60 protein-coding genes (2 of these 60 cut by a window edge) are annotated in these 54,940 nt (G+C 71.0%); 43 read left to right on the top strand and 17 right to left on the bottom strand.

Going from position 1 to position 54,940, the window contains the following annotated elements; translation table 11 throughout:
- Positions 1–474, bottom strand: partial view of a DUF2911 domain-containing protein gene (locus tag IPJ78_15650; GenBank protein ID MBK7907978.1) — the beginning only. It extends 2,112 nt beyond the left edge of the window; 474 of the gene's 2,586 nt are visible here — the first part of the coding sequence; it begins with the start codon at positions 472–474; its stop codon lies beyond the left edge, outside the window.
- Between the two features lie 105 nt (positions 475–579).
- The gene (locus tag IPJ78_15655; GenBank protein MBK7907979.1) at positions 580–2,085 is read right to left on the bottom strand and encodes a hypothetical protein; all 1,506 of its coding nucleotides are present in this window, start codon (positions 2,083–2,085) and stop codon (positions 580–582) included.
- Positions 2,086–2,171: 86 nt separating this feature from the next.
- Between IPJ78_15655 and IPJ78_15660 the strand changes: the two genes are divergently transcribed.
- Both IPJ78_15660 and IPJ78_15665 read left to right on the top strand, forming a co-directional pair.
- Positions 2,172–2,702 (top strand): sigma-70 family RNA polymerase sigma factor, encoded by a 531-nt coding sequence (locus IPJ78_15660; protein MBK7907980.1) that lies wholly within the window; start codon positions 2,172–2,174, stop codon positions 2,700–2,702.
- Positions 2,699–3,010, top strand: a complete 312-nt coding sequence (locus tag IPJ78_15665) for a hypothetical protein (protein MBK7907981.1) — start codon at positions 2,699–2,701, stop codon at positions 3,008–3,010. Before IPJ78_15660 ends, IPJ78_15665 begins: the two co-directional genes overlap by 4 nt.
- Here IPJ78_15665 and IPJ78_15670 read toward each other — a convergent pair.
- From IPJ78_15670 to IPJ78_15680, 3 genes are all read right to left on the bottom strand, one after another.
- Positions 2,928–3,329, bottom strand: coding sequence for a hypothetical protein (locus IPJ78_15670; GenBank protein ID MBK7907982.1), 402 nt, complete (start codon positions 3,327–3,329; stop codon positions 2,928–2,930). The two genes, IPJ78_15665 and IPJ78_15670, sit on opposite strands and share 83 nt — an antisense overlap.
- Before the next feature lie 186 nt (positions 3,330–3,515).
- Entirely contained in the window at positions 3,516–4,982 is a 1,467-nt protein-coding gene (locus IPJ78_15675; GenBank protein ID MBK7907983.1) for an MBL fold metallo-hydrolase, read from the bottom strand.
- Between the two features lie 113 nt (positions 4,983–5,095).
- The gene (locus IPJ78_15680; protein ID MBK7907984.1) at positions 5,096–7,534 is read right to left on the bottom strand and encodes an ABC transporter permease; all 2,439 of its coding nucleotides are present in this window, start codon (positions 7,532–7,534) and stop codon (positions 5,096–5,098) included.
- Positions 7,535–7,701: 167 nt separating this feature from the next.
- Between IPJ78_15680 and IPJ78_15685 the strand changes: the two genes are divergently transcribed.
- Complete coding sequence (locus IPJ78_15685; GenBank protein ID MBK7907985.1) at positions 7,702–8,748, top strand: hypothetical protein; 1,047 nt, start codon at positions 7,702–7,704, stop codon at positions 8,746–8,748.
- Positions 8,749–8,768: 20 nt separating this feature from the next.
- Positions 8,769–9,083, top strand: a complete 315-nt coding sequence (locus IPJ78_15690; protein ID MBK7907986.1) for a hypothetical protein — start codon at positions 8,769–8,771, stop codon at positions 9,081–9,083.
- 37 nt (positions 9,084–9,120) lie between these two features.
- On the opposite strand, the gene IPJ78_15695 is transcribed toward IPJ78_15690, so the two are convergent.
- Complete coding sequence (locus IPJ78_15695) at positions 9,121–9,906, bottom strand: response regulator transcription factor (GenBank protein MBK7907987.1); 786 nt, start codon at positions 9,904–9,906, stop codon at positions 9,121–9,123.
- On the bottom strand, positions 9,899–11,041 hold the full coding sequence (locus IPJ78_15700; protein ID MBK7907988.1) for a histidine kinase: 1,143 nt from the start codon (positions 11,039–11,041) through the stop codon (positions 9,899–9,901). The genes IPJ78_15695 and IPJ78_15700 overlap by 8 nt, the downstream gene beginning before the upstream one ends.
- 258 nt (positions 11,042–11,299) lie before the next feature.
- Between IPJ78_15700 and IPJ78_15705 the strand changes: the two genes are divergently transcribed.
- From IPJ78_15705 to IPJ78_15715, 3 genes are all read left to right on the top strand, one after another.
- Positions 11,300–14,347, top strand: a complete 3,048-nt coding sequence (locus IPJ78_15705; GenBank protein MBK7907989.1) for a SusC/RagA family TonB-linked outer membrane protein — start codon at positions 11,300–11,302, stop codon at positions 14,345–14,347.
- A gap of 13 nt (positions 14,348–14,360) precedes the next feature.
- Positions 14,361–15,776 carry a RagB/SusD family nutrient uptake outer membrane protein gene (locus tag IPJ78_15710; GenBank protein MBK7907990.1) on the top strand — a complete coding sequence of 472 codons (1,416 nt, stop codon included), beginning with the start codon at positions 14,361–14,363 and terminating at the stop codon, positions 15,774–15,776.
- Positions 15,777–15,979: 203 nt separating this feature from the next.
- Positions 15,980–16,516, top strand: a complete 537-nt coding sequence (locus IPJ78_15715) for a hypothetical protein (GenBank protein ID MBK7907991.1) — start codon at positions 15,980–15,982, stop codon at positions 16,514–16,516.
- 19 nt (positions 16,517–16,535) lie between these two features.
- Here IPJ78_15715 and IPJ78_15720 read toward each other — a convergent pair whose 3' ends face one another.
- From IPJ78_15720 to IPJ78_15730, 3 genes are all read right to left on the bottom strand, one after another.
- Positions 16,536–17,717, bottom strand: coding sequence for a hypothetical protein (locus IPJ78_15720; protein MBK7907992.1), 1,182 nt, complete (start codon positions 17,715–17,717; stop codon positions 16,536–16,538).
- Positions 17,718–17,749: 32 nt separating this feature from the next.
- Positions 17,750–21,100, bottom strand: a complete 3,351-nt coding sequence (locus IPJ78_15725; GenBank protein ID MBK7907993.1) for an ABC transporter permease — start codon at positions 21,098–21,100, stop codon at positions 17,750–17,752.
- Between the two features lie 257 nt (positions 21,101–21,357).
- Positions 21,358–21,624 (bottom strand): hypothetical protein, encoded by a 267-nt coding sequence (locus tag IPJ78_15730; GenBank protein ID MBK7907994.1) that lies wholly within the window; start codon positions 21,622–21,624, stop codon positions 21,358–21,360.
- On the opposite strand from IPJ78_15730, the gene IPJ78_15735 reads away from it, so the two are divergent.
- Positions 21,614–21,865: a hypothetical protein gene (locus IPJ78_15735; protein MBK7907995.1), complete on the top strand. Its 252-nt coding sequence runs from the start codon at positions 21,614–21,616 to the stop codon at positions 21,863–21,865. The genes IPJ78_15730 and IPJ78_15735 overlap by 11 nt on opposite strands.
- Before the next feature lie 13 nt (positions 21,866–21,878).
- Here the strand turns inward: IPJ78_15735 and IPJ78_15740 are convergent, their stop codons facing one another.
- On the bottom strand, positions 21,879–22,676 hold the full coding sequence (locus IPJ78_15740; GenBank protein MBK7907996.1) for a hypothetical protein: 798 nt from the start codon (positions 22,674–22,676) through the stop codon (positions 21,879–21,881).
- A gap of 300 nt (positions 22,677–22,976) precedes the next feature.
- On the opposite strand from IPJ78_15740, the gene IPJ78_15745 reads away from it, so the two are divergent.
- The 8 genes from IPJ78_15745 (at position 22,977) to IPJ78_15780 (ending at position 28,862) form a co-directional block, all read left to right on the top strand.
- Complete coding sequence (locus IPJ78_15745; protein MBK7907997.1) at positions 22,977–23,498, top strand: hypothetical protein; 522 nt, start codon at positions 22,977–22,979, stop codon at positions 23,496–23,498.
- Positions 23,499–23,549: 51 nt separating this feature from the next.
- The gene (locus tag IPJ78_15750) at positions 23,550–24,557 is read left to right on the top strand and encodes a hypothetical protein (protein ID MBK7907998.1); all 1,008 of its coding nucleotides are present in this window, start codon (positions 23,550–23,552) and stop codon (positions 24,555–24,557) included.
- 32 nt (positions 24,558–24,589) lie between these two features.
- Entirely contained in the window at positions 24,590–25,138 is a 549-nt protein-coding gene (locus tag IPJ78_15755) for a hypothetical protein (GenBank protein ID MBK7907999.1), read from the top strand.
- A 19-nt stretch (positions 25,139–25,157) separates the two neighbouring features.
- Complete coding sequence (locus IPJ78_15760) at positions 25,158–25,421, top strand: hypothetical protein (protein ID MBK7908000.1); 264 nt, start codon at positions 25,158–25,160, stop codon at positions 25,419–25,421.
- 14 nt (positions 25,422–25,435) lie between these two features.
- A complete protein-coding gene (locus tag IPJ78_15765; GenBank protein MBK7908001.1) occupies positions 25,436–25,957 on the top strand; it encodes a YcxB family protein in 522 nt (173 codons plus the stop codon).
- The gene (locus IPJ78_15770; protein MBK7908002.1) at positions 25,957–26,670 is read left to right on the top strand and encodes a hypothetical protein; all 714 of its coding nucleotides are present in this window, start codon (positions 25,957–25,959) and stop codon (positions 26,668–26,670) included. Before IPJ78_15765 ends, IPJ78_15770 begins: the two co-directional genes overlap by 1 nt.
- Positions 26,667–26,909 carry a hypothetical protein gene (locus IPJ78_15775; GenBank protein MBK7908003.1) on the top strand — a complete coding sequence of 81 codons (243 nt, stop codon included), beginning with the start codon at positions 26,667–26,669 and terminating at the stop codon, positions 26,907–26,909. The genes IPJ78_15770 and IPJ78_15775 overlap by 4 nt, the downstream gene beginning before the upstream one ends.
- A gap of 186 nt (positions 26,910–27,095) precedes the next feature.
- Entirely contained in the window at positions 27,096–28,862 is a 1,767-nt protein-coding gene (locus tag IPJ78_15780) for a response regulator (protein MBK7908004.1), read from the top strand.
- Between the two features lie 27 nt (positions 28,863–28,889).
- Here IPJ78_15780 and IPJ78_15785 read toward each other — a convergent pair whose 3' ends face one another.
- Positions 28,890–30,590: a serine/threonine protein kinase gene (locus IPJ78_15785; GenBank protein MBK7908005.1), complete on the bottom strand. Its 1,701-nt coding sequence runs from the start codon at positions 30,588–30,590 to the stop codon at positions 28,890–28,892.
- Positions 30,591–30,680: 90 nt separating this feature from the next.
- On the opposite strand from IPJ78_15785, the gene arr reads away from it, so the two are divergent.
- On the top strand, positions 30,681–31,343 hold the full coding sequence (gene arr, locus IPJ78_15790; protein ID MBK7908006.1) for an NAD(+)--rifampin ADP-ribosyltransferase: 663 nt from the start codon (positions 30,681–30,683) through the stop codon (positions 31,341–31,343).
- On the opposite strand, the gene IPJ78_15795 is transcribed toward arr, so the two are convergent.
- Positions 31,340–31,807 (bottom strand): hypothetical protein, encoded by a 468-nt coding sequence (locus IPJ78_15795; protein MBK7908007.1) that lies wholly within the window; start codon positions 31,805–31,807, stop codon positions 31,340–31,342. The two genes, arr and IPJ78_15795, sit on opposite strands and share 4 nt — an antisense overlap.
- 59 nt (positions 31,808–31,866) lie before the next feature.
- The gene (locus IPJ78_15800) at positions 31,867–32,325 is read right to left on the bottom strand and encodes a nuclear transport factor 2 family protein (protein MBK7908008.1); all 459 of its coding nucleotides are present in this window, start codon (positions 32,323–32,325) and stop codon (positions 31,867–31,869) included.
- 224 nt (positions 32,326–32,549) lie between these two features.
- Here IPJ78_15800 and IPJ78_15805 point away from each other — a divergent pair, with 224 nt between their 5' ends.
- From IPJ78_15805 to IPJ78_15815, 3 genes are all read left to right on the top strand, one after another.
- Positions 32,550–33,299: a hypothetical protein gene (locus tag IPJ78_15805; GenBank protein ID MBK7908009.1), complete on the top strand. Its 750-nt coding sequence runs from the start codon at positions 32,550–32,552 to the stop codon at positions 33,297–33,299.
- A gap of 88 nt (positions 33,300–33,387) precedes the next feature.
- On the top strand, positions 33,388–33,837 hold the full coding sequence (locus tag IPJ78_15810) for a hypothetical protein (GenBank protein MBK7908010.1): 450 nt from the start codon (positions 33,388–33,390) through the stop codon (positions 33,835–33,837).
- A gap of 25 nt (positions 33,838–33,862) precedes the next feature.
- Positions 33,863–34,234 carry a hypothetical protein gene (locus IPJ78_15815; GenBank protein ID MBK7908011.1) on the top strand — a complete coding sequence of 124 codons (372 nt, stop codon included), beginning with the start codon at positions 33,863–33,865 and terminating at the stop codon, positions 34,232–34,234.
- A gap of 39 nt (positions 34,235–34,273) precedes the next feature.
- Here IPJ78_15815 and IPJ78_15820 read toward each other — a convergent pair whose 3' ends face one another.
- From IPJ78_15820 to IPJ78_15830, 3 genes are read right to left on the bottom strand one after another with little or no spacing between them, the layout of a single operon-like run.
- Positions 34,274–34,702: a hypothetical protein gene (locus IPJ78_15820; GenBank protein MBK7908012.1), complete on the bottom strand. Its 429-nt coding sequence runs from the start codon at positions 34,700–34,702 to the stop codon at positions 34,274–34,276.
- Positions 34,695–35,891 (bottom strand): ABC transporter permease, encoded by a 1,197-nt coding sequence (locus IPJ78_15825; protein MBK7908013.1) that lies wholly within the window; start codon positions 35,889–35,891, stop codon positions 34,695–34,697. Before IPJ78_15825 ends, IPJ78_15820 begins: the two co-directional genes overlap by 8 nt.
- Complete coding sequence (locus IPJ78_15830; GenBank protein MBK7908014.1) at positions 35,888–36,637, bottom strand: ATP-binding cassette domain-containing protein; 750 nt, start codon at positions 36,635–36,637, stop codon at positions 35,888–35,890. The genes IPJ78_15825 and IPJ78_15830 overlap by 4 nt, the downstream gene beginning before the upstream one ends.
- 174 nt (positions 36,638–36,811) lie before the next feature.
- On the opposite strand from IPJ78_15830, the gene IPJ78_15835 reads away from it, so the two are divergent.
- The 23 genes from IPJ78_15835 to IPJ78_15945 form a co-directional block, all read left to right on the top strand.
- The gene (locus IPJ78_15835) at positions 36,812–37,276 is read left to right on the top strand and encodes a VOC family protein (protein MBK7908015.1); all 465 of its coding nucleotides are present in this window, start codon (positions 36,812–36,814) and stop codon (positions 37,274–37,276) included.
- A gap of 13 nt (positions 37,277–37,289) precedes the next feature.
- Positions 37,290–37,811: an SRPBCC family protein gene (locus IPJ78_15840; protein ID MBK7908016.1), complete on the top strand. Its 522-nt coding sequence runs from the start codon at positions 37,290–37,292 to the stop codon at positions 37,809–37,811.
- Entirely contained in the window at positions 37,808–38,158 is a 351-nt protein-coding gene (locus IPJ78_15845; GenBank protein MBK7908017.1) for a hypothetical protein, read from the top strand. The genes IPJ78_15840 and IPJ78_15845 overlap by 4 nt, the downstream gene beginning before the upstream one ends.
- Positions 38,159–38,235: 77 nt before the next feature.
- Positions 38,236–38,694, top strand: a complete 459-nt coding sequence (locus tag IPJ78_15850) for a hypothetical protein (protein MBK7908018.1) — start codon at positions 38,236–38,238, stop codon at positions 38,692–38,694.
- Positions 38,691–39,152, top strand: a complete 462-nt coding sequence (locus IPJ78_15855; GenBank protein ID MBK7908019.1) for a GNAT family N-acetyltransferase — start codon at positions 38,691–38,693, stop codon at positions 39,150–39,152. The genes IPJ78_15850 and IPJ78_15855 overlap by 4 nt, the downstream gene beginning before the upstream one ends.
- A gap of 30 nt (positions 39,153–39,182) precedes the next feature.
- A complete protein-coding gene (locus tag IPJ78_15860) occupies positions 39,183–42,695 on the top strand; it encodes a response regulator (protein MBK7908020.1) in 3,513 nt (1,170 codons plus the stop codon).
- 144 nt (positions 42,696–42,839) lie between these two features.
- On the top strand, positions 42,840–43,181 hold the full coding sequence (locus IPJ78_15865; protein ID MBK7908021.1) for a PadR family transcriptional regulator: 342 nt from the start codon (positions 42,840–42,842) through the stop codon (positions 43,179–43,181).
- Between the two features lie 5 nt (positions 43,182–43,186).
- On the top strand, positions 43,187–45,769 hold the full coding sequence (locus IPJ78_15870; protein MBK7908022.1) for an ABC transporter permease: 2,583 nt from the start codon (positions 43,187–43,189) through the stop codon (positions 45,767–45,769).
- A gap of 20 nt (positions 45,770–45,789) precedes the next feature.
- Positions 45,790–45,984 carry a hypothetical protein gene (locus IPJ78_15875; GenBank protein ID MBK7908023.1) on the top strand — a complete coding sequence of 65 codons (195 nt, stop codon included), beginning with the start codon at positions 45,790–45,792 and terminating at the stop codon, positions 45,982–45,984.
- Positions 45,968–46,543: a hypothetical protein gene (locus IPJ78_15880; GenBank protein MBK7908024.1), complete on the top strand. Its 576-nt coding sequence runs from the start codon at positions 45,968–45,970 to the stop codon at positions 46,541–46,543. Before IPJ78_15875 ends, IPJ78_15880 begins: the two co-directional genes overlap by 17 nt.
- A gap of 33 nt (positions 46,544–46,576) precedes the next feature.
- A complete protein-coding gene (locus IPJ78_15885; protein ID MBK7908025.1) occupies positions 46,577–47,107 on the top strand; it encodes a hypothetical protein in 531 nt (176 codons plus the stop codon).
- A 296-nt stretch (positions 47,108–47,403) separates the two neighbouring features.
- On the top strand, positions 47,404–49,017 hold the full coding sequence (locus tag IPJ78_15890) for an EAL domain-containing protein (GenBank protein MBK7908026.1): 1,614 nt from the start codon (positions 47,404–47,406) through the stop codon (positions 49,015–49,017).
- A 103-nt stretch (positions 49,018–49,120) separates the two neighbouring features.
- A complete protein-coding gene (locus IPJ78_15895) occupies positions 49,121–49,858 on the top strand; it encodes a hypothetical protein (GenBank protein MBK7908027.1) in 738 nt (245 codons plus the stop codon).
- Positions 49,859–50,047: 189 nt separating this feature from the next.
- Positions 50,048–50,458 carry a lactoylglutathione lyase gene (locus IPJ78_15900; GenBank protein ID MBK7908028.1) on the top strand — a complete coding sequence of 137 codons (411 nt, stop codon included), beginning with the start codon at positions 50,048–50,050 and terminating at the stop codon, positions 50,456–50,458.
- Positions 50,455–50,994: a hypothetical protein gene (locus tag IPJ78_15905; GenBank protein ID MBK7908029.1), complete on the top strand. Its 540-nt coding sequence runs from the start codon at positions 50,455–50,457 to the stop codon at positions 50,992–50,994. Before IPJ78_15900 ends, IPJ78_15905 begins: the two co-directional genes overlap by 4 nt.
- Before the next feature lie 10 nt (positions 50,995–51,004).
- Positions 51,005–51,439 carry a hypothetical protein gene (locus IPJ78_15910; protein ID MBK7908030.1) on the top strand — a complete coding sequence of 145 codons (435 nt, stop codon included), beginning with the start codon at positions 51,005–51,007 and terminating at the stop codon, positions 51,437–51,439.
- Positions 51,440–51,528: 89 nt separating this feature from the next.
- A complete protein-coding gene (locus IPJ78_15915) occupies positions 51,529–52,422 on the top strand; it encodes a hypothetical protein (GenBank protein ID MBK7908031.1) in 894 nt (297 codons plus the stop codon).
- Positions 52,419–52,835: a hypothetical protein gene (locus IPJ78_15920; GenBank protein ID MBK7908032.1), complete on the top strand. Its 417-nt coding sequence runs from the start codon at positions 52,419–52,421 to the stop codon at positions 52,833–52,835. Before IPJ78_15915 ends, IPJ78_15920 begins: the two co-directional genes overlap by 4 nt.
- A gap of 79 nt (positions 52,836–52,914) precedes the next feature.
- A complete protein-coding gene (locus IPJ78_15925; GenBank protein ID MBK7908033.1) occupies positions 52,915–53,196 on the top strand; it encodes a DUF4287 domain-containing protein in 282 nt (93 codons plus the stop codon).
- The gene (locus IPJ78_15930; GenBank protein MBK7908034.1) at positions 53,193–53,582 is read left to right on the top strand and encodes a DUF2200 domain-containing protein; all 390 of its coding nucleotides are present in this window, start codon (positions 53,193–53,195) and stop codon (positions 53,580–53,582) included. Before IPJ78_15925 ends, IPJ78_15930 begins: the two co-directional genes overlap by 4 nt.
- A gap of 18 nt (positions 53,583–53,600) precedes the next feature.
- Positions 53,601–54,158, top strand: coding sequence for a dihydrofolate reductase family protein (locus IPJ78_15935; protein ID MBK7908035.1), 558 nt, complete (start codon positions 53,601–53,603; stop codon positions 54,156–54,158).
- A gap of 44 nt (positions 54,159–54,202) precedes the next feature.
- The gene (locus IPJ78_15940; GenBank protein ID MBK7908036.1) at positions 54,203–54,610 is read left to right on the top strand and encodes a DUF1801 domain-containing protein; all 408 of its coding nucleotides are present in this window, start codon (positions 54,203–54,205) and stop codon (positions 54,608–54,610) included.
- Between the two features lie 171 nt (positions 54,611–54,781).
- On the top strand, positions 54,782–54,940 hold the beginning of the coding sequence (locus IPJ78_15945) for a hypothetical protein (protein MBK7908037.1). The gene runs 207 nt beyond the window's last position; only the first 159 of its 366 coding nucleotides appear in the window; it begins with the start codon at positions 54,782–54,784; its stop codon lies beyond the right edge, outside the window.

Here is a 54,940-nt window from a genome sequence, read left to right on the forward strand (position 1 = left end):
GCCCGCCGTGAAGGGGAGTCGAGGCAGCGAGATCGCGCGCCAGTCATTCAGCCGTGCGAACGCGGTGCGCGACCGTTCCGCGCGATATCCGAACGCACGGCAAAGGGAGAGCGCCGGCGCATCGCGCGGCGGCCACTCGACGCCGGAACCGTCAGCCGGACCCCTCCGAATGGCGCGCGCCGAGAAGTGCCCGTCTTGGAACGCAGTCACGAACGCCACGAGCGCGGCGCGCGCTTCGCGCGTGCTCGTCGCCTTCCGGAGGAGCGTGTCGGTGCGCGCGTGCAGCGCGACGGGGTCCACGCCGTGCCGCACCTTCCAGTCGAAGTTGGCGTACTTCGTGGCTGTGTACTCCTCGAGTCGCGCCAGATCGCGGAGCCACTCGTCCCGTTCCCCCGGTAGCCCATGCGTGGACCGCTGGGCGGAGGCGACGCAGGCGAGCAGCGCGAACATCGTCGCGAGGGCGCGAATCGTCATCTCGGCATCCTAGGAGAGCGCCGCCGCGCGGTGCCACTCCCGCGGGATGAATCGTTCCGCCGCGAGGATGGACCGTCGGGGTGAGCCAACCGCACTGTCGGACGATCATGGGCGACGCAGCTCCGTGAGCCACGCACCGGACGTCGAGATGCTCCGATCCGGCACGACGCCCGTCGTATTGTGCCCACCCGCTGGCAGTCGCCCAGACGTCGCGATGAGTGGCATCGACAGCGTCTGTCCCATCGCCGGGCACGCGACCCGTGCAAGGATCGTCGACTGGTAGTCGATGCTCCCGCCGGTCGGCGCACCGACGATCGGCGCGCGTCCCATGCGCCGGGCCCAGAGCACGACCTGCTCGGCCGCCGAGACCGTCGCGCCGTCCGTGAGGACGAACACGTGCTGGTCCTCACGCGGGCGCCTCCGCGGCCGCGGCGGAAGTCGCTCGCGCGCGGTCGGGTCGAACGGGATGAGCTCCCCCGGATGGGCGCGCAGTCGATCGACGAGCCCTTTCGGCGTCCAGCCCATGCGCTCCCACGCGGCGATCATCGTGGGCGAACTGCGCACGAGCGCTTCTGCCGGCCTCGTCGCGTCGGCCTGGTCGGTCGGGAGACGGTCGCTCCAGAGGAAAGGGAGCAACGGCGCCACCTGTCCCGAGCTCCCACCCTCGTTGCCGCGCAGGTCGACCACGAGGCGCTGTCGGGTGCGAAGACGATCCCATGCGGCATCGATGGCCGCGGCGAGTACGCCGCCGTAGGCCGGATCGAACGTCACGACGGAGATCACCGCCGTGGAGTCGTCCGGGAAATCGATCACTGGCCGCCGTGGGTCGAGCGTGTCGATGAACGCGAGCGCCTCGGAGGGATCGACGCGGCCCCAGAGCATCGGTGCCATCCGGAGGAGCGCGCCGCGCGAGAGCTCCACCGGCGACGTCCGCGGCAGGAACGTGTCGTCCCACACCGTGGCGACCCACTTGCCGTCGTCGTCGCGGACGAACTCGGCGCGTACCTGTCCTGGCACCCAGGGCCCGCTGTCGACCGCGACCACCACGCCCGTCGCACGATCGCGCGCATCGCCCTTTGCGATCACGGCGATGCGGTACCCCGGCCCGCGCCAGATGCCTTCGACGGGCGCGAGGACGATGCCGCGCGCGCGTCGGGCGATCAGTGAATCGCGCACGGCGCGCTCGTTCCACGGGTCGCTCGCCGAGATCGGGTGCCGCGGTCGGGCATCGCGCCGAGCCGTCAGTCCCGCGGAGTCGGCCGCGGGCCGATCGAGGATCAGGAGGTGTCCGTCATGGAAGAAGCGGACGAGTCGTCGCAGGAGCGCCGAACAGGTGCCGGCGTGAGCACCGGCGGCCAACGGTCGCAGTGAATCGACGTGCGCGCGCCACGCGATGGCGCGGTCGCCGCGGACCTCGAGCGGGAAGGCGACATAGTCCGCTTCGATCCGTTCGACGGTCCCCAAGAGGATGGCGGCACAGTCACAGGGTGGGGCAGGGCGGGAGGTCTGCGCGAGGAGGGGCACCGCGACGACGGCGGCGAGGAGTCCGGAGGCGATCGCGGCGGCGACTGCGCGTCGGCGAATGGTCGAACGAGAGCATGAGATGGGCATGCTGACTTCACACCCGTCGCCCCTCGTCCGCTTACCGGCGTGTCCGCGTAAGCGTCTCCGGCCCCGCCGGTGTGATAGGATTCATGATGCCCTCCGTCGCCCCCTCGAACGACGCCGAGTCGTTCGAACGCCTCTACCGCGCCCACCGGGAGCAGGTCTTCGCGACCTGTTTCCGGCTCTGCGGCGACCGCGTGAAGGCAGGCGAATGGATGCAGGACGTGTTCGTGCGGATCTGGGAACAATGGGGGGCGCTTGACGACCCGCAGGATGCGGGCGGCTGGGTGCACCGGGTGACGCTCCACACGGTCTTCAACGTGAAGCGCTCGGACCGGCGCCGGTTGGCGCGCGTCGCGCTCGCGGACGATCTCGCCTCGGCGCTCCCTGAACCGTCGTCGGGGGGCGTCTCACCGTTCGCGACGCCGGCACCGATGCGTCGCATCGCGCTCGACCGGGCGATGGAGACGCTGACGGGGCGCGCGCGCGAGGTCTTCGTGCTGCACGACGTCGAGGGGCACTCGACGGACGATGTCGCCCATCTGCTCGGCATGGCACAGAGCACGGTCCGCGTGCAGCTGGCGCGCGCTCGCGCGCGGCTGCGGGAGGCGCTCTCGGCATGAGTCACGATCACGACGCCCTCGAGGACCGCGAGTTGCGGGAGGCCGCGGCGCTCGAGCGGCGACGGACCTACGGGGCGCCCGAGCTCTGGCCGCAGATCGCGGCGCGCACCGTCCATCGGGAGGCGGTGCGTCGGGAGGTGCTGCGGTCATTGCGCCGGCCGCTCATGCTCTGGCTGCTCGTCGCATTCGGGCTCGGCGTCGTCGCCACGGAGGCGGTGCGGGCGCTCACTGCGCGCACAGCGTCGGCGTCGGCGGTGATCCCGCGCGGGGATCTCCGTTCGCTGGAGGAGCTCCGGCGGGTTCGGTGACCCGGATCATCTCTGACGTCGGATTCTGCCGCCAGGTCGCGCCGCCGTCCGTGGAGTGCGCGAAGAGCCACAGCATCCCGCTGTCGGTCGGCGTGAGCGTCACGCGCCAGAACTGCGGGTTCCGCAGGACGAGTGCCCCGCTCGCGTCGAAGTCGCCGTCGTAGATGTCCACGGCACCGGAGCCGGCGTCGAGGAGGCTCATCCGGTAGCGCTGCGCCGTCGAGTCGAATCCGACGGTCACGCGGAACGGGACTCGGAAGGTCTCCTCGAGCTCGAGGTACTTGCCGCCGAGGATCGGCCGCCAGCGCCAGATGGACATGGCGGTATCCCCGGGGGTGCCGGAGGAGACGCGATAGCTCCCTTCGAAGACGCGGAGTCGTTCTCGTGCTGCTGCCGGGCTACGCGGAACACCGGCCCCTTGGGCGGCAACCACCGGCACGAGTGCGAATGACAAGACGACCAGGGAGAACCCGAGAGTGCGCATCGACGTGGCTCCGAGAGAGGATCAGGGCAGGAGACGGCGCGTCGCGACGTATCGCGTTGACTCGACCCACGTCCGGCCTCCATCGATCGAATCCTTCACCTCGAGATGGAAGAGTCCTCCCGCCGCCGGCGCGAATCGGAGTCGCGTATGGACGCGAGCGCCGTTCGCGTTCTTGTAGAACGTGTTCGTGCGGACGTTGTCGACCGTCAACGCCCCGTCCTCGCCGAACCCACCTTCGAAGATGTCGAGCAGCCCGGAGACATCATCAAGTGCCGAGACCCGGTAGCGCTGTTGCGCCACATCGTAGGCGAGCGTGAGCACGAATCGATACCCCGGTGCGGTCATTCGCCCCTCGAGCGCCGCGCCCCCGAGGACCGGTCCGAACTCCGATTCGATGTCGATCGCGCGCGCCGTCGACGGCGCGCCCGAGTCCGCCGGGAACTGGGTGCCGCTCCACCGCCCGAGGAGGAAGCGCAGAGGGCGCACCCCGGCGCGGACACGCTCGTGGATGGGCGGCACTCGGATGGGGACCGAGTCCGCGCGGAGCTCGGCGACGATCCCCATGGCGTTCATCTGGGCGATGGCGGCCGGACCCATCCCATACGCATACCGCATCCTGATGTGCCCCGCGTACGTCCGAGTGAGCCGACGCATCGCTTCGTCCGACAAGCCGCCGCTCGGCGTGCGTGACGCCGAGTCCGCGAGCTCCGCGGCAGCCGACAGTCGCAAGAACCGCAGCTGTTCGAGATTCTCCTCGACGACGGTCCGGAGCGGCATCGGCGCGAAGTGTCCGGAGTAGGCGAGCTGCACGTTCGGGAAGTCGGTGCGTAGCGCACCGAGCGCGAGCATGGCGAGGCGCGAGTGCTGCTCGCCGATGTAGTATGCCCCGCCGGCCACGGTGAGGTCGCCCGTGAAGAGGGCATTGAGCTCGTGCAGGTGGATCACGCTGTTGTTCTCCGCCTCCGCGGGCCCGTAGTCGCGGATCGTGAACGTGAGCCCCGCGAGCGAGAGCGTGGTGCCGGACGGCACGATCCGGTCGGGGTGGTGCAGCGTCCGTTCGTACTCGGCGCCGAGTGCGGTGAGCCATCCACCCGGACCGAGCGCCCCGTCGTGTACCCCCCGCATCGCGTCGCGGGTCTGCTGGGTCGCGATGATGACTGCGTCAGGGTAGGCCGCCTTGAGCTGGGCGATCCCGCCGAAATGGTCCGCATGCGGATGCGTGATGAAGACCGCCGTGAGCGGCTTGCCCGTCGAGCGCATCGCCGCGATCAGCTTCTCGACGTCGCTCCGCAGGCACATCGCGTCGATGAGGACCAGTCCATCCTTCGACTCCACCCACCAGGCGTTCGTGTAGTACGAACGCGCATCGCCTGTGGCGACGTGGATCCATGCCGGCGGTGCCGCCGCCGGCTGCGCGGCGAGCGGCCGCGTGGCGAGCAGCAGGAGGGACGACGTGAGCAGTATGCGGCGGGCGATGGGGGGGCGCATCAGGTGGACTCCGGTCGGAGGACGGCGGACCTTACGACATCCAGAGGCAGCGGAGGGCGGCGAGGTGCTGACTCGCCGCTCCGGTGGGACGGCATCCCCGGGCGTGAGGCCCACTACTCGCGGCGAAGCGCGATCGCCGGGTCGATCGCCGAGGCCCGCCGTGCCGGGAGGACCGTCGCGACGAGGGCGACGGTGAGCAGGAGCACGGCGACGGACGCGCACGTCATCGCCAGATTCCCCCCGGCGCCGAGGAGCAGGTGCCGGAGGAGCGACGCCCCAACGGTCGCCGCGAGGATGCCCGCGATCGTGCCGATTGCGACGAGCGTGACGCCCTCGCGCACCAGGGAGCCCACGACCTGCCTCGGTGAGGCGCCGATGGCCATCCGGATCCCGATCTCGCGCGTCCGCTGCGACACGGCGTGGGCCATCACGCCGTACAGCCCGATGGCCGCGAGCAGGAGGCCGATGCCACCGAACGCACCGAAGGCCATCGCCGACATCCGGGCGGGCAGCAGCACGTAGCCGAGATGCTCATCCATGCTGTGAGGCCCCGCGAGCGGCAGGTTCGGGTCGAGCGCGGCGACCTCGCGGCGGATCAGTCCCCTCACCTCGTCCGGCAGGCCACGCGTGCGGACGACGAGGTTCATCGCGGCGCGCCACTGCTGCGCCTGGGGTAGCCAAAGGTAGGCGGTCGGATCCTCACCGAGGCTGCGGTACTTCCCCGTGGGGACGATCCCGATGATGGTGCGCTCGCGGTCGTCGAATCGGACCACCTTGCCCAGCCCGTCCTCTCCGGGCCAGAACCGATCCACGAAGCGTTGGTTCACGATGATCACCGCGGCCGCCGACGAATCGTCGCGGGCACCGAAGTCTCGCCCTCGCACGGGCGTGCCCATCGTCTCGAAGTAGCCGGGAGTGGTCCCGGAGAAGAAGATCGACATCGATTCCTCCGGTCTCCGCGCGCGACCCGGGATCTCCACGTCGTCCTCGCTGCTTCCGATGCCGAGCGGCGGATCGGCGACGAAGGCAGCCGACACGACCATCGGGGAGGCCTGCAGGCGCCCCAGCAGAGCGCCCTGGAACTGCTCGGTCGCCGCACGCGAGTAGCCCTGGAGCGAGGGGTCGACACCCGCGAGCAGCAGACCGTCACTGACGAAGCCCTTCTCGACCGCGGTCGCGCGCTCGAGGTTCGCGAGGAAGAGTCCGGCGCCGGTGAGGAGGATCATCGAGAGGGCTGCTTGCAGGACGACGAGGGCGCGTCGCGCCCGCGAGCGGACGCCTCCCGCTGCCGCCTCCCCCTTGAGCGCCGAGACGACGGAAGGACGCGTGGACTGAAGGGCGGGCCAGAGGCCGAAGATCAGCGCGGTGACCACGGTGATCAGCGCGGTGATGGCGAGGACCGGCGCGCTCAACCGGAGGTCGGGCCGGACGGCCACGCTGATGGGCAGCGAGATCCGGTTGACGAGTCCGATCGCCATCGAAGCCAGGAACAGGCCCGCGCCCGCCGCCGCGGCCGCATAGACGAGGCTCTCGACGAGCAGCTGTCGAACGAGCGCCCCTCTGCCCGCGCCGAGCGCGAGGCGTGTGGCCATCTCGCATGCCCGGTCGTTCGCGCGCGCAAGGAAGAGACTCGCGACATTGCTGCACGCGAGGAGCAGGAGCAGGCCGACGACGACGGCGATGACGCCGAAGATGCCGATCTGCGCGGTACGGATGCCCGGCGTGATGCCCGCCGCCTCCGCCGCGATCGCCTGGATCCCGCGATCGCGATACTCGTCGGGACGCTCCGCGAGTTGCTCGGCCGCGAGTGCGTCGAGGCGGGCGACGGCCTGCGCGAGGGAGGCGCCGGGCCGTCGACGCGCCACCACGTCGAGGAAGTTCACCTCCCACTCCGTGGGCGATCCGGCGAGGGTCGGCCAGACGTACGGCAGCTGCGTGAGCGGGATCCAGAAGGCAGGTTCGAGGATCGGCAGGAGCCCCCGGAACCCCGGAGGCGCGATGCCGACGATCGTCACGCGCTGGCCATTGACCGGCACCGCCCGGCCGATGACCGAGGGATCGGCGCCGAACGCCTCGCGCCAGAACCCGTCGCTCAGGACGATCACCGGGTGCGCCCGCCACCCCTCGTCCTCGTCCGGAAGGAAGTAGCGCCCCTGCGCGGGCGGTACGCCGAGCAGCGAGAAATAGTTCGCCGAGACGACCTGCCCCAGCACCGTGCGCGGAGCATCCCTGGTCGTGATGCTCATCGTGCGCCAGGCCGTGGCGGCGACGTCGACGAAGACGTCCCCTGTGCGCTCCCGCACGGCGAGGTAGTGCCGCACGGAGTTGGAGCCCCAATCCTGTCCGGGGGCCGACCGATAGATCCGCACGAGGTCGTTCGCGTCGCCGATCCCCGGAGGCGGGCGCAAGAGCGTCGCCTCGAGCGCGGAGTAGACGGTGGTGTTCAGTCCGATCGCCAGCCCGAGCGTGAGCACGACGATGACGGTGAACGCGGGCTGCTTCACGAAGAGGCGACCGGCGACCCTCAGGTCGCGGGCGAGGAGGAAGGCCATGGAACTGTGACGGGTGTAAGGGACGAGCGACTGCGGCGTCGGGCGATGCTCCCATCGATACGCCGTGTGGTGACCGCGGTGACGGTCCTCGTCCCATCGAGCCGGGGATTCATCCCCTCGCGTCCCGCGGGGTGAAGCCGCGCGCCGCGCGCGGCGTACGAAGCGGCATGACCAGACTCCCTCATCCCGCCCTAGCGAGTGCCGTCCTCCTCGCGCTCTTCCTTCCGTTCACGCTCGAGGCGCAGCAGGACTCCCTGGCCGAGTTGCGCGGCGCGGCGACCATGATCGACGCGACCATGCGGACGCACCTGTTCGATCCGCGCGTGCTCGCCACGCCCGAGGCCGTGCGGCTGTCGGCGCGGGTGGACTCCCTGGCGCGTGCCGCGACGTCGCGCCGCGAGTTCGTGTCGGGATTCAACCGGCTCTGGAGCGGCGGACCCTTCTCGCACGTCCGCCTGCAGCGCGCCCCGATGCCGGCGCGGATGATGCTGGACATCATCGACACCATGCGGGTGGGTGATGGCGCGACCTCCCTTCGTTGGGACGGGACGATCGCGATCATGACCGTGAACACGATGATGGGCGCCGACACCCGGGAGCGGATCAGCGTGCTCTATCGTGAGATCGTGGAGCGCAACGCGACCGGGCTCGTCATCGACCTCCGGCAGAATGAAGGCGGGGCCTTCGCCGTGGTGCCGCTGGTCGGCCACCTCATCGACCGGCCCGTCGAGGGGGGGACCTTCCTCGGCCGGCGGTGGTTCGCGGCCAATGATCGTGTGCCGACAGCCGCGGAGATCGCGGCGCTCACGCCGTGGACCGGATGGTCGGTGAAGCGATTCTGGGGGGATGTGGAGGCGTCCGGGATCCTCCGGATCCGGTTCGAACCGATGGCGCCGCACTACGCCGGGCCGGTCGTCGTCCTCACGAGCGGCAAGACGGCGAGTGCTGCGGAGATGGCGACGGATGCGATGCTGCAGGGCGGACGCGCCGTCACGATGGGTGAGCGCACCGCCGGCCAGATGCTCTCGCAGCGGATGTTCGATCTCGTGCCGGGGATCCACCTGCTCGTGCCGATCGCGGACTACCACTCGGCGCGGATGGGGCGGATCGAGGGTGCCGGGATCGCACCGAATGTCGTCATGCCCGCGGCGGGTGCGCTCGACTCGGCCGTGCAGCGACTCCGTGGCGGGAGCGCGCGGACCGGCGCGCCGTGATCGATCTTGACGGCAGGCGCATGCACGTCGCCAGGACGGCCGAGCACGGGGTCGTCGACGCCGAGACGCTCCTCATGTTCCGGCAACGCGGTGTCCGCGTGTGGGCCACGTACGCGGGCGGGCGGATCACCCGCGGTCGGCTCGTCGGGAGGTGGATCGGGGACGTGCTCGTCTTCCGGTACGTGCAGGTCGAGTGCGACGCCGGCGTGCACGCGGGGCAGTCGATCGCGACGGCAGCCCTCGGGCCGACCGGGAGGATCCGCGTCTTCGAGCGCTTCGAGTGGGCGACGCGCGCTGGGTCCGGCACGAACGTGTTCGAGGAACTGCCGGGCTGAACGCGACGCGCCAACGCGCCGTCGCGGACGGCCGCGCTCAGCCTCCCATCGCCGCGCGCACGTCCGCCACGTACTTCTCGCTCACCGCGACCTTCGCCCCGGAGTGCAATCGCAACGCATACGTGCCGTCGCCCGTGACGGTGAGCGACTTGCACTCCGCGCGACGCACGATGGCGCTGCGGTGGACGCGGAGGAAGACGGCGGGGTCGAGGCGCTGTTCGAGCGCGGAGAGCGTCACGCGGTGCAGGACCATGCGATCGGCGAGGTGGAGCTCGACGTAGTTCCCGGCGGCCGCGATCCACCGGACGTCCGCCACCGCGACCGAATCGACGCGCCCCACCGAGCGGACGCTGAGCCGCGTGAGGTAGGTCGGACGCACCTGCGACGGGTCGGTGTCGACGTCGGCGAGGTACCCGCGGAGCGCGTTCCCGTAGGCCGCGCGCTCACGCAGCTGCAACAGCTGCTCGGCGCGCTCGATGGCCTGGCCGAACCGCGCGTCGTCGAAGGGCTTCAGCAGGTAGTCGAGCGCGTGCAGTTCGAACGCCGCGATGGCGAACGACTCGTACGCGGTGACGAAGATGACGACCGGCGGCACCGGACGCGACGCCACCGCACGCGCGAGGACGAGGCCGTTCTCCCGCGGCATCTGGATGTCGAGGAACAGCACGTCGACCGCCGCGGAGGCGAGCACCGCGGTGGCGGCGGCGACGCTCTCGCACTCGCCGACGACATGCCAGTGCGCGAAGCCCCGCAGCGCGTGCCGGAGATTCTCGCGGGAAAGCGGTTCGTCATCGACGATGAGCGCCCGCACGCGGTCAGTCATTCGCCGCCCTCGGGATGGTGATGGTGACCTCGAAGCGTCCGTCGACCGACTTGGCCTCGAACCGTGCCCGCCCGCGATACGCGAGCGCGAGCCGGTCGCGGGTCGCGCGAAGCCCCAGTCCGAGTCCGGGATTGGGCGGCGCGTCCGGATGGGTCGAGTTGCTCACGTGAACGACGATCATCGGACCGTCCGACGCGAAGGTCAGGCGGATGTCGCTCGGCCCCTCGTGCCGCTCGAGGTCGTGTCGGATGGCGTTCTCGACGAGCGGCTGCAGGAGCAGGGGCGGGCAGTCGGCGCCGGTGACGGCGTCGTCGTCGCCGGTGATGGCGAGCCGCAGCCGATCGCCGTATCGCAGCTGCTGCAGCGCGAGGTACTCCCGCACGAAGCGCAGTTCGTCGGCGACGGTGACCCACTCGGCGTTGCTCGCCGTGAGTGCATAGCGCAGGAGGCCGCTCAGCTGTCCCAGCGCCGTCACCGCGAGCGTGCGGCTCTCGCCGCGCACGAGGCTGCTGATGGCATTGAGGGCGTTGAAGACGAAGTGCGGCTCGAGCTGCGCGCGCAGGGCGCGCAGGCGCTGCTGTTCGAGGTCGAGCTTGAGTGCGAGCAGCTCCGCGTCCGTGCGCTGCTGACGGAAGCGTGCCGCGAGGCTCTCCCGGACCGCCACCAGGGCGTAGACCGCGGTGAAGGTCGCCACGAGCAGCGAGAAGTCGATGAACCAGAGGAGCGCGGGCCAACGCATCGCGGCGTCGATGAGGCGCGTCCCGTCATCCGGGAGACTGATGAGGATCTGGTACGCCGTCTCGGGGATGAGGAAGAGCCCGACCGACTGCAGGAAGCGGCGGGCCATGTGTCGCGGGTCCGTGAGCCGCTGGGGCTCCCGGTCGAGGACGAGGTAGAGGACCGTCGTCAGGACGACCCACGGGAGATAGGCGAGCGCCATGCTCCCGAGGAGCTCGCCGAACATGGGCGGGCGGCCGCGGCGGACCGAGTCGGTGTAGCCCGCCACGGAGTGCAGCACGAAGACGAGCGTCCACACCGCGACGCTCCCGACGACCGCGCGCGCTATGTCGCGCAGGCGTGCGCCGGCCTCGGGACGTGCGGCAGTGGCGTCAGGGGGAACGGAAGGGCGTGGCATCTCCACGGAGAACAGTACGGGAATCCGTCTCGCCCGACCACGGCCGTTCGTCACCGGCGTGCGGGGATTCGTCCCGAACGCGAGTCCGTCGAGGGAATACGCGTGCGAGAACGCGTGCGAGCGCCGTGTTGTGAACCACCGATGCGACGCCGCGAACGCGCTTGTCGCCGCGCCGCACCATCGCGACCATGCGAGCCATGAGCGGCGAGTGCCGCGGCAATCCTTCCATCGGAGGTCAAGTTGGGACGAATCAGACGGATGTTCCTGGTCCTGGTGGGCGCGCTCGCGCTCCACGGCGGGACCGCGCGCGCGCAGGCCGGCGCGTCGCGCGAGGTGAGCGGGACCGTGACCCAGACCGGCGGGGCGCCGGTGGTCGATGCGACGGTGACGGTGCTCGGGCAGGCGATCGGGGCCCGCACGAACGAACGCGGCGAGTACCGGCTCCGCGTGCCGCAGGGCGAGGTGACCCTGCTCGCCCGCGCGATCGGGTTCAAGCGCGCGACGCTCAAGCTCGCGGCCGACGCCGCGACCCTCGCGTTCGTCCTCGAGCGCGACGTCTTGCAGCTGGAAGGAGTGACGGTCACGGGACAGGCGACGACGATCGATCGGCGCAACGCGACGACCGCGGTCGCCGCGGTGAACGCGGAGGAGCTCAATCGCACCCCCGCGCGCTCGATCGAGAACCAGCTCTCGGGCAAGGTCCTGGGCGCGCGTATCTTCGAGAACAACGGCGCACCCGGTGGCGGTGCGCAGGTGCAGATCCGTGGCGCGACCTCGGTGCTCGGTCAGGGGGACCCGCTCTACGTCATCGATGGCGTGATCGTGTCCAACACCACCATCAGCAACGGCCTCAACTCCATCTCCCGAGCCAGCGGGACCACGATCTCGAGCACGCAGGACAACGCGGTCAACCGCCTCGCCGACATCAACCCCTCCGACATCGAGTCGGTCGAGGTCCTGAAGTCGGCCGCGGCGTCGGCCATCTACGGGTCGCGGGCGACCAACGGCGTGGTGGTGATCACGACCAAGCGGGGGCGCGCCGGTGCGCCCAGCTGGAACCTCACGCAGCGGGTGGGCACCGCGGCGCTCTCGCGGAAGATCGGCTTCCGGCACTGGTCCGACATCGATGAGCTCGTGCCCGCCGCCGACCCGACCCTCTGGGTGGGCAACGCGGCGGCGGTCACCGTCGCGCAGCAGGTCTGCGCGCCGAGCTGCACCAACTACGACTACGAACAGCAGCTCTTCGGACGGACCGACCCGACCTTCGAGACCATCCTCTCCACGCGCGGAGGCGCCGGCAGCACGAAGTACTTCGCGTCGGTGAGCGACAAGCAGGAGGCGGGCATCATGCTCCGCACGGGGGCGCGGCGCACGGCCGGGCGCATCAACATCGACCAGACGGTCGGCGAGCGCCTCACCATCTCCGCCGGGCTCGGCGTGACCCGCAACTTCAACCAGCGCGGCATCACGAACAACAACAACGCGGGCATCTCGCCGACCTACGACCTCGGCTACATCCCGCACGTGCTCGACATGCGCCGGCGTCCGGATGGCTCGTGGCCGGTGAACCCGTTCTATGCCGGTGGGACCTCGGTCTCCAACCCGTTCGCGAACGCGGAGCACATCACCAACAACGAGGAAGTGTGGCGGCAGACCGGGAACGTCCGGTTCGCGTACCAGGCGTTCTCGAGCGCGCAGCACAACGTGAACATCTCGTACCAGGCCGGACTCGACCGCTTCCACCAGGACGGGCTCGCGTTCTCGCCGCCGTACCTGCAGTTCGAGCCGAACGACAACTTCGCGGGCACCTCGGCCGTCGCGACGTCGCAGGTGTTCCAGATGAACCAGGGGCTCAACGTCGTGCACACGTGGACGCCGGCACTCCCCTGGGTGAACAGCCTCACGACGTCGATCGGCGGCACCTCCGAGCAGCAGTCGCAGCGCACCTACCGGACGCTCGGCCGTGGTCTGCTGCCGACCGTCGAACTCTCGTCCGGCGCTGCCGTGACGTCCGTCGAGGATGGACGGACGGCGTTCCGCGACCAGTCGATCTACCTGAACGAGCAGGCGCTCTTCTTCGGTGAGGCGCTCTCGGTCGCGGTGGGCTTCCGCGCCGATCGTTCGTCGGCCAACGGGGACCAGGAACAGTTCTACTTCTTCCCCAAGTACTCGGCGGCGTACCGCTTCGACCGGCCGAGCTGGGCATCCTCGTACACGGACGAGATCAAGCTGCGCGCCTCGTGGGGACAGTCCGGCAACCGGCCCCGGTGGGCCGATCGCGACGTGCTCTTCGCCAACGGCGGCATCATCGACGGCCGCGGCTCGTTGGTCTCCGCGGCGACGCTCGGCAACCCGGCGATCACGCCGGAGACGATGAGCGAGACCGACCTCGGTCTCGACGCCACGTTCCTCGGCCAGCGGCTGACGGTCGAGGTGACGCGCTACTCGCGCATCATCTCCGACCTGTTGCTGAGCATGCCGTTGCCGCCCTCCTCCGGGCTGACCCAGCAGATCGTGAACGGCGGGCAGCTGTCAGTGAAGGGATGGGAGCTCGGACTGGGCGGCATCCCGGTCCAACGGGGGCGGTTCACCTGGACGTCACGCATCAATATGACGAACAACCGGCAGGTGGTCGACAATCTCCTCGTCGACGGCCAGACGGTCCCCGACTTCGCCGTGCCGGGTTCGTTCGGCTCCACGTTCGGCCGCAACCGCATCGCGGCGGGACTGCGCTCGACGCTCGTCTGGGCCAACGCCCCGCTGCGTCCGAGCACCACCACCCCGGGCGCGTTTGTGACCGCGGACACTATCGTCGGCGACGCGAACCCCTATCACCAGACCCAGTTCTCGAACGACTTCGCGTTCGGCCCTTGGTCGGTGTCGACGCTGCTCGATTGGCGAAACGGCGGAATGGTGTCGAACATGACGCTCTACGCGTGGGACGAGGGCGGCAACTCGCGCGACTTCGAGCAGGTGACGGCCAATGGCGAGCTGCTCGGCAATGTGCGCTACGGGGCCTTCTCGGCCGGCGACAGCCGTCCGTACATCCAGTCCGGCACCTTCCTCAAGCTGCGCGAGGTGACCGTGTCGTACCAGGCGCCGGCGACCTTCGTGAGCAAGTGGCTCAAGGGCGCGAAGGACCTGCGCCTGTCGCTCAGCGGACGCAACCTCTGGGTCAAGTCCGATTATTGGTCGTACGATCCCGAGTTCAACAACTTCGGCAACTCGGCCTTCAACCGGTTCATCGACCTCGCGCCGTACCCGACGAGCCGCCAGTTCTATCTCTCTGTCGACGTGGGGTACTGAGATGCGAGACCATATGATCCGAACCCGTGCGGCCGCGTGGCTGGCCGCCGGGCTCCTGACCGCCGGCGCATGCACGGCAGACCCGCTGGCCCTGACGAACCCGAACTCCCCGACGGTCGCCGGCGCGTCCGGTGACGCCGCGGCGCTGCAACTGCAGGCATCCGGTGTGCTCCGCCAGCTCCGCGGCGGGTACGGGGCGTACATCACGACCACCGCGCGACTGGGGCGCGAAGGCTACATCTACACGCCCAACGAGGGTCGCAACACCTCCCATTATCTGATCGGCCTCGCCGGTGAGGAGCGGCTCGATCCCTCGGGGTTCGCGACCGGGGTCTGGGCCGCGCCGTACGGTAACCTGCGCGACCTCTTCAACCTCCGGAACGTGCTCACGTCGCACGCGACGCTCACGGCCGAGCAGAAGAGCGCGGGCCTCGGGTTCGCCCGCACCATCGAGGCGCTCGAGCTGTTCTACGTCATCTCCACGCGCGACTCGCTCGGTGCGGTGGTGCAGGTGAACCAGAACGCCTCCGACCTCGCGCCGTTCGTCTCGCGCGACTCGGTGTATCGCTACATCCTCGGTACGCTCGACGCCGGGAACGCGGAACTGGCGGCTGGCGGCGCCGCATTCCCCTTCACGCTCCACGCGGGCTTCGCGGGCTTCAACACGCCGGCGACGTTCCGCCTGTTCAACCGCGCGATCGCCGCGCGCGCCGCCGTCCACTTCGCCACGCGTGGCGGTGGAGCCACGGCGTGGGCCGCGGCGCAGGCCGCCCTCGGCGCGTCGTTCCTGGATCGGAACGCGGCGTCGGGCGCGGCGATGCAGACCGGCGTCTTCCACGTCCACTCGACCGCGACCGGTGATGCGGCGAACGGGCTGGGCCAGAACGCGGACTTCCTCACGCACCCGAGCTATGCCACCGACATCGCCCCGGGTGACCTGCGGGCGGCCAAGTGGTCGGTGCTCGCGGTGGCACGCAATGCACCGCAGGGATTGGGGATCCCGACCAGTCTCGCCATGGCGCGTTACGCGTCGAACACCACGCCCATACCCGTGATCCGCAACGAGGAGCTCGTGCTGCTCGACGCGGAGGTGCGCTGGAACACGGGGGACAAGGCGGGTGCGATCGCTGACCTCGACCGGGTGCGGAGTGTCTCGGGTGGAGCGGCGATCGGGCCGACGGCCGCGACGGAGGCCTCGAGTGATGCCGCGTTCGTGGACGCCCTTCTCCTCGAGAGACGCTTCTCGCTCCTGGCGGAGGGGCATCGGTGGATCGACCACCGCCGGTTGGGACGACTCACGGCGTTGCCGCGGGACCTTGCGACCGGCGTGAACGCGCACTTCGTCGCCCGGGTGATGCCGGTGCCGCAGGCGGAGTGTCTGGTACGCGCGCGAGCGAACGATCCGGCGCTCGACGGACCGGGCTGCTAGCGCGGGACTCGCGCGCCACGTCGGGCGCGAGGGCGGGACACCGGTGCGGGACCCCAAGGCAGGAGGCCGGTGAGCAGGGCAGGTGCTTCAAGAACGGTACGGGTGGGGGGAAGCGGCACCGGCGATCCCCGTCGGGTCGCTTCCCCTGTCCGTGCGCACGACGTTCCGATCGTCGGAACGCCCCTGAACCGGAGTGCATGAAGGTGACGCGGAACTCACGTATGCTGCGGACCGTGCTGCTCCTGCTCAGCGCATCAGTTGCGCGTGCACAGGGCACAGGGGCGGACCCTGCAGTCGCGGCGCAGTACGACTTCCTCGTCGGCGACTGGGACGTGACGGTCACGATGCCGCGCGCGGGCGGACCGGCGCTGGTGTACGGCGCGACCTGGCGGATCCGCTGGGTCGCGGACGGGCGAGTCCTGATGCAGGAGTGGGGCGACCCGTATGGCAGCGGCGTCGAGTTGCGATCCTTCAATGCCACCACCCGGCGATGGGACGGCCGGAACCTGTACGCGCCTGACCCGGGCAGCTGGTACGAGAACGAAGCGGAACTGCGGGATGGCGTCATGGTGGTGACGACGCCCCGGCAGGCGGCGGATGGCACGACCAACCTCAGTCGCGAGATCTACCGGCCCATCGCGACCGATCGGTTCGAGGTGAGGACCGAGGTCTCCCTCGACGCAGGGGCGAGCTGGCGTCCCGGCCGCTACAGCTTGGTCGCGAGGCGGCGAGGACGGTGATGCTCAGTCGAGATCGGCGTCATTCGTGCGGCTCCGGTGCGCCGGTCGCGGGAAGGGGTAAGCGCGCGATCAGGATCTCCTGCAGGGCGACGCCGGGCTTGGGCCGCCCGTCGCCGTCGAACGAACGCGACTGCGTGTTCACGAGGTAGAGCAGCGACCGCCCGTCGAGCGCCGCGGTGGTCATCCCGCCGAACCTCGGGTGATACCGTTCGAGGGTCTCGGCGCGCGTCACCCGTGCGCGAGTCTCGTCGAGTTGCAGCCGTACCACGCGCCCCGGATGCAACCCGTTCTGGATGCCGACGAGTCCGTCGTCGAACCAGTATAGTCCGTCGAAGCTCCCCAGCACGGTCCCTTCGGGGGCGTCGAGCCGATGCAGTGATCGCGACCGGACCTCGATCCGGACGATGTCGAGCGCGCCGGCCACGAAGAGCCAGCGTCCGTCCGCCGAGAGGGTGATGCCATTGGCCCCGTCCACCGTTCCCCGGGGAAGGAACTGCTCGAGGCTCCCGCCCGGCACCACGCGCCAGATGGACCCGTCAGTAGTGTTCGTCGCGAAGGCGGTCCCGTCCGACGCGACGGTCACGTCATTGAACGCGCCGCGTGCGCCGCGATGCGTGGCGAGCGTCCGGCCGGTCGCGATGTCGAACTGCACGAGCGACGCCCCTTCCACGTTCGCGTCTGCAAAGGCGCGCGGCTCATCCACCGCGGCCCAAAGGTGTCGCCGCTCGGCGTCGACGCGCACGCCGACCACCACGCGCGGCGCCTCCGGGCGGGAGACCCAGGCAAAGTCGGTCGCGCGCCCGGTGCTGTCGAGGCGCACGATCTTTCCCTTGAAGCTTCCCACGAACGCGCTGCGACTCACCGGATCGAAGGCGATGCCCTCGGGATGAAGGTCGCGCTCGCCGATGGTCCACGCGATGGAACTGCGCACGAGCGGAGGGTTCGCGTCACGGATGCGCGCGATGATCCGACGGAAGGCCGCATCGTCGTGGTAAGGGAAGAAGGCGCGATGGAAGCTCGGGTCGAGTCCGCCTGGTGCGCGACTCACCGAGTCGAGCAGCCGAAGCGCGCGGATGCGGTCCCCCGCCGACGCGCGCTCCACGGCGCGCTCGTAGAGCGATACGGGGTCCTGTGCCTCGGCAATCGATGCGCCCGTGAGGATCCTGAGCGCGCCCAACAGGACCAGCGACCGACCCGTCATCGATGGCGCCTCGTATCGGGGGGACCCACTCCCTAGTCAGCCCGCATGACGGACATCGGAGCCGTGCGACTCGCCTGCCACGCCGGTGCCGCCGCCGCGGCCAGTCCCGCGAGTCCCATCGCGATCGTCGCGAACCCCCAGACCGCAGGGTCGCGGGGTTCCACTCCGTATAGTAGCGCCGCCATCAGCCGCGTCACGCCCCATGCGAGCGCGAGCCCGATCCCCAGGCTGAGCGCGACGATGGTGCCGGCGCGCTGGAGGATCTGTTGCCGGATGCGCCCCGGCGACGCGCCGAGCGCGGAGCGGATCGCGAACTCGCGACGCTGCTGCTCCACCGCGTAGCTCAGCATCCCGAACAGCCCGGCGAGGGCGAGCACGAGGGCCACGGTGGCGAGTGTGCCGAAGAGCGCGAAGATGAACCGCGGCCAGCCGATCGCGTCGTACATGACCTGCCGCATCGGCAGTACGCGTGAGACCGCCACGCCGGGGTACACGGCGCGCAACGAGCGCTCGACCTCCGCGGCGATGCTCGTGGGGTCGGCGCGATCGGTGCGGATCAGCAACGAGTAGCCGACCGCCGCCGGATGTCGTTGGGCGAAGGTCCAGTACGCTTCCGGCATCGGCTCGTCCACGGGGCCGAAGTTGCGGATGTCGCTCACCACACCCACGATCTCGATGGGCCGGTCGCCGAAGGTGAACCGCTGGCCTATCGGATCGCGATCCTTGAAGTCGCGCGCGACGAGCGCAGCGTTCACCACCACGCGCTGGAGCGTGTCGGCGCTCCACTCGCGCTCGTCGAGGAGCCGCCCGGCGATGAGCCGTTGTCCGGTCGCAGCGAAGAACCCTGGCGTCGTGTTGCGCGTCTCGACCAGGGGGCGATCGTTGGGCGGCAGCTCGGGCTGGCCCTCGTAGCGCACCCACGCGTTCCAGCCCCACTCGTGGTACGGCAGCTGCGAGATCGCGCCCACCGCGGTCACCCCCGGCACCGCTCGCACGGCCTCCAGTGCAGGGGTGAGGAACCCGACGGCCGCGCGACCTGGCTCGAAGTCGGTGGGGGCCACGCGCACCCGCATGGTGAGCACACCGGACGGGTCGAACCCAGCCTCCTGGTTCGCGACCCGGATGAATCCCTTCATCACGAGTCCCGCCGAGATGAGCAGCAGCATCGCGAGCGCGCCCTCGACCACCACGAGCGTGGCGAGCGTGCGATGCTGGTGGCGTCCGTCGCTGCCGCGGCCGCCGCGGAGGGCGTCGGCCGGCATCGCGCGCGCGGCGCGCCAGGCGGGCGCGAGCGTGCCCGCGGCGGCCGCGAACAGCGCCATGACGAGCGCGGTCAGCATGACGCGCCAGTCGATGGTCGCGTACTTCAGCTGCACGATGCGTGCGGAGCCGAGCACCGCCATCCCGCGGACCGCCAGATGCGCGATGCCCAGTCCGGCGACGCAACCGAGCATCGCGATGATCGCTCCTTCGACGAACACCGGGCGCATCACGTCCCAGCGCGTGGCGCCGAGGGCGGCCCGCACGGCGAGCTCGGGCTGTCGCTTGAGGCCGCGCGCGAGCAGCAGGCTCGACACGTTGATCACCGCGATCACGAGCACGGCGAGGGTCGCGACGATGAGCAGTCCGAGCGGCCGCACGAACGTCGCGCCGGCGTCGCTCACGAGGGATTGGACGTGGATGCCGTGGCCCTTGAGCGAGGGATTCTCGTCGAGCACCGGAGCGAAGCGCTGGGTGAGCGCCGCCTCCAGCTGCGCGGCGCTCTGTCCGGGCTTGAGCCGGCCGAACACGCGCAGGAAGTTGCTCGTGCGCTGGCGCCGCTCGTTCTCGTCGAAGCGCGCCGGGATGTAGAGGTCCCCCTCGTACGTCGTCCCGCCGTTGGTGATCCGGAAGCGGGGTGGCAGGACGCCGACGATCTCGTGCGCCTCACCGTCCAGCCGCAGCGTCGTGCCGACCACGGTCGGGCTGGCGCCGAGATGGCTCTGCCAGTACTCGTGGCTCGCCACCACCACCGCCGGCTGCGACGGATCGTCGTCACTCGGGAGCAGCAGGCGGCCGTGCAGCGCCCTCGTGCGCAACACCGGGAAGAACGGGCCCGTCGCGCGGATCACGAAGGCCGGTTCGAAGCGGTCCCCGAGTGCGATGAGGCGCGACGTGGACGCGAACGCGGCGATTCCCTCGGCACTCGGCTCGCCAGCGAGGTCGAGATAGTTGGGCGCCGAGAACGGGAGCACGTCGCTCATCGGCAGGGATCGGAAGATCGAGACGAGGCGGTCCGCCTCCTCGACGTCGACGGGGCGCAGCATCACGCGGTCGACGACGCTGACGATGGCGGCGGTGCTGCCGATCCCGACGGCGAGGCAGAAGACGGAGCCGGCGAGGACCGTCGGGGTGCGGCGAAGCGCGCGCCAGGCCTGGCGTACCTCGCGCCAGAGCCCGGCGAGCGGGTGCGCCTTGCCATCGGTGCGATCGACTCCGTCCGAGCGCCGGGTTTCGGGTGCGGCCTGCAAGGAAGGGGACCGCAGCGCACGAAGCAGCTCGCTGGCCGACGCGGGACGGCGCGCGGGGTCCTTCTCGAGGCACTTGAGGATGAGCGCATCGAGCGCCGGCGGGACGTCGGCGCGGCGGGTGCGGAGTGCGGCCGGCACCTCCGCGACGTGCGCGCGCGCGAGCGCCGAGGGCGTGTTCCCCGCGAAGGGCGGCGACCCTGAGATCATCTCGTAGGCGACGACGCCGAGCGCGTAGAGGTCCACACGATGGTCCGCCGTCGCATCACCGGCGAACTGCTCGGGCGACATGTACCTCGGCGTGCCGAGCGAGAATCCCTCGAGCGTGAGGTCGGTCGGAGTGCGGAGCGGGATCGCACCCGCACCCCCGGCACGCGAGACCGCCTTGGCGATGCCGAAGTCGGCGACGACGGCGGCCGAGCCGGTGAGGAGGATGTTCCCTGGCTTGATGTCGCGGTGGATCACGCCTGCGGCGTGCGCGGCCTCGAGGGCCTGTGTGACGTCCTCGAGGATGGCGAGGGCCTCGCGCACCGAGAGCGGGCCACGCGCGAGGCGCGCGGCGAGCGACTCGCCGCGCACGAGCGGCATGACGAAGTAGGGTGTGTCCTCGACGGTGTCCGCGCTGAAGAGCGGGACGATGTTGGGATGCTGCAGCGTGGCGAGGAGCGCGATCTCGCGGGCGAAGCGGTCGCGGGCCTCGGGCGTCGCGAGGCGGCGGGCGACGCGCTTGATGACGACGCGCCGGTCGAGCTTCCGCTCGCGCCCGACGAGGAGGTCGGCCATCCCGCCGCCGCCGAGCGGCTCGAGATCGGCGAAGCGCTCGTCGAGCGCCTCGGCGAACGCGCGCAGGTCGGGGTCGGAGATGGGCGGCAGCATGCGCGTAGGACAGGCACGCTATCCGCATGGTTCGCATCCGGGTGCGGTCTGGGGGACGAATCGCGCCGGCGGCGTGCCGAGCCGTTCGTTGCTCATGGCCGTCAGCGGCGGGCGAACTCCCCGCAGGATGATGGGACGAATGGAGTGACGAACCGATGTGACCGTGGAGATGCTCGCGGGGTTCTACGGGCACGAAGGTCGGTAGCGTGATCACTTCCACGAGAAGAGGCCCGGATGCGAAGCCCACGTCGTCATGCTCACCGCTCGCGCACCATCGCGAGCTTGCTCCTATTGCTCGCCGTGGCGGCGGCCTGCGATCCGTCGGTCGGACCCGACGAGCGGAACCCGTTGCGCGGGGTGCGACAGGTGTCCGCCGCGGACTCGACGGGGGCTGGCGTGCCGCAACCGTTGTCGCCGATCGGCTCCGGATCGGTCGTGGGGACCGTGATCGGGCCCTCGACCCCAGGCGCCGGGAACGACAGCTTGCTGAGCGCACCGCGCATCGCCGGCGTGGTGATCCGCATCCATCCGGTGCTGGGCGACGAGGACGCCGCGGCGCCGACGCTCGGGCCGGTCGTCGCGACCCTCACGACCGATGCGAATGGGCGGTTCGCGACGCCGGTGATCGGGAGCACGAGCCTTGGGCATGTGTTCACCTTCACGCCGCCGTCCGGGTCGTCCTCCGCGGCGGTGTGGACGCGCACGCAGTTCTGGTCCAACAGCGCGGCCACGCCGTGGTGGGTGATGCTTCCGCGCGTGCCGTGAGGTTGACGGCAGGTCACCGATAGACGGTGGGCGTCGCGGGATGGCGCGCGAGCGCCATCGCCGCGGCGCGCTGCAGCACCCGGACCGTGGTGGTGTCGCTGGAGGCGCCGGGGATCCGCGGCGGGAGCGATTCCGGCGCGGTGCCGATGAGACGCGAGAGGATCACGAGCGCCGCGACGTAGGTGCCGCGCCGGGTGGGGTGCAGGCCGTCGTTCGAATACACCCCGATGTCCGCATCGAGGCCGAGCGCGTCGGTGAAGGCGTCGCCGGCAGGCGCGAAGATCCCCTGCACGGCGACGGCGGCGTTGAAGTACGAGGTGACCGCCGCGTCGGCGTCGAAGCGGCGCGACGTGATGGGCCAGACCTGGTAGAGCACGGGCTCCGCACCGGCGGCGCGGATGAGCGGCGCGAACTGCGTGGTCCACGAGCGCAGATGCTGCTGGCTCTCGGGCAACGCCGACGTCCCCTGCTGGAGGACGACGAACTCCCAGTCGGAACGTTCGAGCGTGCGCAGCACCGTCCCGACGTAGTAGTGGTCCTCGAGGGCGAAGTCGGCTTCGGCGATGACAGCGGTCCGCAGCGCCGTGTCGCCAGACGTGCGCGCCAGCGACTGGACCATCGCGGGCAGGTCGTTCGCGTAGGTGAGCGAGTTGCCGACGAAGAGGACACGGCGGTTCCCGGCAACGACGGGCACGTGCGTGGACGGCGCGACCGAGGGAAGGCAGGCGGCGAAGAGGGCGAGCGGGAACAGGGCGGCGGCCGCGAAGCGCAGGGCAAGGCGGGGACCGACGGTGAGGGGCGGGTGCGGCATCCGACGCTCGGGTGGAGAGGGGAGGTTGGCTTCCTATAGAAGAGAGCGGTACGCGAGCGCGCGTGTGGCCGTGGCGGGACCGGACGTGCCCTCGCTGGGACGAAGCGAGACGGAGCGGACGCGTCGCATCGAATCGTGAGAGCCCTGGAACGGAACGTTAGGGGGTCTTCCGCCATGCGCGGGCTCAAGTGATTGACTCCCAACAGGTTAGGGATCGCACGCCGCTGGCGGTGTTCTTGCTTTCACTCACGCTGTCACCGCACCATCCCCACGTTCCGTCACCTTTTGGAGTGAAACACGATGCACCGCCGTTCCTCGATCCTCGCCCTCCTCGCCATCGGCACTTTGCTCACCGCCTGCGCTGATGCCGGCTCGCCGTTGGAGCCGCAGCTGCGATCGTCCGTCGCGACGGCCGCGGCGAAGGGCGCCGACGGCCCGACCACCACCGCGGGCGCGTACGACGGCTTCTGGGTGGAGAGCCCGACTTCGAGGTTCCAGCTGCCGAACGGCACCTTCCAGGAGGTCTGGGTGGAGTTCACGCTCAGCACGAAGAACGGGAGCTACACCGGCACCGCGAACCGCTATGTGAGCTACTACGACGCCGCGGGCAACCCGATCGCGCTGCGCACCAACCTCGGCACGCCGGGGCGGGTGAGCGCGACCGAGACGGCGGCCGGGATCAACGTCGGCATCACGCGCCTCGGCGAGTCGAAGTTGAGCATCGGCTACCAGTTCGGCGCGAGCGCGGACAAGACGGTGCTGACGAATCTTCGCTTGGCGGGGACGGCGACCGCGATCGGGTTCGTGAAGAGCGTGAACTGACGGCACGCCGTCGACCCTTGCGGCGTGGGCACTCGCTGAGGAGTATGCGGGATGCTCACGCTGCTGGTCGCACTCGCCGTCGCGCTCCCGCCCTCGTGCGGCTCGGTCGATCGCGACCGGGATGCCGCGCCGCAGCACTACATCTTCTTCCGCCGTGACCACGAGCGCATCGCGGAGCTCGGCTTCCTTTCGAATCCATCCATCGCCGGCGCCCAGCTCACGTACACCTGGCGCGAGTTGGAGCCGGCACCCGGGCAGTACGAGTTCGCCGCGATCCATGAGCTGCTTTCGTTCCTGCGCGCCCGCGGCAAGCGGCTCTTCCTCCAGGTGCAGGACGTCTCGTTCGGGGAGCGGGTACTGGTCCCCGACTACCTGCTGACGGACTCGGCGTACCACGGCGGCATCGCGCGGAAGTACGAGGCGGACGCCGACGGCCGAGTGCGATTCGACGGCATCGTCGCGCGCCGGTGGGATCCCGCGGTGCGCGACCGCATGGCGCGCCTCCTCGCGGCGCTCGCGCGCGAGTTCGATGGCGCGATCGAGGGCGTGGTCCTCGCGGAGACGTCCCTGAGCTTCGACGACGTGCGGCAGGCGCCGGCGGACTTCACGCCCGAGGGATATGCGGCAAGTGTCCGCGCGCTCATGGGCGCCGCGCGCGCGGCGTTCCAGCGCTCGTGCGTGGTGATCTATGCCAACTTCATGCCCGGCGAGAGTCTCCCCTCCGAGGACCACGGACTCCTGCGCGGCGTGCACGCGCACGCGGCGTCGATCGGCATGGCGGTCGGCGGGCCGGACGTCCTGCCGTATCGCCCATTCCAGCGGAGTCATAGTCTCGCGCTGATCGAGCAGCGACCGCCGGGCGTGGTCGCCGCGATGGCGGTGCAGGACGGCAACCTCGCCGACCGGGACCAGCGCACCGGGCAGCGCATCCTGGTGCCCGAGCTGTACGCGTTCGCCGTGACGCGGCTGCGGCTCGACTATATCTTCTGGGGCACGGAGGAGCCCTACTACACCCAGGACGTGCTCCCCTTCTTGCGCGGGCTGCGGCAAGACCGTTGATCGCCATCCTCACGCATCGCCTCGAGGTCAGCATGCTCCGGCGGCTCCCGTTCCTCGCGCTCCTGATCGTGGCGGGCACGTCGCCGCTCGCCGCGCAGTCGACCCCCGAGGCGGCGTCGCAGCGGTACGCCAGCGCCATGAAGCGCAGCGACTGGGCCGCGGCCGCCCGCCTCATGCATCCGGACGCGCTGACCCAGCTGCGCGGCATCTTCGCGCCGATCGTGAGTGGACCGGCAGCGGCCGAGGTCGGACCGGCGCTCTTCGGCGTGCGATCGGCCGCCGAGTTCGCGAGCATGAGCGACACGGTGATGTTCGCGACCCTGTTGGGCAATCTGATGGCGCAGTCCCCGACGATGGTGACGGCGCTCCAGTCGGCGACGATCACGTCGATCGGGCACGTGCAGGGCGGCGCCGACACCGCGTTCGTCGTCAATCGGACCGAGATGTCGCTCGAGGGCGTCGGCCTGGCGCAGTTCGAGGTGCTGCCGTTCGCCAGATACCAGGGCGAGTGGCGCGCGCTGCTCAAGGCGGACTTCACCAACATGGGCGCGATGATGCGGAAGGCGATGGGGTCACCGTGAGCGCGTGATCTTCCGAGGCATGAGCGTGGCGGCCGACTGGCCGGAGCGCCTCCGTCTGGCACAGCAGGTGACCCAGTGCACCCCGAACGGCGAGGCGCGCGCGCGCGTGCGGTTCGGTGACGAACTGGAGGATTGGGGGGCCGACCGCGGGCCGTGTCACGATTGCGCGGCGGTCAAGGGAGAGTTCCATGTGCCCGGGTGCGACGTGGAGCGTTGCCCGGAGTGCGGCGGGCAGATCCACGCGTGCGAGTGCGACTGGCCAGACCTGGACGAGGGAGTGTAGCGCATGGAGCACGCATGCAGGTGACCGTCGAGTTCCCCTTCGACGCGGCGGAGCACCGCCGCGCCTCGTTCGCCGTGATGCGCACACTGCCGTCGCGCTGGATCGGTCCGGTGCTGGCGCTGATCCCGCTGGCGTTCGGACTCTGGCCCGTCCTCGCCGCACGGCGCGAGGTGTCGACGCTGAGCATGGTCGCGAGTGCGCTGCCGTGGATGCTCGTCGCCGTCACGTTCGCGTTCCTCACGCCCATCGCCGTGTGGGCGACGGCGCGACGCATCGCGCGCCACGACCCGAGTGCGCGCGGCGTCCAGATGCGCCACCTCGACGCGACCGGGTTCCGCTCGACGGGCAACGGCGTCGGGGTCGAGGTGCCGTGGCATGCGATCCAGCGCTGCGTCGAGACGGAGGGGTTCTTCCTCTTCTTCTACACGAAGCAGCTCGCGTACTACCTCGGGAAATCGCGCCTGAGCGCGGAGCAGTGCGACGTCGTCCGGTCGCTAATCGCGACGCATGCGGCGTCGGCGGGCGTCCGCCCGTGATGGCAAGGAAGGCCGACTGGTCCTACGTCGCCATCGCCGTCCTCACCTTGCTCGTCGTCGTGCTGGGGTTCGGCCGGACCTACGCGCTTCCGATGGTGAACGGGACCTTCGGAGGACCACGCGTCCTCCATCTGCACGGCGCCTTCGCCCTCGCGTGGGTCCTGCTCTTCGTCGCGCAGCCGCTGCTCGTGCGCACCGGCCGTCGCGACGTCCACCGGCGCCTCGGCCGACTCGGGGTGCCGATCGCGATCGGCGTCGTATTGACGATGCTGCCGGCGGGGGCCTATCAGGTCACGCGCGACCTCGCGGCCGGGGTCGGCCCGTCGAGCGTCTCGGCGATCGTGGGCGTCGTGACGTCGGGGGTCCTGTTCCTGACGCTCGTGTCCCTCGGCATCGGTGCGCGCGCGGACCGCGATGCGCATGCGCGCTGGTTGCTGCTCGCGACCCTCGTGGTCGCGTGGCCGGCGTGGTTCCGCCTGCGGCACTGGTTCCCCGGGGTGCCGCGCCCCGAGATCTGGTTCGCGCTGGTGCTGCCGTACCTGTGGGTCGGCGTCGCCATGCTCCGCGATCGCCTGTCGCGCGGCTCCGTGCATCCGGTACTGTCGATCGCCGGGTCGGCGGTGGTGCTCGAGCAGTCGCTCGAGGCCGTCGTGTACGACACGCCGCCGTGGCGAGCGATGGCGGATGTGCTGTATGGATGGCTGCACGCATGAGGAACCACCTGCGCACCCTCGGCTGGTTGCTCATCGGCATGGGCGTCGTGTTCGGCGGCGTGACGACGCTCTCGCTGCTCGGGGCGTTCCCGCTCACCATCGAGGTGTTCCACCGGTCGATCACGAGTACGCGAGAGCGATGGATCCTCGTCGCGTGCTGGGGCGTGGCCGTGCTCGTGGGCGGCCTGCTCGTCATGCTGACGCGGTCGGCCGGACAGCGTGACAGAACGACATCGTAGCGCGATCTCCCAGGCCGTGTAGCATGCCGGGACCGCCCACCGCATATTTCAACGCAAGGAACGGCAGGCACGCACGGTTCGGAGACTCCGGTGACGCTCGTTGGGGCAGACAGTGATGACACGCCTTCTGTTCCCGAGGCCGTAGCGCCGCACGCGCAGGCGGGTGCCCTCGACACCCTGCGCCCGATGGCCGCGGTCGCCGCGGCGATCATGCTGGGCTTCCTCGTCTACAACCTGGTCGACTTCGCGCCAGGGATCCGCGAGACGATGGCGGTGCACGACATCGTCTCCGCCGCCCTGTGCGGCGTCGTCTGGTGGCTGATCCGCTCCGGGCGACTCCGCGAGGAGCAGGCGCACGCCGTCGCGACGGGGATGATCCTGCTCATCGCCAGCAACATCCTGCTCGCGATGTGGCTCCTGCGCGCGCCCTACCACGCCGTCTACATCTGCGTGCTGCTGGTCGGTGCCGGTGCCGGGATGAGCTCCATCGGCTGGGCGGTCGTCTCGACCGCGCTGCTCTGGGCCTTCACGCTGCCCGTGCTCCTTGCCGTCGCCGAGTGGGCGATCGTCCTGCGATATCTCGCGATGATGGGGGCCACCTCGGCCGTGACCATCTCGCTCGTCGCCATCCGCGTGCGGAACCTGCGCGTGGTCGCGCGCCTCACCGCACTCGACCGCCAGCAGCGGCGCGCGCTCAACGAGGCGCTGGCCGATCTCGACGCGAAGGTGCTGCAGCGCACCGAGGAGTTGCGGTCCGCCAATGCGGCCCTGCAGACCCAGATCGATGAGCGGGCGCGAGCCGAACAGGAGGCCCGGTTGCTCGGCGAGCAGCTCCTGCACGCGCAACGGCTCGAGTCCCTCGGCCGGCTCGCCGGCGGCGTGGCGCACGATTTCAACAACCTGCTCACCGTCATCGACGGGAACCTCAGCCTGGTGCTGGAGGACCTCCCGCCCGGCGCGAGCCGCGAGCCGGTGGAGGATGCGCTCAGCGCGAGCGAGCGCGCGGGTCACCTCACCCGGCAGCTGCTCGCCTTCGGCCGCAAGCAGGTGATGGAACGGACGGTGTTCGATGTCGGGCAGCGCATCGAGGACATCGCCCGCATGCTGCAGCGGGTGCTCGGCGAGCGGGTGGCGCTGCACGTGCGGACGGATGAGCGCGACCTGTGGGTGAGCGCGGATCCGAACCAGATCGAGCAGATCCTCATGAACCTCACCGTCAACGCGCGGGACGCGATGCCGGACGGGGGCGAGTGCTTCATCGACGTGACGCGCGCGGTGGTGGGGAACGCCCCATTCATCCGCATCCGCGTGCGCGATACGGGCATGGGGATGGACGCGGCGACCAAGGAACGGCTCTTCGAGCCCTTCTTCACGACGAAGGGGGCGGGCGCCGGCACCGGGCTCGGTCTCTCGACGGCGTACGGTGTGGTGCAACAGCACGGCGGCTCGATCACCGTCGAGTCGTCGCCGGGGGCCGGCGCGACGTTCGAGGTGCTGTTGCCGGCGGCGGAGGATGCCTCGATCGCGACCGCCAATGCCGCGAGCGCCGGGGCGAGCACCTCGGGAACGGAGACCGTTCTGCTGGTCGAGGACGAGGAGGGCGTGCGCCGCGTCGCGGAGCGATTCCTCCGTCGCCAAGGGTACGACGTGCACGTCGCGTCGAGCGGCTTCGAAGCGCTCGAGATCGCCGCGCGGCTGGGGAGGCCGATCGACCTGCTCTTCACCGACGTCATGATGCCCGCGATGAGCGGTCGGGAGCTGGCCGAGCGGCTACGCCTCGCGCAACCCGACCTGAAGGTGCTGTTCGTGAGTGGCTACACCGGCGACTACCTGCAGACGCAGACCGGCGAGCTCCCCGCAGGAACGCACCTCCTCTACAAGCCCTACGAGCTCGGGCGCACGGCGCGGCTGATCCGGGGGATCCTCGAGGGGAAGGCGATCCTCGAGCGGTAGTGCGGTGCGGTGACGGTGGGGGGCAGGCTACGCGTCGCGCGCCGCCGGCGCGATGCTCCCGCTCACCTTCGCCGCCAACCGTTCGGCGAGGTTCCGCGCCGACGCGCCGAGCTGCTCGTTCCCGCGACGCACGAGCGCGCGACCGCCCTTCCAGATGAGCGTGAGGCCGAAGACCATCGCCGCCGGTATCGCGACATCCTCCGGGAGGCCGAGGCCCTCGTGGAGCAGCACGCCGAAGAGGGGCGCGACCACGAAGCTCGAGGTGACGAGCCAGAAGCCGGCGCGTGCGAACGCCGACCGGCGCGCGTCGCGGACGACGCGAATGGTGGTGCGGTCGTGCTCGGGCACGACGGTCACCTCGAGGCGCGTGCCGAGGCGGCCGGTCATCCACGCGAGCTCGCGCGTGTGCGCGAGGGTGTGGCCCATGGTGCCGGTCGCATCGCGAAGGAGATTGATGAGGCGCTCGAGATCGCGCGCGGGGAGTTCGCCCGCGACCTCGATCTCGTGCGCCTGCTGGAGCGGGACGCCGAGCCACCAGGAGCGCTCGGCGACGGGCGGGGGCGCGACGGCCGGCTTCCTCACCGGCGCGACGGCCTTGGGGCCGACGCCGATCTCACCGAGCGCGTGATCGACGTAGCGCGTGGCGATGCCTGCCTCGCCAGCGGCACCGCGCACCTCGTCGAGCTGGAAGCCCTTCGTGCGCTCGGCGTCGCGCGCCGCGTCGCGTTCGACGGGCGCGATCTCCGGACGCGGCTGGATGCCGGTGGCTGCCTGCAGTTCGGCGGCGCGACGCCAGACCTTGTGCGCCTCGGTGTCAGAGAGGAGGGGCGCGGCCACGGCCGGCTGGTCGAGTTGCGCGATGGCGGACTCGAGCGCGGCGAGCAGGTCGGCGGCGGAGGCGTAGCGGTGCGCGGGAACCTTGGAGAGACAGCGATCGACGATGGCAGCGAGCGCGGGGGGGACGTCGGGCTGGAGCGAGGCGATCGGCGCGGCGGTGCGCGTGACGTGCTGGATGAGCACCGCGGACGCGACCTCGGCGTCGAACGGGAAGCGCCCGACGAGCGCGAGGTGCCCGACGACGCCGAGCGAGTAGATGTCGCTGCGCGCGTCGACGGGATCGCCGGAGACCTGCTCGGGGCTCACGTAGTGCACGGTGCCGAGCACCTGTCCGGTGACGGTGAGCGGCGACGCTTCGGCCAGGCGCGCGATGCCGAAGTCGGTGACGAGCGCGCGATCGGTGTCGCGCTCGATGAGGATGTTCTCGGCCTTGATGTCGCGGTGGATGATGCCGCGCTGGTGCGCGTGCGCGAGTGCGGCGGCGACGTCGCGGAGATGGCGGGCCGCGGTGCGCGCGTCGAGCCGGCCGCGGGCGGCGACCCGGGCGGCGAGGGACTCGCCCTCGACGTAGGTCATCACGAAGAAGACGTGCCCGTCGACCTCGTCGGCGCCGTGGATGGGGACGATGTTGGGATGCGCCATCGCGCCGGCGGTGCGCGTCTCGCGGAGGAAACGCTCGCGCAGGGAGGCGTCGCGCGCGAGGTCGGGCGGCAGGGTCTTGATGGCGACGAGGCGATCGAGCCGCCGGTCGCGGGCGAGATAGACGACGCCCATGCCGCCGCGTCCGATCTGTCGGCGGACGGCGTAGCGATCGAGCAGGGCTTCGGCGAAGGCCTGCGACGCTTCATCGAGCGTGCGCGGGTCCGGGGTGGGGAGCTCGAGGACGGTCATGGTCGGGAGGGAAGCGGGGATGCCTAAGGTTACGGGTCCGGCGGGAGGGGTGAAAGAGCGGCGGGCTCGGTTGACGGAGGGGAGGCCGCGCTGCACGTAGTGCTCCCGAGCGGCCCGTTCTACCACGGTACGAAGGCGGACCTCCGGTCCGGCGACCTCATCCGGCCCGGTCACCGCTCCAACTACGGCGATGCCGCGCGAACGAGCCCGTGGGTCTACATGACCGCGATGCGATCCGCGCTCGGTGCCGAGCTCGCGCGCGGCGACGGGCCGGGGAGGCTCTACATCGTCGAACCCACCGGGCCGATCTTCGACGACCCGGACCTCACGGACAAGAAGTTCCCGGGGAACCCGACACGCTCGTACCGCTCACGGCACCCGCTGCGCGTCCTCGGCGAGGTCACGGACTGGGTGCCGAGCCCGCCGGAGATGATCCGGGCGATCCAGGAGGGGCAGACGCGGTTGTACGAGATGCAGGCGGCGCGGATCGCGCGGATCCCCGACGCGGAAGCGCTCGCGCGGCTCGAGCGCTGGGTGGCCGTGATCGAGTCCTGCGTGACCGAGATCGGGCTCAGCGTCGAGACGCGGATCGTGGTCACGCCAGCGGCGGCCGACGACACGCTCCGGTTCCGCGTGGAGGCGGACGGTCCGGAGCGGTCGTGGCAGCGGGCGCTACGTCTGGTGCGAGGGGTGCTCAGTGATGATGAGCACGGGGAGATCTGGGACTTCGGCGCGGCTACCGGCGCCGGCTAGGGATCCGTCGGCGCGAACCGCACCGTCCGGAAGACCGCCAACTGCTGCTTCACCTGCTCGTCTCCCGCCGCCTCGCCGCTGATGAAGAACTGCGGCGCCTGCGTGAACGAGACGACGGTCTGCAGGCGGCCGACGCCGGTCTGGCGCATCACGTTCGCCTGCCGCCCGCCGATCTCCTCGATCACGGTCTCGCTCCGCACGGCGCTGCTGTTCGGGTTGGAGCGACCGCTGAGGCTCGACGGGCCGGACGCCGAACGGGTCATCACCGGCGGGGCCGTGTGCTGCCAGCGGAGGCTGCCGCCACTGTAGCTCGCGCGCGTGCCGCGCACGCGCCAGGCGGCCGGGACGCAGAAGGTGACGTTCTCGGAGGTCACCTGCTTCCAGTCGCCGCTGTTCTCGGGGACCGGGACGGTGCAGGGGACGTCGGCGGCGGCCAGCTGGGCGATCAGGATGAGCATCTTCATGCCAGGTGTGCTCCACAGAGGGATGAAGGGGACGGTCCGGACGCCCAAATCATACGGGATCACGCGGGCGGAGGCGACTGCCAGAGGACGTGCGTGATCTGCCAGCGACCCTCGGCCTTCGCCATCAACAGGTAGTCGATCCCCCACCAGGCGACGACCTTCGCCGAAGCCGTCTGGTCGAGGACCTCGAAGACGATGACCTCCTTCGGTGCCCCGGCGGGCGGCGCGCCGCGGCCCGTCTCGCGGACGCTGCGCGTGAAGGCCATGAAGTCCCGCGGCCACTGCATCTGCGATCCGCGGTACGCGCCGGCGGCCGTGCGGGAGAAGCCGTACTTCAGGACGACGGGATGGATGCTGCGCAGGTGCTTGGTGCTATCGCCCTCGTAGAAGCCCTCGAGGTAGTCGAGCGCGGCGCGCCGCACGCCCGCGGTGTCGGGGGACGACTGCGCGTCGGCGCGCGCGACGAGCACGGTCGCGAGGAGGACCGCGGCGGCGATGGGGCGGAGGCGGAGGCGCACGGGTGGAGCTCCTGGGGATGAGGGCGAAGGATCCGGCACGGAGGACATGACGGAGCGGCGGCGCCGACGGTTTCCGCGCTGGCGGAACGCCGGTCCTGACACGAACTTCTCCGCGTGACGACCCCTGACCTTCGCGCTTCCTCCCTCGCCGGGGCGAGCGCCTGAGCAAGCGGCCGGTACGCACCCTCACGCGCGACGGCTTCATCGCGCGAGTCGCCGCGCGCATGAGCCGCGCCGAGTATCCGCGGACGGTGATGCTGGGACTGGTGAGTGTCGCGTCGAGCGTGGGCTTCCTGCTCACCGCGGGCATGCGCCACGTCGGCATCACGGCCCCCGGTGTGCGCTACCCGCTGGCCGCACTCGGTGGATACATCGCCTTCTTCGTCCTCATCCGGATGTGGTTGGCCTGGCGGCGGGGCGAGGACGGCTGGGACATCCAGCCGGACGGCACCGCGCCCTACGACCTATTGTCGAGCGGCGTCGAGCCGATGCCGATGCCGATGCCGACGTTCGGCGGCGGCGGGGGATTCGGTGGCGGCGGGTCGAGCGCCAGCTTCGGTGCCCCCGGCGATGCGAGCGCGCTCGTGGGGCATGCGGCCGAGGTGAAGGCGAGCGTGGCCGAGACGGCATTGGGTGCGGTGGGCGAGGCGGACGAAGGGGTCGTCCTGCTCGTCCCGTTGGTCATCGCCGGCGCGGTCCTTGTCGGGCTTGGCGCGTCGGTGTCGGTGCTGTACGAGGCACCGGCCCTCTTCGCCGAGGTGCTGCTGGACGGCGCGATCGCGACGGCGGTGTATCGCCGGCTCCGACTACGCAGTACGGAGCACTGGTCGTCCGGCGTGATGCGGCGGACGTGGAAGCCGATGCTCGCCATCTTCGTCGCGCTGCTCGGGCTCGGCATCGCGATCCCGTTCCTGGTCCCCGGAGCCGACTCGATCGGCGACCTCCTGCGCTGGAGTGCGAATGCCCCGAAGTGATCCGCGGCGGCGTCCGACCGTGATGCGCGCGTTCCACGCGGCGCCCGCCGCGTGCCTCGTGCTTCTCGGCTGCCTGTCTCCCGCTCGATTGCCACGCGAGCCGGAGGAGTTGCTGCCGACCGCCAGCACCGACTGGGTCCTGCTCACGGAGACGCCGACCACGGCGGTGCGGATGGACACGACGCGCATCGTCGACTACCAGGCGTACAAAGGCGTGTGGTTCCTGCTGCAGCGTCGCACGGAGCTCCGGGATGCCGGGGGACGGGACCTGCGCGGCTCGGCGTTCTTCGAGGAGCTCGATTGCGTCCACTTCCTGTCGCGTCGATGGGAGATCCACGCCCTCGGTCCGCGCGGGGAGGTGATCGACACGCTCCTCGCGTCGGGAGCCGGGTGGATGCCGTTCCGCGTGCACCCGGTGGGCGAGGCGGCGATGGTGCAGGCGTGGATGCGGATCCGCCACGCCCCGTTCGGGGTGAGCGCATCCGCTGCGGACGCGCAGTATCGGCGCGCGGCGGGCGACAGTGACACCGGCACCTGAATCCCCATCACCAGCGAGCACCTCCATGTCCTCCCGCCCCATCATCAAGGTCGACGCGGCCGTCCGCATCGTCACCTTCCTGCTCCTCCTGCTCGCGACCACCGGCGCGCAGATCTTCGTCATGCCGACCTTCGAGGCGATCTATGCGCGCGACGGTCTGACCTTTCCGGTGATCGGCCGGCTCGCGATCGACACGCTGCTGTTCTTCGGCCACCCGCTGGTGCTGCTCGCGATCGCGGCGGGGCTCGCGGTCGTGATCCGAAAGCGCTGGGGGGATTCGCAGCAGCGGCTCGCCGGCGTGGCGGTGGCGACGCTCGTGCTCGCGCTGGTGCTCATCGGGCAGGCCTCGCTCCTCATCGACCTCGCGCTCAAGCGCGTGACGGTCGGTGGAGGCTGACGCACACCGGACGGCGGAACACCTCCGCGCGGGCCCTCGTCAGGGCCGTCCGATCTCCACGTCACGGATGCGGATCCCCTCCGCCTCCCGCGCGAAGATCAGGCTGACCGCCTCGCCGTCGCGTGTGCTGTCCGCGGGGATCACGACGTAGATCCATCCCACATCCCCGGGCTGTCGCACCGCCCACCCGGCCATCGTGTCGGTCATCTGCACGAAGAGTGAGTCGACGGGCGACATGCTCCTCGGGACGCTGAATTCGAAGGCGCGGCCGAGCGAATCGATGCTCACCCGTGCGCGGTAGTCGGCGGTGGTCATCGCGTGCGCCGCGGCGTAGTCGCGGGCCATCAGGTGCCGTGCGAAACGGAGCGCGTCGGCCGAGAGACGGTCGCGGTCGGGGGCGGGGAGCTCCTGTCGGCAGCCGATCGCGAGGAGCAGGATCGCCGCGAGACGCAGGGCGCGCTCACCCATGCCGCATCCACCGCACCATCTCGCGCAGCGACGGCTCCTTGCCGTACATGAGCATCGCCGCGCCGAAGATCCGACCCGCCAGCAGCCGGCACCCCCACGCGGCCCCGGCGAGGAGCGCGAGCGCGAGCGGGACCTCCCACCACGCCACGGTGGTCAGCACGAGACGCAGCGGCAGCACCGCCATCGACGTGAGCGGGAAGACGCCGAGGACCTGGGCGATGATGCTGTCGGCCTTGGACAGGAGCGCGAACGCGGCGCCCATCGGGATCAACGGCACGAAGAGCAGGAGCGTGCGCGTCGAGCTGTTGGGGTCGTCGATCGTCGCCGCGACAGCGGCCATGAAGGCGAACCAGAACAGCACGCCGAGCAGCGTGATGACCAGCACGAGACCGAGCGTGCCGATGTCCGACGCGATGGGCGGCAGCGCGAAGGCACTGCGGCCCAGCAGCCACGGCACGCCCCGGTAGAGGAAGGCGAGGCCGCCGACGGTGAGACTGGTGCCCGCGAGGGCCGCGGCGGTGAGTCCGATGATCTTCCCGTCGATCCAGACCTGCGGTGACACCATCGCGAGCATCTGCTCCGTCACCCGATGCTGCTTCTCCCCCGTGATGCCCGCGAAGAGGGTGCCGAAGCCGGTCATGACGAGGATCAGGCCGACCGAGAGGACGACGATCGCCGCGATCCTCGTGGAGCGGGCGACGGGGGCCGCGCCGAGCGCGATGAGCGAGGTCTCCACGGCGAAGGGCGCGCCGAGCGCGGCGATGGCCTCGGGCGTGAGCACGCGGGCGAGGATGGCCTGTCGATGCGACGCGGTGAGGGCCTCGACCGCGCGATCCGTCCATCCCGCGCGCCGGCGCAGCACGATCGCGAGCGCGTCGCCGGCACCCACGAGCAGCGCCGCGTCGATGGTCTCGTCGGCGACGGCCGCGCGCGCCGCGGCGGCGTCGAGCGCGCTGGTGGTGTCCCACGAGACGGCCTCGACCGTCGGCAGCGGGAAGGCGAGCGCCTCGCGCCCGACGACCGTGACGGTGACGGGACGGTCCCCGGCGCGCTTGATCATCCGCCCGACGAACGCGCCGCCGACACCGAGGAGCACCATGAGCGCGAGACCGACGAACTGCTGTCGCCACTTCACGAAGCGCGAGAACTCCCAGCGCGCCACCTCGAGCGTCTGCTGCCAGCGCGTCATGCGACCTCCGCCGTCACGCCCGCTTCGGCGTTCGCGGCGCGCACGCGCTCCACATAGAGGTCGTGCAGCGAACCGCCCGCGACGAGGGCGCTCGTCGTGCCGTGGAGCAGCTCCCGGCCGCGATGCATGACGAACACCCGGTCGGCGAGCCGCTCGACGAGGGCCATCTGGTGCGCGCTGAAGAGCACGGCGGTACCGGCATCGCGCAGGCCGCGCACGAGGTCGAGGAAGAGCTCCTGGTTGAGCGGGTCGAGTCCGCTGAACGGCTCGTCGAGGATCGCGAAGCGTGGCCGGTGGAGCACCGCGGCGGCGAACTGCACCTTCTGCTGGTTGCCCTTCGACAGGGCGGCGAGCTTCTCGCCGGCGCGATCCTTGAGATCGAGGCGCTCCAGCCACTCGGTCGCGAGCCGCCGCGCCTCCGCCGCGGGGATGCCGCGCAGGCGCGCGAAGTAGCTCAGCGTGCGACCGATCGGCACGTCCTGATACAGCCCCCGGTCCTCCGGGAGATAGCCGAGCGCGCCCGGCGCGGGCGCCTGCTCGACGCCCTCCCAGAGGATTTGGCCGCGATCCGGCCGCGTGATACCGACGAGCATGCGGAGCAGCGTCGTCTTGCCGGCGCCGTTGGGGCCGAGGAGCGCGACCATCTCGCCGGGAACGACGTCGAGCGAGAGGCCCGCGACGGCGCGGACGGTGGCGTAGGTCTTCTCGACCGATCGGATGCTCAGGAAGGCGGTCGCGGGAGTCATCGCGTGCGGGAAGGGAGATCCGATCGTGATCGACCGAGTATATGCGGCGTGCATGGGGCGCGCGAGGTCCGTCCGCCGGCACGTTGCGAGGATCCTCGAGCGCGTGGAAATTGGACCTCCCGGGCTGGACGCCCTGCCGCGACGCCGGTTCCCCGAACGCAGGAGCACCCTCCGATGTCCAAGGTGACCCCCTTCCTGATGTTCAACGACCAGCTCGAGGCCGCGATCGCGTTCTACACCGCGACCTTCCCGAACTCGAAGGTGACGACGTCCGCGCGCACCGGCGCCGAGGGCGTCGTCACGTCCGCCGAGTTCGTCGTCGGGGGCCAGCGCTTCATGGGCTACAACGGCGGCTCGTACTTCACGTTCTCGCAGGGCTTCTCGCTCTTCCTGGATTGCGAGGATCAGGCTGAGGTGGACCGGTACTGGGACGCGTTCGTGAACGCCGGCGCGACGCCGCTCCAGTGCGGCTGGATCACCGACCCGTTCGGCGTGACCTGGCAGATCGTGCCGAGGCGCTTCACGCAGCTCATCAGCGGCGGCGACCCGAAGAAGGTGCAGGCGGTGATGGATGCGATGATGGAGATGGTGAAGCTCGATGTGGCGGGGCTCGAGCGGGCGTACGACGCGGCGTCGTAGGCGCCCGCCGGGAATGGCGCGCATCGAGTTCAGTCTCTTCATCGCCGCCCCCGTCGGCCGCTGCTTCGACCTCTCGCGGAGCGTGGAACTGCATGTCGCCTCCACGGCGGGGACCGGCGAGCGCGTCGTCGCGGGCCGGACGTCCGGCTGCCTGGAGCTCGGCGAGTCCGTCACCTGGCGCGCGCGGCACTTCGGGGTCTGGCAGGAGCTGACGAGCCGGATCGTCGCCATGGAGCGCCCCGACCACTTCCGCGACAGCCAGGTACGCGGGGCGTTCGCGCGCTTCGATCACGACCATCACTTCACGCATGACCGCGACGGCACGATCATGCGCGAGGTCTTCGACTATCGCGCTCCGCTGGGGCCGCTCGGGGTCCTTGCCGAGCGACTCTTCCTCACGCGCTATATGCGGCGCTTCCTCTTGGCGCGGGCGCGCGTCGTCAAGGCCGTCGCGGAGTCGGAGGAGTGGCGGCGGTACGTCGGTCCCGCCGGGGTAGCGCTCGCGACGGGGCTCGTCGATATCTTCACGGCATGAGCACCGTCCTCTGGGCCAATCTCCTCGTCAACGGCACCGTGCGGTCCGAAGAGGAGGATCGACGCGCGCTGTTCGTCCACACCGACAAGCTCGATGCCCTGTGCACGACCCTTGGCATCGCGTCCTTTGCCGGCCTCTGCGACTCGACGGACGCGCGGTTCAACCTCGACGAGTTCGAGTTGCCGGAGGGGATGGCGTCGACCAACGACCACATGGCGCTGCACGGCGTGTGGATGGCGCTCCCCGACGCGATCCGGGAGGTGGTCCAGGAACTCACCGAGGTCCTCGCGTTCGCGCGCGGGCACGGCGATGGCGCGGCCAAGTTCAACTTCTCGATCGTGGGGTAGGAGAGCGCGACCCGATGCATCCCCTGGGTACACACACACGGAGCGACCGCGTGATCCCGTCCCTGCGAAGTCCCCGCATGCTGGCCGGCGCACTCGCGCTCGGCACCCTCGCGGCCTGCGCCTCCGCGCCGTCGCTCGACAGTTCCGTGGCGCCGTTGCCGCGCGCGTCGTTGGCGGCGCCGGACTGGGCCGCCGATTCGATCGATGTGCTGCAGTGCGCGCAGCGCGTGGCGGCGCGCGGTGGGTTCTTCGTGGAGGACACGACGGGGACCGTCCTCGTGCGACGGCCCGGCACCACACCGGACCAGTTGGTCGGCGCGGCGGTCCCCGTGCGCCGGCCTACGGCCGTGCCGACGCAGGCGCCGGTCTCGCTCTCCGCTCGGTCGATCGGGGCGCGTCAGGTGCGCATCCTGCTCGCGCCGCGGGAACGCTCGGGCTGGGTGCGCGCGAACGCCCGTGCGCCGGGGGGTCGAGCGGCCAGCACGCGCGAGCTCGTGCAGCTCATCAACTCGCAGTGCACCGTGCGTCGCCCATGACCTTCTCGCTCGTCCCGTTCGACCAGCACGGCGTCCCGCTCGTCGCGATCACCGATCTGCCGGCGGCGATCGTCGCGAACTGCGAGGGCACGGCGGACCTCTATCGTCGCGTCGGTTTCGTGCCGCCGTGGATCGGCTACGTTGCCGTCGCCGACGGGCGCGCGGTCGGCGGCGGAGCGTTCGTCGGACCGCCGACCGACGGTGTGGTGGAGATCGCGTACTACACGCTGGATGGTGAGGAGGGGAAGGGATTCGCCTCGCGGACCGCCGCGGCGCTCGTGGCGATCGCGCGCGCGGAGACACCGGCGGTCGGGCTGAAGGCGTTCACCCTACAGGAGGAGAACGCCTCGACGAGGATCCTGCGGCGGCTCGGGTTCGCGGTCGAGGGCGTGGCGCAGGACCCGGATGCGGGTGAGGTGTGGGAGTGGCGGGCGATGGAACGGCACGAGGGCTTGTAGTCGGCGCCGGGGCGGCCGATACTAGCCCATATGCGATCCTCCATCGGCGCGATCGCGCTCCTCGGCCTCCTGTCGAGCGTCGCCCCGGCGCAGCCGGCGCAGCCGGCGGAGCCGGCGGGGCGACCGGCGGCGCGGTACGTGGTCCGTCAGCTCGATCGAGACGACGGACTGCCCGATCCGAACGTCGCCGCCCTCGCCCGGACTCGCGATGGATTCCTCTGGATCGGGACTCGCACGGGGCTCGTGTCCTACGACGGCGTCCAGTTCGTGCCGCTCGCCGCCGAGGACGCGGCACAGCTGCCCGACACGTGGATCAACGGGCTCAGCTTGGACCCGCAGGATCGGCTCTGGATCGCCACGGCCGGGGGCCTGGCCGTGCGTGAGGACGGGCGCGTGCGCCGCGTTGCCGCGTCGGAGATCCCGCCGAGTGACGTGTGGCGCGCCATCACGGACCGCCGCGGGTCGGTCTGGGTCGCCACGAGCACGGGGGTATTTCGCGGCGACGGCACCGCGTTCCGGAAGTTCCCCGGGCTTGACGGGTATGCCTACACGCTGCTGGAGGACGCGCGCGGTCGCATCTGGGTAGTGGGACGAGACCTCCTGACGGTCATCGACGGCGATCGCGTGATCGACGTGCGCGCGACACTCGGGCTCTCGGGGCGCGTGTTCGATATCGCGGCGGACGGGCCGGCGCACCTGTGGATCGGGATGGAGGACGGCGCGCGCCACCTGTCGCTCGGGGCAGGCGACGACGTCCGGGTGGACCGGTTCGTCGATACGCGGCGCGGTGCCGCGACGCGTGAGGTCTGGGTGGTCGCGCTCGGAGAGGACGGGGCGCTCCTGCTCGGGACGTCGTCCGGTGGCGTCCTGACCGCGACCGCCGACGGGCTCGAACCGCTCGAGTCACAGGATCACGAGACCTGGGCGCTGTTGCGCGATGGATTCGGCGTGATCTGGGCCGGCACGGATCAGGGGCTGCGTCGCTTCGAGCCGAGCTCGTTCACGCTCCTGAGCGCGGGGCTGTCGGGCGGCGACGTGTGGACCGTGCGTCGCGACGGCGCGGGGACGATCTGGGCCGGGCTCGGCGACGGCGGGGTGGCGCGCTGGACCGGGACGCGATTCGTGCCGGTGCTGCGCGGTGACCCGAGCTCCTCCCTGTCGCCGGCGACCTGGCCGGAAGGGGATCACCTGCTCGCGGTGCAGCCCAGTGGACCGCTCCTCCGTCTCGCGCGGGAGGGGCCGCCGGTGGCCGTGCCGTGGCGGCCTCCGCCGATCGGGGACGTGCTGGGCTTGCTCGCCGACCGCCGCGGTCGCCTCTGGATCTCGGCCGACAGCGGCCTGTATGTGCGAGCACCCGACGGTACCGTGCGCGCCGCGGACACGACCGTCGGATTGCCGCGTGGCGCGCGGCCGCGCGCGATGGCCGAGGGGCCGGACGGGGCGCTCTGGTTCGGTCGCCCCTGGCTGACCGCGGTCGGCGAGCGCGGCATCCGGCGGATCACGGCGCGTGACGGTCTCGCCGACTCGATCGTGCGCGTCATCGTGCCGCAACGCGATGTCACGTGGATCGGTACGCAGTCCTCCGGGGTCTTCGCGGTGCTGCCCGATCGCGTCGTACCGCTGGGGCACCTGCACCGCGCGCTCGCGAACGAGGTGCTCGCCATCGTCGAGGACGCCTTCTCGGATCTCTGGGTGGTCAGTCGATTCGAGGTCGCGCGCGTCGAACGGGCCGCGCTGCTCGACGCGGCGCGCGGGCGGCGCACGGAGGTGATGATCCGTACGTACGACGTGGCGGACGGATTGCCGCGGACGCCGTTCCGGGGGGATTTCCAGAGCCACGTCGTCGCGGACGATCGAGGGCGATTGCTGGTGCCGAACGGCAGCGGTGTCGTGGTCATCGATCCCGCGCGATTGCGGCGTGAGGCCGATGCTCCGCCGGTGCAGATCACGTCGCTCTCCGTGAACGGGCGCGCGACCCGTCCAGCCGCCGGACTCGAGCTGTCTCCCGGCGTCGCGCGCCTGGAGTTCGCGCTGGCGGCGCCGCTGTCGATCCGGCCGCGGCGCGTGCGACTCCAAGCGCGGCTCGTCGGTGCGGACAGCGTCTGGCGCGAACTCGGGTCCCACCGGGACATCTCGTTCGGGCCGTTGCACGGCGGCGACTATGTCTTCGAGGCGCGGGCGGCGACGGCCGAGGGCGACTGGCCGGCGCCGTCGGTGACCCTCCCGCTGCGCGTGTCGCGATCGCTGGTCGAGCAACCATGGTTCGTTCCGCTGTTGCTCGCGTTGACGGCGGGGATCGTGTTCGCGATCGGATTGGGGCGCCGCCGCCTGCTCGCGCGCGAGATGGAGAAGCGCCGGACGCTCGAGGTCGCCCTCGGTCGCGCCCAGAAGCTCGAGGGCCTCGGACGGCTCGCCGGCGGCGTGGCCCACGAGATCAACAACAGCATGGCGGTCGTCCTCGGGTTCACCGAACTCGCCTTGACGGACCTGCGCGACCGGCCGGCGGTGCGCGAGGACCTGCTGGAGGCACAGCGCGCCGGCGTGCGCGTCGTCTCGGTCACGCGTCGACTGCTGACGTTCGCCCGGCAATCCAATGCCGAGCGCCGCATCCTCGATCTCGGTGCCACCGTCGCGGCCATGCGCCGCTCGCTCGAGGAGCTCGCCGGGTCCAGGAGCACCGTGCGGCTCGAGGTCGACGTGGATCGCACGCCGATTAGCGCGGACGCCGCGCAGGTCGAGCAACTCGTCCTCAACCTCGTGGCCAACGCGCGGGATGCGATGCCGGTGGGGGGGACGATCACGATCGGTGTGCGCCCGAGCGGCGCGGCGCGTCCGCCGCAGGACGCGCTCGTGACGTCCGCGCCGCCGCCGCAGGTGGCGGGTTGGGCGGTGCTCAGCGTCCGCGATGTCGGCGTCGGCATGCTCCGCGAAGTCCGTGAGCGCCTGTTCGAGCCGTTCTTCACGACCAAGGCGGTGGACAAGGGCACCGGACTCGGCCTCGCGGTGTGCCACGGGATCGTCGTGGCGCACGGCGGTGCCATCGATGTCGAGACTGCGCCGGGCGAAGGCTCCTGCTTCTCGATCTGGTGGCCGATGGTCCGCCGCGAGGCGCCCACGCCCGATGCCGGCGCAGCGCCGTCGCCCGATCAGCCCGGCGTGCGTGCGCGCATCCTGCTCGTCGATGACGACGAGAGCGTCCGGATCGCGACGCGACGGCTGCTGCAGTCCTTCGGACACGAGGTGCTCGAGGCGCCCGACGGCGCGACCGCCTTGGCGCGCCTGAACGGCGATGCGCGGGACGTCGACCTCGTCGTGACGGATGTCGTGATGGCGAGCATGACCGGGCCCGAACTCGTGGCGGCGATGCGGGACCGGCACGACGGACGACCGGTGCTCTTCATCACCGGATTCGTGGACGAAGGCGACCTGCGCGGACCGCCGCCCTCGGACCTGGGGCCGGTCCTGCCGAAGCCCTTCACCGCGCAAGAGCTGCAGGGCGCGGTCCGTGCGATCCTGCGGCCCGAGGAGCGTTCGGTGGCCTGAGTGGACTCTCTTGCCTCCACCGCCGAGCCGAGCGTACGCTAGGTGCACGACGAGGCGACCTCCTTCCCATCGACAGCCGGGGGGAGTTGACACGCCCGCCCCATCGACCCACACTTCCATCGTCTCTCGATGGGAGTCCGGTCCATGTCGCCGTCCGTCTCCGCCCGTGATGCGCTCCTGCCGGGCACGCTCGACCTCCTCGTCCTCAAGTCCCTCACGTCAGGACGCAAGCACGGCTACGGCATCGCCGAGCACCTGAGCCGCGTCTCGGCGGAGGTGCTGCAGGTGGGCGAGAGTTCGCTCTACCCGGCGCTCCAGCGGCTGCTGCTCGAAGGCTGGGTGAAGGCGGAGTGGGGGATCTCGGAGAACAACCGCCGCGCGCGCTACTACACGCTCACCGCCGCGGGGCGACGCCAGCTCGCGGTCGAGGAGAAGGGCTTCGACCGGATGGTGCTCGCCATCCGGCAGGTCCTCGCGCACGGGTGATGCGCATGCGTGAGACGCTCGGCCGCCTCTGGCGACGGCTCCGCGTGCTGCTCCGCTGGCGGCAGCACCAGGAGGAGCTGCGCGAGGAGATCGCGCAGCATCGCGCCCTGCGCGCGGCGGCCTTCGAGGCCGAAGGGCTCGCGCCCGCCGAGGCGCGAGCGGCGGCGCATCGCGCGCTGGGGGACGCGACCGTCATGCGCGAGGAGGCGCACCGCGTCTGGGTCGCGGGTGTGGTCGAGGACCTCCGACAGGACGTCGCCTACGCGCTGCGCGCGATGGCGCGCGAGCCGGTCTTCACCGGCGTCGCCGTACTCGGACTCGCCGGTGGACTCGGCTTCGGTGCCGCGGCCTTCTCGGGCTTCAGCGCGCTCGCGCTGCGCGGCTGGCCTGTGCACGAGCCCGAGCGCGTCGTGGCGATCTGGGCGACGTCCACCACCGTCCCCGGCAACCGGCGCGGCTCGGGGTTCTCGCTCGACCAGCTCGAACTCTTCCGTACGCGGGCGACGACGCTCGACGGCGTCTTCACGTACGAGCGGATCCGACCCGACGGGACCGGCGCGATCACTGCGGTCCCGGTGAGCGGGACCTACTTCGAGACGCTCGGCGTCCCGATGGCGCTCGGTCGCGGCATCGCGCCGGACGAGGACCGGCTCGGTGTGCCGACGGCGGTGATCGTCATCTCGCACGACTGGTGGACGCGGATGCTCGACTCGAGCCGCACGGTTCTCGGGAGCGTGGTGCGCGTGCGCGGCGTGCCGTTCACCGTGATCGGCGTGACCGCGCGCGGCTTCAGCGGGACCGACCTGAGTCCCGTGGATGGCTGGGTGCCGATGGCCGCGTGGCGGCTCGTGCGCCCGGACGATGGGATCGTCACCACGGCGCTCGCGCAGAGCGACGTGTGTTGCGTGCACGCGGTGGGACGGCTCGCCGATGGCGTCACGCACGAGGACGCCGCGCGCGAGCTGACCGCGCTGCTCGCGCAGTCGATGCGACCGGGCCTCGACACGCTCGTCCGCACGGCGCAGGTGAACCCCTTCACCGTGATGGGCTCCGCCGGACCCGACGTGAGCAGCGAGATCGCGCCGATCTTCGCGATGATCTTCGGCGGGGTCGCGGTGGTGCTGTTGCTGGCGTGCGCGAACGTCGCCAACCTGTTGCTCGCGCGGGCGGCGTCGCGCGAGCGCGAGCTGCAGATCCGCCTCGCGATCGGGGCGTCGCGCGGCCGCGTGGTGCGGCAACTCATGACGGAGAGCCTCGTGCTCGCGCACTTGGCCGCGCTGCCGGCGCTCCTCATCGCGCGCTGGCTCCCCGCGTGGGTGATGTCGGTCTTCACCGTGGGGCAGGGCGTGAACCTCCAGTTCACGCCCGACTGGCGGACGCTCGCGGTGACGCTGGCGCTCGCGGTAGGGAGCTGTCTCGTGTTCGGTCTCGCGCCGGCCCTGCAGGCGACGCGTCCGCTCATCGCGCAGCGGCATCGTGTGCCGTTGCGCTCGGTCTTCCTCTCGGCGCAGGTCACGTTCTGTCTGGTGCTGCTCGTCGCGGCGGGCCTCTTCGTGCGCGGCGCCGAGGCGGCGCGCGGAGGTGAGCTCGGGTACGACCCGACGGGGTTCATGGAGATCATGATCGCGACGCCGGCGAACGAGGACGAGGCGCAGCGCAGCGCGCGATTCGAGCGCGACCTGCCGGAACTCCTCGCGCAGCAAGGTGTCCGCGCGAGCTTCACTGATTTCTCGCCGTTCCAGGGCGGGGCCACGCGCGTGCGCGTCGGCGCGGCCGATCCGCTCATCGTGCTCACGGCCGGTGTCTCCGCGGGATACTTCGGCGCGCTCGGGCACACGCTGCTCGCCGGCCGCTTCTTCAATGAAGGGGCCACCGGCGCGACCGAGATCGTGGTGAACGCGCGGTTCGCCGAGCGGCTGGGGGGCCTGGCCAGCGCGGTGGGCGCGTCGGTGGTGGTGGACAGCGTGCCGCGCACCGTGGTGGGCGTGATCCGCGATGCGCGCGATGCGGGGAACCTGCGCGACGTGCGCTCGACGATCTACCGGCCGCTTCAGTGGACCGCCGCGCCGCGGCTGTTCCTGCGCGCGAGCGACGCCGAGGTGCAGCGCGTGGTCGCGGCGATCCGCGCGAGCGACCCGACGCTCGGCGTCTCGGCGCGATCGTACGACTGGTATCTGGCCAACAGCGTCGCGGGCGCCACGGGCGCCGCGGCGATGGCGGGTGCGCTCGGTCTCCTCGCGCTGCTGCTCGCCTCGGTGGGGATCTTCGGCGTCTTCTCGTTCTGGGTGCGTCAGCGCACGCGCGAGATCGGGGTGCGGGTGGCCTTCGGCGCGACGAAGGGGCGGATCCTGCGGATGGTGCTCGGCGCGACGGGGCGGGCGGTGGGGTGGGGGATCGTGCTGGGGCTCGTGGCCGCGGCGGGGGTGGCGACAGTGCTGCGGAATCAGTTGTATGGACTGAGTCCGTTCGACCCGGTGGCGTTCGCGGTGGCGCTGCTGGTGCTGCTCGCGTCGGCGGCGATCGCGACGGTGGTGCCGGCGTGGCGGGCGACGCGGGTGGAGCCCATGGAGGCGTTGCGGGCGGAATGAGGGGTGTATCTTTCCTCCCGATGGATACGGTGATCGACCTCCAAACGCGCGCACTCCGCGCGATGAGCGCGGACCAGAAGGTCCGCGTCTCTCAGGCGCTGTGGGAAGATGCATGGGAGGTGCTCGCGGCGGGTGTGCGCGGTCGCCATCCGGCGTGGACACCCGCGCAGGTCTTGGCGCGCGTGCAGGAGTTGCTGCGTGACGCACGCGCCTAGCCTCATCGGGCTCTTCGTCGTGCCGCTCGAGCGAGCGGGCATCGAGTACATGGTCACCGGCGGGCTCGCCGCCATCGTCTACGGGCATCCCCGGCTGACGCTCGACGTCGACCTCGTGATCCGGATGCCGTCGACCTCCGCGAGCACCTTCACCGCGCTCTGGCCAGCGGACGAATTCTATGTGCCTCCCGTCGAGGTGGTCGCCGAGGAGAGTGCACGTCCGGGGGCGGGACACTGCAACGTTATCCACTCCACGACGATGTTGCGCGCCGATGTCTACTTCGCCGGCGATGACGAACTCGCGGCATGGGCACTGGGGCGGCGCGTGATCCGCGAGGTGCAAGGCGCGGCGGTGCGGTTCGCGCCGATCGAGTATGTGATCCTCAGCAAACTCCGGTACTTCCGCGATGGCGGATCCGACCGGCACCTTCGCGACATCGCTCGGATGATCGAGGTGAGCGGGCCGGACATGGATCGCCCGGCGCTCGAAGGGTGGGTGGACCGGCTCGGCCTTTCGCGCGAGTGGGCGATGGCCGGCGCGGTGGATGGTGTGAGGTAAGCGAGACCAACTGGAGGGACTCACATGGTGCGCGTGTCGTCGGTCCTCATGCTCCTCCCGCTCCTCCCGCTCCTCCCGCTCCTCCCGCTCCTCCCGCTCCTCTGCGCGCCGGCGTGCGCGCGCACGAGCGCCACGGCCGCCGCGGGCGGCCTCACGGCCGGCCGCGTCATCAGCGTGGGGGACGGCATCACGCTCCCCGCAGGCCCGGTGCTGACGGCGCTGCCACCCGGACAGCGCTACCGGTTCGTCCCGCCCGACTCGCTCGCGTCAGGGCTTGCCGCCGATGACGTGGCGTCGATGGACGAGCCGACGCTCGTGGAATGGCGGACTGCGCTCGCGCGGGTCCTGTCGAGCGGCGGATGGGTGGCGTCCGCGGACTCGGCCGCGTACGACGTGACCATCTTCTCCGTCTCGCGGCTCGGCATGCGGCGCGCGTCGCGCGTGCAGCTCGCCGCCAACGTGACGAGCTGCGGCGACGTGCCGACGACGCAGCTGCAGCTCTGCACCGACGATCCGCTGCAGGCCGCGGAGGAGTGGAGCACGTCGCACGCGACCTACCATTGATCCGGCGGCGGTCGGACGGGGCGGTGCGGGTGTGGCGGCACGGCGGGATCGCGGGGCCGGGGCGGCGGTCGCGGGTGGGGGAGGAGGTGGGGGCGATGTTGCGGATGGCGCCGCATCATTCCGATCCGCACGCTGGAACGGAACGTGACGACCCCGGAGCGCGCTCCCGCCGCTAACTCCCGTCACGTCAACGGCTTGCCACCGCGTGGCCGCGCGGCACCGGCCTTGCCCTTCCATAGGAACGCCGGCGGACGACCCCCGACCCCGGCGCGTCCTCCTCCCGGCCCCGATCCGCCATGCACGGACGGCTGCGAACGCCAGCGGAACCGATCGCCGTCGTGCCGACGCTGCCGCGGCGCGACCGTGTCGTGGTGCTGAGCATGATGGCCGCGCTCGGCGGGGTGATGCTCCTGCTCGCGTCGATCGGGTGGTACGTCTGGCGCGGGTCGTTCAGCGCGGAGGAGCGGCTCGTGGGGGGGCTCGCCGCGACGCTCGGGGAGCGGACGGAGGCGATGATCCTCGACACGCGCCGGCTGCTCGCGGACCTCGACCGGCTCGCGGGGCCGCGCTGCGCGAGCGGACATCTGCGCGCGCTGCAGGACTCGGCGCTGCGTCGTCCGCATATCCGCGCGATCGGGTCCTGGCAGGGGGCGGAACGGGCGTGCGCGGTCGGTTTCGTGCCCATGCGCGCGCTGCCGCCGACGCGCGCGGACCGCACGTATGCCTCGGGGATGCAGGCGTGGTGGCCGAGCCGGCGGACGACGGTGGGAGGCGTGGCGCTGTTCGTGATGCGCCTGGGGGACCACGACGTCGCGATCGACCCGCGGCGCCTGCTCGACGTGGGGCCGCTCGAGGGCCGGCAGGTCGCGCTGTGGGTGGAGCGACTCCCGTTCACGGCGGAGCCGCCGGGCACGACGCTGCCGCCGCCGGACTCGCTCGCGATCGGCCTCACGCTCGACCGGCGACATGGGCGGGCCATCTCGCGCTTCTCGCGGCAGGGCGAACTCTCGATCGAGATCGTGGCGATCGAGCCGATCAGCACCTTCTGGGGCCGCTACGCGACGACGCTGGTGGTCGGGACGGCGATCGGGCTGGCGCTGGTGGCGGTGTGGCTCGTGGCGCTGCTGCGCTACACGCGGCATCGGCTGAGTCTGGCGTCCTTGCTGCGGCGTGCGCTGGCGGCCGATCGGCTGCATGTCGTCTACCAGCCGGTGATCGACCTGCGCACCGGACGCTGCGTGGGAGCGGAGGCGCTGGCGCGCTGGACGCTCGAGGGCGGCGGCGCGGTGAGTCCGGACGCGTTCGTGCCGGTGGCGGAGGGGAGCGGGCAGTCCGTGGAGTTGGCGCTCACGGTGCTGCGGGCCGCGGTGCGCGACCTCGCGCTCCTGCTGCGGGCGTCGCCGCACCTGAGCGTGCAGATCAACCTGAGTGCGGCGGAACTGGTGTCCGAGCGGTTCGTGACCGAGCTCGACGCGCTGCTCGCCGCGCGGCGACTGCGGCCGAGTGCGATCACGTTCGAGCTGACGGAACGGGCGCTGATCGCGACGCCGGAGGCGCGGGCGACGATCGCGCGGCTCCGGGCGCGCGGTCATCGCGTGGCGATCGACGACTTCGGGACGGGCTACTCGAGCCTGTCGTATCTCGCGGATCTTCCGCTGGACCAGATCAAGATCGACAAGGCGTTCATCCACTCGATCGGTCGCGAGGCGGCGATGAGCCAGGTGGTGACGCACATCATCGAGATGGCGCAGGAGCTGGGACTCGAGACGCTGGCGGAGGGGGTGGAGACGGAGGGGCAGCGGGCGTGGCTCGCGGCGCACGGCGTGGAGCAGGGGCAGGGGTGGGTGTTCAGCCGGCCGTTGAGTGCGGAAGCGTTCGTGGGGTTCGCGCGGGGGCAGCGAGCGGCGTGAGGCGGAGCCCGCGGGGGAGATGACCGGCCGGTGGCGAAGCCCAACGCATCCGCCGCTCCACGCCGTGCCTTGCCGGGCGCATGATCGAGCGACATTCTCCTTCATGGTCAACGTCGCCTCCACCGCGTGTCGGCGGCACCGCCGTTGGCTCGCGCTCGCGATGATGGCCCTCGTCGGCCTTGGGCAGGCCTGTGCGGGCGATGCGGTCGGACCGCTCGACATCGACCTGACGCAGTCCTCGATCAGCGTCGAGCCGGGGCCCTACATCGCCGGCGATTCCTACTCGGCGAGGATCCTCCTGCGGCGACCGACGGGGGAGCCCTTCACCGGTTCCGTGCGGCTGGTCGCATGGCTCGTCGGGGGCTCGAGCGTCGTGGACTTCTACCGCGTGGACGGCTCGTCCGGTCTCCTCCTCTTCGAGCCGAAGTTCGTCGGCGACGGATCCCGCGTGCGCGTGCGCGTCGCGGGCGTCGGAGAGATGACCTCCACGCAGGAGATCGCCGTCGTCGCGGGGCGTGCGCACACCTTCTGCACGTTTACGCGTGGCGCGACGCAGCATGTCACCCTCGGTGCGACCACGACCTTCACGGTCATCGCCGCGGATCGCTGGTGCAATCGGACGCGGACCGGCGGCGACGTGATCACGCTCAGTCTCAGCCCGACGACCTATGCGGGCGGGACGCTCGGTCACGGCACGTTCGGGGCCACCGTCGACCGCGGTGACGGCACGTACACGGTGACGTTCACCGGCACGCAGGTCGGCAGCATGTACATCGAGACCACGCTCAATGGCGAGCGGACCAGAGGGACGACGCCGGGGATCACCGTTGATCCGCCCTGAATGACGGGAGGGGCGGGGAATGCGGCTGAGGTGACGAAGGAGCGAGGAGCGAGGGGAAGGAGCGAGGAAGCCGAGGGGAAGGGGGAGGTGTGAGGGAGAGGGAAGAGGGGGAGGGCTTCTGCATTGCTCCTCCCCGCCGGGCTCGCTGCGCGCCAGATTCCTTGCGAGCCCACTCCTGCGAGCGCCCAGATGCCCAAGCTGATCTTCGTCAACCTCCCCGTGCGCGACCTGCCGCGCTCCATGGCCTTCTACGGGGCCCTCGGCTTCACCGTCAACCCGCACTTCTCCGACGAGACCGCCGCCTGCATGGTGTGGAGCGAGACGATCCACGCGATGCTGCTCACGCACGCGAAGTGGCGCACCTTCACCAGCCGCCCCATTCCCTCGTCCGACTCGAGCGAGGTGCTCCTCGCGCTCAGCTGCGAGACCAAGGCGGAGGTCGACGCGATGAACGTTGCCGCGGCGGCGCATGGCGGCACCGCCGACATCAACCCGCTGCAGGACCTCGGCTTCATGTACAACCGCAACCTCGCCGATCCAGACGGGCATGTGTGGGAAGCGTTCTGGATGGATCCGGCGGCGGTGCCGAGCGAGGGATGACGTCGGGCCGAGCGACCCGGCAGCTGCTCCGCCATTTCCTCGCGGCGCTCGCCTATCGGACGCAGAAGGCGCTGCGCGGGGCGCCGCCGGCGTTCGGCGCGTTCCGCGCGGCGCCGACGTCGCGTTCGGCACTCGAGCTGCTCTGGCACATGACCGGACTGATCGGCTACGCGCGGACCTTCTTCCACGGCGGCGACCATGCGCCGCCGGCGCTGCCGTCGCTCCAGGACGAGATCGAGCGCTTCCATGCGCAGCTCGCGCTGCTGGCGCAGGACCTGGACGATCCCGCGCTCGCGTGCACGCTCAGCGACGAACAGCTCCTGCAAGGTCCGCTGGCGGACGCGATGACGCACGTCGGACAGCTCGCGATGCTCCGTCGTCTCGCGGGCGATCCGGTCCCGTCGGAGAACTTCATCCACGCGCAGGTGACGCCATCGAACCTCACGCCGTCGCAGCCGGCGCCCGCGCATCCCGATGCCTGGTGGCGCCCGGAGCAGGGGCACCTGCCGCCCGGTCCCATCTCCAGCGACGGGTGAGGGCGGCTTCATGACCGGCGATCTCCTGCTCCGCATCCGCATCGACGCGCCGCCCTCCGGCGTCGCGTGGGCGCTCCAGCTCGGGCGCGCCGAGTTGTCGCCGCCGGCCCGCCGTGCCCCGCAGCTCGAGTTCGAGGTGACGGTGCGCGTGGTCGATGGCACGAACGGCGAGCTCGACTTCCGTGGCGCGGCGGTGCAGGGGCCGCGCGGCGGGCGGTTCATCTATCTCACCTCCGGCACGCGCGCGGGGCAGCCGAGCTCGCCGTGGGACCGTCGCGCGAAGGTGTCGATCGAGGGACTGCGGCCGCTGCTCGCGAAGCGGGGCGGCGAGACGCAGGGCGTCGTCGGCGTCGCGAGCTTCGCCGGCACGGCGCGCGACGGTGGTCCGTCGTGCGCGAGCGTGCCGCTGCTCGGCGGTGGCTGGACCCTGGAAGGCGCGCGATGACGGCCCCGCGACGTCCTGCCCGCTGACGAGTGCAAGACGATCGCGGCTTCCTGCAGGAGCTGCTCGGCGATGGCCGGTCGGCGCTCGCGCTGACCGCGATCGCCCTCCTCCTCTCGGGCGTCTTCGCGATCTTCCTCGCCGCGCGCCGCGAGTTCCTGCCGCACGACATCGCCTTCCTGCACACCAGCGCCGCGGAGCTTTGCGCCGTCGCCGACTGCCGGATCGTGCACTTCATGTTCCACGACCGCGTTGCATTCGGCGGGACGCTCATCTCCGTTGCGGTGCTCTATCTCTGGTTGGTGGCGTTCCCGCTGCGGAGCGGGGAATCGTGGGCCTGGTGGACGCTGGCGGTGAGCGGGGTGCTCGGTTTCGGCAGCTTCCTGCTCTACCTCGGCTACGGGTACTTCGACAGCTGGCACGGGGCAGGCACGTTGGCCCTCCTGCCGGTGTTCGTCACCGGACTCGTGCGCTCGCGAGCGCACGCCACCCTCCGCGCTCGGGCGTGGATGACCACAGCCGAATGGCGCGCGGCGTCCCGCTCCACCCGGCTCGGCCGCTGGGGACTCCTCGCGACGGGCGCCGGACTCACATTGGCAGGTGCGACCATCATGTATCTCGGCGCGACCGAGGTGTTCGTCGCGGAGGATCTCGCCTTCATGGGGCTGGCGCGCGCCGACCTTGCCTCCATGAACGAGCGGCTCATTCCCCTCATCGCGCATGACCGCGCCGGGTTCGGCGGCGGCCTCGCGACGACTGGCGTGCTCCTCCTGCTCTGTGGGTGGCATGCGCATCCGAGCCGTGCCTTCCACGAGGCCGTCCTGGTCTCCGGCTGCGCGGGCTTCGGCTGCGCCATCGGCACGCACTTCGTCGAGGGGTACCTGAATCCCGTGCACCTTGCCCCGGCGTTCGCCGGCGCCGCACTGTTCCTGGCCAGCATCGCCCTGGTCGCCGTCGGAAGGCGCCACCCGGAGGGGGGACCATGATCCACGTCCGTATGCGCACGCTGCTGCTGTTCGTCCTGCTGCCCCTGGCCCTCATGGCCTCGTGCGTCGATCCCGTCTGCGGCTGCTCGCCGCCGTTGTCGGGCGTGGAGGTGCAGGGGATGCTGCGGACCGCCGCGGACGCGCCCGCCGCGGGCTTCCGTGTGCGCGCCGAGGTCGCGGGCATCGCGTGCGGCGCGACGATCGAGGAGCGGACGAGCCAACCCACGGCGGCTGACGGGCGCTTCGCGCTGACGTTGGTCTCGTACGGCATCGCGCCCGACTCGGCGTGCGTCCGGTTCTTCGCGCGCGATACGGCGGCAGTCGCCATCGAAGTCGCGCTGGCGACGCAGCGACTGCTCCTCCGGCGGGGGCCGTTCAGCCCCGTGCCGGTCACGCTCACGCTGCCGCCCTGACCGCAGCGGGAGGCCGCTCCGCTTGCAGCGGGCGCCGCCGCCGCCCACGTTACGCGCACCCCATTCCTTGCGAGCCCGCGTGACGTTCCAAGCCTACCTCGACGCCGTCCGTGCCAAGACCGGCATGACCCCGGAGCAGCTCAAGACCGCTGCGACGAAGGCGGGTGTGTACTCGCCCGGGATGACCGCGACGACGCTCCTCGACTGGCTGGCGAAGGAGTTCGCGCTCGGACGCGGGCACGGGATGTCGGTGTGGGCGGTGTGGAAGAGCAAGGGATGGGTCGCCGCGCCGGCCGCCAAGAAGAAGGGCGCGACCAGAGAGGGGGGGCGGGTGAGATCGCCGGCACCGCCGCCGCGATGACGCGAAGTGCTCGCGAGCGGGGGGGGGGCGGGGCGGGCGCCCGCATCCCGGCGCCCCGATCCGTCGCCTCCGTGTACCCGCACTACGTCACGAAGGTCGAGAAGAAGGGCCGGACCAAGGCGGAGCTCCACGAGGTCATCCGCTGGCTCACCGGCTTCGACGACACCGCACTGCAGCGCCTCATCGACGAGAAGGTGACCTTCGCGCAGTTCTTCGCGCGGGCCACGCTCCATCCCAATGCGCACCTCATCACTGGCGTCATCTGCGGATACCGGGTGGAGGAGATCGCGGAGCCGTTGACGCAGCAGGTCCGCTATCTCGACAAGCTCGTCGATGAACTCGCCAAGGGGCGGAAGATGGAGAAGATCCTGCGCACGCAGCCGTAGCGCGCGGACCCGGCCCACATGGGACTCCTGACCTTCGGCCTCAACGTGACCCTCGATGGATGCGTCGATCATCGCGAGGGGATCGCGGACGACGAGACCCACGCGTTCTTCACCGCGCTCATGGAGCAGGGCGGGGCGATGCTGTGGGGGCGCGTCACGTACGAGATGATGGAGAGCTACTGGCCGGGGGTCGCGCGCGGCGAGGTGGCGGCACCGCCGGCGCTCCGCACGTGGGCGGAGCAACTGGAGGCGAAGCCCAAGTACGTCGTGTCGTCCACGCGCACCGACTTCCCCTGGACCAACAGCCATCACCTCGCGGGCGACCTCGCCGCGAGCGTGCAGGCCCTCAAGGACGCGACGCCCGCGGGCGTGCTCCTCGGGAGCGGCCAGCTCGCGACCGCGCTCGACCGGCTCGGGCTGATCGACGAGTACCGGTTCCTCGTGCAGCCGCGGATCGCGGGGCATGGGCCGACGCTCCACCAGGGCGGGTTGCCGAGCACGCGCAAGCTGGACCTCGTCTCGGCGACGCCGCTGCGATGCGGCGCGGTCGCGATGCACTATCGTCGAACGCCCTGAGCCCACGAGCGGCTGCTCGCCCCTTCACCCGAGGCCCCACCCGCATGGCCGAAGCCAAGACCCGCCCCACGAAAGCGTCCGTGGCCAAGCACATCGCCGCGCAGTCGACGCCCGAGCGCCGCGCCGACTGCGCGACCATCGTGCGCCTGCTCGAAGCGGCCACCAAGGCCAAGCCGGTGATGTGGGGCGACGCGATCATCGGGTTCGGCAGCGCGCCGGTGGTGTACGCCAACGGCTCCACGATGGACTGGCCGCTCATGGCGTTCGCGTCGCGCGCGCAGGACATCGTGCTCTACAACCTGCGAGGCGCGGACGGGTTCAAGGAGCTGCTCGCGGCGTGCGCGCCGGCGAAGCTCAAGGGCAGTTGCGTGCACGTCAAACGGCTGGCCGATGTGGACCCAAAGGCGCTCAAGGCGCTGATCGTGGCCGCGGTGAAGGCGCGGAAGCGGTGACGAAGGAGCGAGGAGCGAGGGGAAGGAGCGAGGACTTCAGGGAAAGAGGGAGGGCCAAGGTGGAGGGCCGAGCGAAAGGGCCTCTCCCCCTGACACCTTCACTTGATCCCTCCCCCTTACCCTCACCCCTCGGTCTTTCCCCTCGGCCCTCGCTCCTCCACCGGATCTCCGATGCCGCCCAGACGCTTGCTGCTCCTGCTCACCGGCCTCCTCCTGCTGCCCGCCTGCTCCGGCTGGCATCCGACGCCCATCCAGCCGGAGATCGCGCCGACCATCGACGCGAACGATCCGGTGCGCGTGACGCCGTCGAACGGCGCGGCGGTGGTGATG

It is taken from the genome of Gemmatimonadota bacterium (assembly GCA_016714015.1).
Classification (GTDB): domain Bacteria; phylum Gemmatimonadota; class Gemmatimonadetes; order Gemmatimonadales; family Gemmatimonadaceae; genus Pseudogemmatithrix.

Bases quoted from the DNA above. Each gene is read 5' to 3' on its own strand.
- IPJ78_15855 (MBK7908019.1), top strand. From the start codon at position 38,691: ATGACCTTCTCGCTCGTCCCGTTCGACCAGCACGGCGTCCCGCTCGTC.
- IPJ78_15680 (MBK7907984.1), bottom strand. From the start codon at position 7,534: ATGGCCTTCCTCCTCGCCCGCGACCTGAGGGTCGCCGGTCGCCTCTTC.
- IPJ78_15845 (MBK7908017.1), top strand. From the start codon at position 37,808: ATGAGCACCGTCCTCTGGGCCAATCTCCTCGTCAACGGCACCGTGCGG.
- IPJ78_15695 (MBK7907987.1), bottom strand. From the start codon at position 9,906: ATGACTGACCGCGTGCGGGCGCTCATCGTCGATGACGAACCGCTTTCC.
- IPJ78_15700 (MBK7907988.1), bottom strand. From the start codon at position 11,041: ATGCCACGCCCTTCCGTTCCCCCTGACGCCACTGCCGCACGTCCCGAG.
- IPJ78_15820 (MBK7908012.1), bottom strand. From the start codon at position 34,702: ATGGGTGAGCGCGCCCTGCGTCTCGCGGCGATCCTGCTCCTCGCGATC.
- IPJ78_15895 (MBK7908027.1), top strand. From the start codon at position 49,121: ATGGTCAACGTCGCCTCCACCGCGTGTCGGCGGCACCGCCGTTGGCTC.
- IPJ78_15730 (MBK7907994.1), bottom strand. From the start codon at position 21,624: ATGCGGATCACCACGCCGGCGATGCGCGGTGCGCTCAGCAAGCTGTCG.
- IPJ78_15750 (MBK7907998.1), top strand. From the start codon at position 23,550: ATGCTCACGCTGCTGGTCGCACTCGCCGTCGCGCTCCCGCCCTCGTGC.
- IPJ78_15675 (MBK7907983.1), bottom strand. From the start codon at position 4,982: ATGCGCCCCCCCATCGCCCGCCGCATACTGCTCACGTCGTCCCTCCTG.
- IPJ78_15865 (MBK7908021.1), top strand. From the start codon at position 42,840: ATGTCGCCGTCCGTCTCCGCCCGTGATGCGCTCCTGCCGGGCACGCTC.
- IPJ78_15890 (MBK7908026.1), top strand. From the start codon at position 47,404: ATGCACGGACGGCTGCGAACGCCAGCGGAACCGATCGCCGTCGTGCCG.
- IPJ78_15835 (MBK7908015.1), top strand. From the start codon at position 36,812: ATGTCCAAGGTGACCCCCTTCCTGATGTTCAACGACCAGCTCGAGGCC.
- IPJ78_15775 (MBK7908003.1), top strand. From the start codon at position 26,667: ATGAGGAACCACCTGCGCACCCTCGGCTGGTTGCTCATCGGCATGGGC.
- IPJ78_15815 (MBK7908011.1), top strand. From the start codon at position 33,863: ATGTCCTCCCGCCCCATCATCAAGGTCGACGCGGCCGTCCGCATCGTC.
- IPJ78_15740 (MBK7907996.1), bottom strand. From the start codon at position 22,676: ATGCCGCACCCGCCCCTCACCGTCGGTCCCCGCCTTGCCCTGCGCTTC.
- IPJ78_15805 (MBK7908009.1), top strand. From the start codon at position 32,550: ATGAGCCGCGCCGAGTATCCGCGGACGGTGATGCTGGGACTGGTGAGT.
- IPJ78_15690 (MBK7907986.1), top strand. From the start codon at position 8,769: ATGCACGTCGCCAGGACGGCCGAGCACGGGGTCGTCGACGCCGAGACG.
- IPJ78_15770 (MBK7908002.1), top strand. From the start codon at position 25,957: ATGGCAAGGAAGGCCGACTGGTCCTACGTCGCCATCGCCGTCCTCACC.
- IPJ78_15935 (MBK7908035.1), top strand. From the start codon at position 53,601: ATGGGACTCCTGACCTTCGGCCTCAACGTGACCCTCGATGGATGCGTC.
- IPJ78_15920 (MBK7908032.1), top strand. From the start codon at position 52,419: ATGATCCACGTCCGTATGCGCACGCTGCTGCTGTTCGTCCTGCTGCCC.
- IPJ78_15825 (MBK7908013.1), bottom strand. From the start codon at position 35,891: ATGACGCGCTGGCAGCAGACGCTCGAGGTGGCGCGCTGGGAGTTCTCG.
- IPJ78_15760 (MBK7908000.1), top strand. From the start codon at position 25,158: ATGAGCGTGGCGGCCGACTGGCCGGAGCGCCTCCGTCTGGCACAGCAG.
- IPJ78_15870 (MBK7908022.1), top strand. From the start codon at position 43,187: ATGCGTGAGACGCTCGGCCGCCTCTGGCGACGGCTCCGCGTGCTGCTC.
- IPJ78_15910 (MBK7908030.1), top strand. From the start codon at position 51,005: ATGACCGGCGATCTCCTGCTCCGCATCCGCATCGACGCGCCGCCCTCC.
- IPJ78_15765 (MBK7908001.1), top strand. From the start codon at position 25,436: ATGCAGGTGACCGTCGAGTTCCCCTTCGACGCGGCGGAGCACCGCCGC.
- IPJ78_15655 (MBK7907979.1), bottom strand. From the start codon at position 2,085: ATGCCCATCTCATGCTCTCGTTCGACCATTCGCCGACGCGCAGTCGCC.
- IPJ78_15720 (MBK7907992.1), bottom strand. From the start codon at position 17,717: ATGACGGGTCGGTCGCTGGTCCTGTTGGGCGCGCTCAGGATCCTCACG.
- IPJ78_15905 (MBK7908029.1), top strand. From the start codon at position 50,455: ATGACGTCGGGCCGAGCGACCCGGCAGCTGCTCCGCCATTTCCTCGCG.
- IPJ78_15940 (MBK7908036.1), top strand. From the start codon at position 54,203: ATGGCCGAAGCCAAGACCCGCCCCACGAAAGCGTCCGTGGCCAAGCAC.
- IPJ78_15795 (MBK7908007.1), bottom strand. From the start codon at position 31,807: ATGAAGATGCTCATCCTGATCGCCCAGCTGGCCGCCGCCGACGTCCCC.
- IPJ78_15840 (MBK7908016.1), top strand. From the start codon at position 37,290: ATGGCGCGCATCGAGTTCAGTCTCTTCATCGCCGCCCCCGTCGGCCGC.
- IPJ78_15660 (MBK7907980.1), top strand. From the start codon at position 2,172: ATGCCCTCCGTCGCCCCCTCGAACGACGCCGAGTCGTTCGAACGCCTC.
- IPJ78_15725 (MBK7907993.1), bottom strand. From the start codon at position 21,100: ATGCTGCCGCCCATCTCCGACCCCGACCTGCGCGCGTTCGCCGAGGCG.
- IPJ78_15875 (MBK7908023.1), top strand. From the start codon at position 45,790: ATGGATACGGTGATCGACCTCCAAACGCGCGCACTCCGCGCGATGAGC.
- IPJ78_15930 (MBK7908034.1), top strand. From the start codon at position 53,193: ATGACGCGAAGTGCTCGCGAGCGGGGGGGGGGCGGGGCGGGCGCCCGC.
- IPJ78_15665 (MBK7907981.1), top strand. From the start codon at position 2,699: ATGAGTCACGATCACGACGCCCTCGAGGACCGCGAGTTGCGGGAGGCC.
- IPJ78_15745 (MBK7907997.1), top strand. From the start codon at position 22,977: ATGCACCGCCGTTCCTCGATCCTCGCCCTCCTCGCCATCGGCACTTTG.
- IPJ78_15705 (MBK7907989.1), top strand. From the start codon at position 11,300: ATGTTCCTGGTCCTGGTGGGCGCGCTCGCGCTCCACGGCGGGACCGCG.
- IPJ78_15755 (MBK7907999.1), top strand. From the start codon at position 24,590: ATGCTCCGGCGGCTCCCGTTCCTCGCGCTCCTGATCGTGGCGGGCACG.
- IPJ78_15785 (MBK7908005.1), bottom strand. From the start codon at position 30,590: ATGACCGTCCTCGAGCTCCCCACCCCGGACCCGCGCACGCTCGATGAA.
- IPJ78_15900 (MBK7908028.1), top strand. From the start codon at position 50,048: ATGCCCAAGCTGATCTTCGTCAACCTCCCCGTGCGCGACCTGCCGCGC.
- IPJ78_15860 (MBK7908020.1), top strand. From the start codon at position 39,183: ATGCGATCCTCCATCGGCGCGATCGCGCTCCTCGGCCTCCTGTCGAGC.
- IPJ78_15710 (MBK7907990.1), top strand. From the start codon at position 14,361: ATGATCCGAACCCGTGCGGCCGCGTGGCTGGCCGCCGGGCTCCTGACC.
- IPJ78_15685 (MBK7907985.1), top strand. From the start codon at position 7,702: ATGACCAGACTCCCTCATCCCGCCCTAGCGAGTGCCGTCCTCCTCGCG.
- IPJ78_15850 (MBK7908018.1), top strand. From the start codon at position 38,236: ATGCTGGCCGGCGCACTCGCGCTCGGCACCCTCGCGGCCTGCGCCTCC.
- IPJ78_15670 (MBK7907982.1), bottom strand. From the start codon at position 3,329: ATGTCCATCTGGCGCTGGCGGCCGATCCTCGGCGGCAAGTACCTCGAG.
- IPJ78_15830 (MBK7908014.1), bottom strand. From the start codon at position 36,637: ATGACTCCCGCGACCGCCTTCCTGAGCATCCGATCGGTCGAGAAGACC.
- IPJ78_15780 (MBK7908004.1), top strand. From the start codon at position 27,096: ATGGCCGCGGTCGCCGCGGCGATCATGCTGGGCTTCCTCGTCTACAAC.